Source organism: Streptomyces lanatus (assembly GCF_014655715.1).
GTDB lineage: Bacteria > Actinomycetota > Actinomycetes > Streptomycetales > Streptomycetaceae > Streptomyces > Streptomyces lanatus.
Window position 1 is genome coordinate 167,792 of sequence record NZ_BNBM01000019.1, and the last position, 55,649, is coordinate 223,440.

General features: G+C 71.0%; 37 protein-coding genes, 1 rRNA gene and 1 pseudogene (1 of these 39 cut by a window edge). 22 read left to right on the forward strand and 17 right to left on the reverse strand.

Features of this window, described 5'->3' with window-relative positions; genetic code table 11:
* Positions 1 to 827, reverse strand: the 5' portion of a protein-coding gene (locus tag IE325_RS37425; protein WP_190074621.1) for a serine/threonine-protein kinase. The gene continues 415 nt to the left of window position 1, outside the view; 827 of the gene's 1,242 nt are visible here — the first part of the coding sequence; it begins with the start codon at positions 825 to 827; its stop codon lies off the left edge, out of view.
* Between the two features lie 118 nt (positions 828 to 945).
* Positions 946 to 2,628, reverse strand: coding sequence for a serine/threonine-protein kinase (locus tag IE325_RS37430; protein ID WP_190074622.1), 1,683 nt, complete (start codon positions 2,626 to 2,628; stop codon positions 946 to 948).
* A gap of 369 nt (positions 2,629 to 2,997) precedes the next feature.
* Between IE325_RS37430 and IE325_RS37435 the strand changes: the two genes are divergently transcribed.
* The 8 genes from IE325_RS37435 (at position 2,998) to IE325_RS37470 (ending at position 18,705) form a co-directional block, all read left to right on the forward strand.
* Complete coding sequence (locus IE325_RS37435; protein WP_190074623.1) at positions 2,998 to 6,402, forward strand: FHA domain-containing protein; 3,405 nt, start codon at positions 2,998 to 3,000, stop codon at positions 6,400 to 6,402.
* 271 nt (positions 6,403 to 6,673) lie between these two features.
* On the forward strand, positions 6,674 to 8,056 hold the full coding sequence (locus tag IE325_RS37440) for an ABC transporter substrate-binding protein (RefSeq protein WP_190074624.1): 1,383 nt from the start codon (positions 6,674 to 6,676) through the stop codon (positions 8,054 to 8,056).
* A gap of 4 nt (positions 8,057 to 8,060) precedes the next feature.
* Complete coding sequence (locus IE325_RS37445; RefSeq protein ID WP_190074625.1) at positions 8,061 to 9,407, forward strand: carbohydrate ABC transporter permease; 1,347 nt, start codon at positions 8,061 to 8,063, stop codon at positions 9,405 to 9,407.
* The gene (locus IE325_RS37450) at positions 9,404 to 10,261 is read left to right on the forward strand and encodes a carbohydrate ABC transporter permease (RefSeq protein ID WP_190074626.1); all 858 of its coding nucleotides are present in this window, start codon (positions 9,404 to 9,406) and stop codon (positions 10,259 to 10,261) included. The genes IE325_RS37445 and IE325_RS37450 overlap by 4 nt, the downstream gene beginning before the upstream one ends.
* A gap of 154 nt (positions 10,262 to 10,415) precedes the next feature.
* The gene (locus tag IE325_RS37455; protein ID WP_190074627.1) at positions 10,416 to 12,596 is read left to right on the forward strand and encodes a bifunctional glycosyltransferase/CDP-glycerol:glycerophosphate glycerophosphotransferase; all 2,181 of its coding nucleotides are present in this window, start codon (positions 10,416 to 10,418) and stop codon (positions 12,594 to 12,596) included.
* Positions 12,597 to 12,644: 48 nt separating this feature from the next.
* Positions 12,645 to 14,846, forward strand: a complete 2,202-nt coding sequence (locus IE325_RS37460) for a CDP-glycerol glycerophosphotransferase family protein (RefSeq protein WP_190074628.1) — start codon at positions 12,645 to 12,647, stop codon at positions 14,844 to 14,846.
* Position 14,847: 1 nt separating this feature from the next.
* Positions 14,848 to 17,055 carry a bifunctional glycosyltransferase/CDP-glycerol:glycerophosphate glycerophosphotransferase gene (locus IE325_RS37465; protein ID WP_190074629.1) on the forward strand — a complete coding sequence of 736 codons (2,208 nt, stop codon included), beginning with the start codon at positions 14,848 to 14,850 and terminating at the stop codon, positions 17,053 to 17,055.
* A 45-nt stretch (positions 17,056 to 17,100) separates the two neighbouring features.
* On the forward strand, positions 17,101 to 18,705 hold the full coding sequence (locus IE325_RS37470) for a hypothetical protein (RefSeq protein ID WP_190074630.1): 1,605 nt from the start codon (positions 17,101 to 17,103) through the stop codon (positions 18,703 to 18,705).
* Here IE325_RS37470 and IE325_RS37475 read toward each other — a convergent pair.
* A complete protein-coding gene (locus IE325_RS37475) occupies positions 18,695 to 19,108 on the reverse strand; it encodes an organic hydroperoxide resistance protein (RefSeq protein ID WP_190074631.1) in 414 nt (137 codons plus the stop codon). The genes IE325_RS37470 and IE325_RS37475 overlap by 11 nt on opposite strands.
* Before the next feature lie 121 nt (positions 19,109 to 19,229).
* On the opposite strand from IE325_RS37475, the gene IE325_RS37480 reads away from it, so the two are divergent.
* The 3 genes and pseudogenes from IE325_RS37480 (at position 19,230) to IE325_RS37490 (ending at position 22,677) form a co-directional block, all read left to right on the forward strand.
* The gene (locus tag IE325_RS37480) at positions 19,230 to 19,691 is read left to right on the forward strand and encodes a MarR family winged helix-turn-helix transcriptional regulator (RefSeq protein WP_190074632.1); all 462 of its coding nucleotides are present in this window, start codon (positions 19,230 to 19,232) and stop codon (positions 19,689 to 19,691) included.
* A gap of 963 nt (positions 19,692 to 20,654) precedes the next feature.
* Positions 20,655 to 21,647 carry a UDP-glucose 4-epimerase GalE gene (galE, locus tag IE325_RS37485; RefSeq protein WP_190074633.1) on the forward strand — a complete coding sequence of 331 codons (993 nt, stop codon included), beginning with the start codon at positions 20,655 to 20,657 and terminating at the stop codon, positions 21,645 to 21,647.
* Positions 21,644 to 22,677, forward strand: a pseudogene (locus IE325_RS37490) (ADP-ribosylglycohydrolase family protein). Before galE ends, IE325_RS37490 begins: the two are co-directional and overlap by 4 nt.
* Here IE325_RS37490 and IE325_RS37495 read toward each other — a convergent pair.
* Together IE325_RS37495 and IE325_RS37500 are read right to left on the reverse strand one after the other, a co-directional pair.
* Positions 22,601 to 23,245, reverse strand: coding sequence for a response regulator transcription factor (locus tag IE325_RS37495; protein WP_190074634.1), 645 nt, complete (start codon positions 23,243 to 23,245; stop codon positions 22,601 to 22,603). The pseudogene IE325_RS37490 and the gene IE325_RS37495 sit on opposite strands and share 77 nt — an antisense overlap.
* Positions 23,246 to 23,262: 17 nt before the next feature.
* Positions 23,263 to 23,901 carry a TetR/AcrR family transcriptional regulator gene (locus IE325_RS37500; protein WP_190074635.1) on the reverse strand — a complete coding sequence of 213 codons (639 nt, stop codon included), beginning with the start codon at positions 23,899 to 23,901 and terminating at the stop codon, positions 23,263 to 23,265.
* Positions 23,902 to 24,073: 172 nt separating this feature from the next.
* Here IE325_RS37500 and IE325_RS37505 point away from each other — a divergent pair, with 172 nt between their 5' ends.
* On the forward strand, positions 24,074 to 24,997 hold the full coding sequence (locus IE325_RS37505) for an ABC transporter permease (protein ID WP_190074636.1): 924 nt from the start codon (positions 24,074 to 24,076) through the stop codon (positions 24,995 to 24,997).
* Positions 24,972 to 25,787, forward strand: a complete 816-nt coding sequence (locus IE325_RS37510; RefSeq protein ID WP_373315291.1) for an ABC transporter ATP-binding protein — start codon at positions 24,972 to 24,974, stop codon at positions 25,785 to 25,787. Before IE325_RS37505 ends, IE325_RS37510 begins: the two co-directional genes overlap by 26 nt.
* A gap of 61 nt (positions 25,788 to 25,848) precedes the next feature.
* Here the strand turns inward: IE325_RS37510 and IE325_RS37515 are convergent, their stop codons facing one another.
* Complete coding sequence (locus IE325_RS37515) at positions 25,849 to 30,783, reverse strand: NAD-glutamate dehydrogenase (RefSeq protein WP_190074638.1); 4,935 nt, start codon at positions 30,781 to 30,783, stop codon at positions 25,849 to 25,851.
* A gap of 1,668 nt (positions 30,784 to 32,451) precedes the next feature.
* Between IE325_RS37515 and IE325_RS37520 the strand changes: the two genes are divergently transcribed.
* On the forward strand, positions 32,452 to 33,018 hold the full coding sequence (locus IE325_RS37520) for a DJ-1/PfpI family protein (protein WP_190074639.1): 567 nt from the start codon (positions 32,452 to 32,454) through the stop codon (positions 33,016 to 33,018).
* 75 nt (positions 33,019 to 33,093) lie between these two features.
* Here the strand turns inward: IE325_RS37520 and IE325_RS37525 are convergent, their stop codons facing one another.
* Together IE325_RS37525 and IE325_RS37530 are read right to left on the reverse strand one after the other, a co-directional pair.
* Positions 33,094 to 33,759 carry an HAD family hydrolase gene (locus tag IE325_RS37525; protein WP_190074640.1) on the reverse strand — a complete coding sequence of 222 codons (666 nt, stop codon included), beginning with the start codon at positions 33,757 to 33,759 and terminating at the stop codon, positions 33,094 to 33,096.
* A gap of 79 nt (positions 33,760 to 33,838) precedes the next feature.
* Entirely contained in the window at positions 33,839 to 34,354 is a 516-nt protein-coding gene (locus IE325_RS37530; RefSeq protein WP_190074641.1) for a DUF6912 family protein, read from the reverse strand.
* A gap of 329 nt (positions 34,355 to 34,683) precedes the next feature.
* On the opposite strand from IE325_RS37530, the gene IE325_RS37535 reads away from it, so the two are divergent.
* Positions 34,684 to 35,286 (forward strand): Rv3235 family protein, encoded by a 603-nt coding sequence (locus tag IE325_RS37535; RefSeq protein WP_190074642.1) that lies wholly within the window; start codon positions 34,684 to 34,686, stop codon positions 35,284 to 35,286.
* A gap of 204 nt (positions 35,287 to 35,490) precedes the next feature.
* Here the strand turns inward: IE325_RS37535 and secA are convergent, their stop codons facing one another.
* On the reverse strand, positions 35,491 to 38,340 hold the full coding sequence (secA, locus tag IE325_RS37540) for a preprotein translocase subunit SecA (protein WP_190074643.1): 2,850 nt from the start codon (positions 38,338 to 38,340) through the stop codon (positions 35,491 to 35,493).
* A 271-nt stretch (positions 38,341 to 38,611) separates the two neighbouring features.
* Between secA and IE325_RS37545 the strand changes: the two genes are divergently transcribed.
* Both IE325_RS37545 and IE325_RS37550 read left to right on the forward strand, forming a co-directional pair.
* Positions 38,612 to 39,193 carry a GNAT family N-acetyltransferase gene (locus tag IE325_RS37545; protein ID WP_190074644.1) on the forward strand — a complete coding sequence of 194 codons (582 nt, stop codon included), beginning with the start codon at positions 38,612 to 38,614 and terminating at the stop codon, positions 39,191 to 39,193.
* Positions 39,194 to 39,257: 64 nt separating this feature from the next.
* Complete coding sequence (locus tag IE325_RS37550; RefSeq protein WP_190074645.1) at positions 39,258 to 40,430, forward strand: winged helix-turn-helix domain-containing protein; 1,173 nt, start codon at positions 39,258 to 39,260, stop codon at positions 40,428 to 40,430.
* Between the two features lie 22 nt (positions 40,431 to 40,452).
* On the opposite strand, the gene IE325_RS37555 is transcribed toward IE325_RS37550, so the two are convergent.
* From IE325_RS37555 to mtnA, 7 genes are all read right to left on the reverse strand, one after another.
* A complete protein-coding gene (locus IE325_RS37555; RefSeq protein ID WP_190074646.1) occupies positions 40,453 to 41,199 on the reverse strand; it encodes a response regulator in 747 nt (248 codons plus the stop codon).
* A gap of 201 nt (positions 41,200 to 41,400) precedes the next feature.
* Entirely contained in the window at positions 41,401 to 42,093 is a 693-nt protein-coding gene (gene hpf, locus IE325_RS37560) for a ribosome hibernation-promoting factor, HPF/YfiA family (protein WP_373315289.1), read from the reverse strand.
* A 315-nt stretch (positions 42,094 to 42,408) separates the two neighbouring features.
* Positions 42,409 to 43,512: a ComF family protein gene (locus IE325_RS46360; protein ID WP_229912284.1), complete on the reverse strand. Its 1,104-nt coding sequence runs from the start codon at positions 43,510 to 43,512 to the stop codon at positions 42,409 to 42,411.
* Positions 43,513 to 43,744: 232 nt separating this feature from the next.
* Complete coding sequence (locus IE325_RS37565; RefSeq protein ID WP_190074648.1) at positions 43,745 to 45,583, reverse strand: LpqB family beta-propeller domain-containing protein; 1,839 nt, start codon at positions 45,581 to 45,583, stop codon at positions 43,745 to 43,747.
* The gene (mtrB, locus tag IE325_RS37570) at positions 45,573 to 47,651 is read right to left on the reverse strand and encodes an MtrAB system histidine kinase MtrB (RefSeq protein ID WP_190074649.1); all 2,079 of its coding nucleotides are present in this window, start codon (positions 47,649 to 47,651) and stop codon (positions 45,573 to 45,575) included. The genes IE325_RS37565 and mtrB overlap by 11 nt, the downstream gene beginning before the upstream one ends.
* A gap of 1 nt (position 47,652) precedes the next feature.
* On the reverse strand, positions 47,653 to 48,342 hold the full coding sequence (mtrA, locus tag IE325_RS37575) for a two-component system response regulator MtrA (protein ID WP_015659998.1): 690 nt from the start codon (positions 48,340 to 48,342) through the stop codon (positions 47,653 to 47,655).
* A 161-nt stretch (positions 48,343 to 48,503) separates the two neighbouring features.
* A complete protein-coding gene (mtnA, locus tag IE325_RS37580; protein WP_190074650.1) occupies positions 48,504 to 49,655 on the reverse strand; it encodes an S-methyl-5-thioribose-1-phosphate isomerase in 1,152 nt (383 codons plus the stop codon).
* A 140-nt stretch (positions 49,656 to 49,795) separates the two neighbouring features.
* Here mtnA and IE325_RS37585 point away from each other — a divergent pair, with 140 nt between their 5' ends.
* From IE325_RS37585 to IE325_RS37605, 5 genes are read left to right on the forward strand one after another with little or no spacing between them, the layout of a single operon-like run.
* Entirely contained in the window at positions 49,796 to 51,130 is a 1,335-nt protein-coding gene (locus tag IE325_RS37585) for a DUF7847 domain-containing protein (RefSeq protein ID WP_190074651.1), read from the forward strand.
* Positions 51,131 to 51,134: 4 nt separating this feature from the next.
* The gene (locus IE325_RS37590; RefSeq protein ID WP_190074652.1) at positions 51,135 to 51,854 is read left to right on the forward strand and encodes a DUF4129 domain-containing protein; all 720 of its coding nucleotides are present in this window, start codon (positions 51,135 to 51,137) and stop codon (positions 51,852 to 51,854) included.
* Complete coding sequence (locus tag IE325_RS37595) at positions 51,851 to 53,050, forward strand: DUF4350 domain-containing protein (protein WP_190074653.1); 1,200 nt, start codon at positions 51,851 to 51,853, stop codon at positions 53,048 to 53,050. The genes IE325_RS37590 and IE325_RS37595 overlap by 4 nt, the downstream gene beginning before the upstream one ends.
* Complete coding sequence (locus tag IE325_RS37600; RefSeq protein ID WP_190074660.1) at positions 53,050 to 54,039, forward strand: AAA family ATPase; 990 nt, start codon at positions 53,050 to 53,052, stop codon at positions 54,037 to 54,039. The genes IE325_RS37595 and IE325_RS37600 overlap by 1 nt, the downstream gene beginning before the upstream one ends.
* Positions 54,039 to 55,349, forward strand: a complete 1,311-nt coding sequence (locus IE325_RS37605) for a DUF58 domain-containing protein (protein WP_190074654.1) — start codon at positions 54,039 to 54,041, stop codon at positions 55,347 to 55,349. Before IE325_RS37600 ends, IE325_RS37605 begins: the two co-directional genes overlap by 1 nt.
* Positions 55,350 to 55,456: 107 nt before the next feature.
* On the opposite strand, the gene rrf is transcribed toward IE325_RS37605, so the two are convergent.
* Positions 55,457 to 55,573, reverse strand: a 5S ribosomal RNA gene (gene rrf, locus IE325_RS37610).
* Between the last annotated feature and the right edge of the window lie 76 nt (positions 55,574 to 55,649).

A 55,649-nucleotide genomic window follows, 5' to 3' on the forward strand; every position in this document is an offset into this window, starting at 1 on the left:
ATCCCGGCGATCAGCGGCAGCAGCTCCCGCAGGCGCGCGCCGAGCTCCGAGGCGCGCAGCCGTGAGGCCGGTGCCTTGGCCAGGCACTGCACGATCAGCTGCCACAGTTCGTCGGGGATGCCGGGCAGCGGGGCCACCGTCTCGGTGACATGGCGGCGCAGGACCGCGCCGGGGTGGCCGCCGCCGAAGGGGGTGAAGCCTGCCAGCAGCTCGTACAGGACGGTGGCGAGGGCGTAGATGTCGACGGCGGCGCGGGGCGGCAGGCCCTCGACGATCTCCGGGGCCAGGTAGTCGGGGGTGCCGATGATCTTCGTCGCGCGGGTGCGGCGGGGCGAGTCGATGAGTTTCGCCACACCGAAGTCGGTCAGCAGGGCGGGGTGCGAGCCGCCGGGGCCCAGGGGGCCCTGCATGTCCAGCAGGACGTTCTCCGGTTTGACGTCCCGGTGCACGACGCCCGCCGCGTGCGCCGCCGCGAGCCCGTCCGCGATGTCCGCGACGATCGCGACCGCCGCCTCCGGGGCCAGCCGCCGGTCGCGGTCGAGGCGGGTGCGCAGGTCGGTGCCGCGGACCAGGTCCATGACGAGCGCGAGGTCGTTGCCGTCGACGACGAGGTCGCGTACGGAGACCACGTGCGGGTGCTCCAGGCCGAGCAGCGCCGTGCGCTCCTGGACGAAGCGTCCGACGAGCTCCTGGTCGGACGCGAGATCCTCGCGCAGCAGCTTGATGGCGACGGGCCCCTCGGGACCCTCGCCCAGCCACACCGTGCCGGCGCTGCCCCGCCCCAGGATCTGGTTGGCGGTGTACCGGCTGCCGATCTTCCGTGCCAAGACTGCTCCTACTGCCGCGTGTTGTCGCTAAAACTACGCGTCCGAAGAGCCAACCTTCACTGCCGAGGCGGAAATCACCCGCCAGGTGTCGACAAATAACCAAACTGGCCGACGCCGGTCAGTTGGTGCCCGAGCCTCCGCCGGAACCGCCGCCCAGGTCGCCGATCCACCCGGTCACGGTGCTGACCCAGTCGCTGAGCTGCTCCCAGTAGCCCTTGCCGGTGCCGATCCACTCCTGCAGCGGGCTCAGCTCCCAGACGAGCCAGCCCGCGACGAACAGGATGATGATCGTGAACAGACAGCCCTTGAGGCAGCCGAGGCCGGGGATCCGCATCGGGTTGGCGCTGCGCTGACGCGGCTCGCGCTGCGGACGCTGCGGCTCCGGCGCGGGCGGCGGGGCGTACCGCTGCGGCTGCTGCTGCGGCTGGCGCGGTGGGGCGTACGGCTGCGGCTGGTGCTGCTGCGGATGGCCGTAGCCCTGGGGCGGGCGGCCAGGCGGCGGGCCCTGCGGCGGGCGCTGCTGCTGGGGCTGCTGCTGCGGGCGGGCCACCTGGCGCTGGGGGCGGCGGCGCAGCGGGTCCTGGTTGGGGTCGAGGTACTGGACCTGCGTCTGTTCGTTGCGGTCCCGGGCCGCGCGCAGCTGGTTCTGCCAGGGGTGCGGGTCCTCGGGGCCGGGGCCGCCGCCGGGCTGGCCCTGGGGCATCGGCGGCATGACGGCCGTCGGATCGGCCGCGCCGGGGCCGCCGGTGTGCGGCAGTACGGCCGTGGGGTCGGCCGCGCCGGGGGCGCCGGTGTGCGGCATGACGTTGGTCGCGGCGTTCGGGTCGAACGAGCCCGCGCCGTGCGGCAGCACCTGGGTCGGGTCGGCCGAGCCGGGCACGGTGGCCGGGGCCGGGTCCGGGGCGAGCAGCGCGCCGACGCCCTCTGCGGCGGCGATCTGCGCGGAGTTCGAGTGGACGCCGATGCCCTCGGCGACGACGCGCAGTCCGCGGGCGAGGTTCTCGGCGCTGGGCCGGTCGTCGGGGTTCTTGCGCAGACAGCGTTCTATGACGGTCCACAGCGGGTCGGGGACCGTGGACGGGCGGCGCGGCTCGGCGCTGAGGTGCTGGTGGAGAACCTCCAGGGCGGAGCCGCCGCCGAACGGGGGACGCCCGGTGACCAGCTCGTACAGCAGGATCCCGGCGCCGTAGATGTCGACGGCGGACGTCTGCGGGCGGCCCTCGGCGGACTCGGGCGCGACGTACGCGGGCGTGCCGACGAACTCATGGGTGCGGGTCAGGCCCGGGGAGTCGGCGAGGCGGGCGATGCCGAAGTCGGTCAGCAGGGGGTGCATCTGGCCGCCGTTCTGCTGGAGCAGGACGTTGGCGGGCTTCAGGTCGCGATGGACGACGCCGTCGGCGTGGCTCGCGGCCAGCGCGTCGGCGATCTGCGCGGTGAGCAGGGCTGCGGCGACGGGGGTGAAGGGGCCGTTCTCGCGCAGGTAGCGGTGCAGGTCGGGGCCCTCGACGAGGTCCATGACCAGGGCCAGCAGCTCGCCCTCGACGACCAGGTCACGGACCCGGACGATATTCGGGTGGGTCAGCCGCAGCAGGACGGACCGCTCGCGCAGGAAGCGCATGACGATGTCCGCGTCGCTGGCGAGCTCCTCCTTGAGGACCTTGATCGCGACGGTCTCGCCGGGCTGCCCCGGCACGGCCGCCTCGGCACCGGCGGTCTCCCGCTGGCGGGCCCGCCACACGGTCCCCGTGGCGCCACGACCCAGCGGCTCCTCGAGGAAGTACTTGCTGCCTACCGGCCGCACGTCGCGCTCCCTGCTGCTTGTCTACGTTCCGACCCACTGTAGTGCCGTGTCACCGGGCACCGGCCTGTCGCCGTTCTGTGCGTCTTACGTACGGCTTCCCGTACATGTTCGAAGGAAAGACGCTCGGCTCTGTCTCGTGGTTGCCGCAAGCGGACGTGAGCGATCTCAAGTGATCGCCGACAGGGCACTTGTCCGGCACTTTTGCGGGCAGAGCCGACCAATCAAGATCACTTGCCTTCGGGCGGGGGGCGCGTTGTCAGTGGCAGGTGCGAGGATGCGGGGAGTACTGGCCGAAGTGCTCGTGCGGGGTGGGGAGATCCATCAGACGGGCCCTGGTCCGCGCCCGCGCAGAAGGGACCGCTGACGCCGATGCAGATCCGGCTGACCGTCGTAGACCCGCTGGCTCCGCCTGCCCCGGCGCGTGGCCGCGCCGCGAGCTGCGACGTGCTGGTCACGGCGCCCGCGGGCACAGCCCTGGCCGTGGTGGCGTCGGCGCTCGCCTCCGCGGTGTCCGGCACCGACGGCCCCGTCGCGCTGTACGCGGGCGTGGAGCGCCTCGACGACCGGCGCAGCACCCTCGGCGAGCCCCCGCTGATAGACGGCGCGGTGCTGTCCCTCGGCGCACCTGCGGCACCGGAGCCCCACCCCGAGCTGGACGACGCCCCGACCCAGCTCCATGTGGTGGCGGGCCCGGACGCGGGCGGGGTGCATCTCCTGCACGGCGGCGAGATCCGCATCGGCCGCTCCGCCGACGCCGATGTGCCGCTCGACGACCCGGACGTGTCCCGGCTGCACTGCGCGGTCACGGTCGCCGCGGACGGCCGTGTCTCGGTCGCCGACCTCGGCTCCACCAACGGCACCACGCTGGACGGCACCCGCCTCACCACCCGCGCGGTGCGCTTCACGCCGGGCGCGCTGCTGCGGATCGGCGAGTCGGCCCTGCGGCTGACTCCGGCCGGGGGTCCGGGGGCGCGGGTGCGGACGGAGCCGGACGGGGAGGGGTATGTACGCGTCCCCGCCGGAAGCGACGCCGACCTCCCCGCGGCGGTGCCGCACGCACGCGTGGCGGACGGCGGCGACGACACCGCTCCGCGCTCGGAACACGGTCCGGTCGAGCCGCCCATCGTGCCGGTCCAGGGCGGGGCGCCGCGGATCGAAGACCACGGCGGCTCTCGGACATCACCCGCCGTACCGCGCGGAGGCGACACCCACGGCGCGGGCCTGGGAGTGGGAGCGCTCGGCCACACGGACACCACGGACGCCGGGACCGGCGGCAACCGCAAGGGCACCCCGCTGCGCGGCACCGACGTGCCGCAGGGCTTGCGCAGGCGCGGCGGGCTCACGGCGTGGGCACGACGACTGACCGGCGGACGCGCGGAGCAGGGGACGGGCCGGCCCGATGCCTACGACGACGACCTGCCCCCCACTTCCGCCGAGCGCCTTCCGGTGGCGGGCGGCCCCCGCCTGCCGGAGATCTGGCCGGACCCGGCCTCCCTGCTGCTGACCGCCCTGGGCCCCGGCCCCCGGCTGTGGGAGCGCGCCCTCAGCCACGCCGAGGCACTCACGGTACGACTGGGCACCGCCGACCGCGCGGCGCCCGACGGCTCCGGGCTGCTGCCCGCCGTACCGGTGACCGCCGACCTGCGCGAGGTCGGCGCGCTGGGCCTCGCCGGCCCGCGTGAGCGGCTCGCCGGACTGGCCCGCGCGGTCCTCGCCCAACTCGCCGCGCTGCACTCCCCCGAGTCCCTGGAAGTGGTCCTCCTCAGCGCCGACCGCACCCGCCCCCTGGAGGAACGCACCGCCGAGTGGTCCTGGCTGGGCTGGCTCCCCCACGTCCGCCCCGGGCACGGCCAGGACTGCCGCCTCCTGCTCGCCTACGACCGCGAACAGGCGACGGCCCGCACGGAGGAACTGCTCCGCCGCCTGGACGACATGGCGGCGGAGCCGGGGGCGGAGGGTCGGGCTGCGGCTTTGGCTGGAGGGGGTGGTCGGGGGACGGCGGCCGCTGGGTCGGGCGGTGAGCCTCCGGCTCAACGTGCGGTACGGCGGCCCTCCTGGGCGCGGGACGACGTACCGGGTGACGGGGCGGACGGGTTCGCGGGGCCGTACACCGTGGTCGTCGTGGACGGCGATCCCGGGGGCGCCGATCTGCGGGACGCCGTGGCGCGGCTGGCACTGGAGGGGCCCCGGGCCGGGATACACGTCGTATGCCTCGCCGAGACGGCCGCGGCGTCGCCCGCGTCGCCGGTGACGGACACGTACGAGGCGGCGTGCACGGTGTCGCCGACGTTCCGGGAGTGCGGTGCGGTCGCGCTGCTGAGCGGCGATGTGGCCACGGCGCTGCGGCTGTTGCGAGTCGCGCGCGGCGGGGTCATCGCCGAGCAGGGCGGGATGAGCGAGGAGCCGGTGGATGACGGCACGGTCGGGGGCCAGGAGCGTTACACCGCCCCCACCACCCACGACCCCGCCGCACCCAGCACCGGAGCCCAAGCCCTCGAAGGCCACGGCCCCATAGGCCACGGCACCGTCGCCGCCGTGGACGCCGTGTCGTTGGCCTGGGCGGAGCGGTTCGCACGGGCGCTCGCTCCGTTGCGGACCGAGGGTGGGGTCGGGGGGCGGCAGGCCCGGGTGTCCGTGCCGTTGCCGCAGGTGGCGCGGCTGTTGGACGAGTTGGGGCTGGCGCGGGCCACACCGGCGTCGCTGATGGCGCGGTGGGCCGACGCGGGCGATGACGCGAAGGCGCTCGGCGGGCGGGCGTGCGCCGTGCTCGGGGCCGGGCCGCGTGGCCCGGTCTGCGCGGATCTCGGCGCTGACGGCCCGCATCTGCTGATCGAGGGACCGCCTGGCAGCGGCCGTACGGAGTTGCTGAGGGCCGTCGTGGCGTCGCTCGCAGCGGCCGAGCGGCCGGACCGGCTGGGCGTCGTCCTGGTCGACGGCCGGGACGGCGTCGGCGCGCACGGCGACGGGCTGCGGGCGTGCACCGACATACCGCATGTCACCACCCACCTCACCGCCAACGACCCGGTCCGCATGCGGGAGTTCGCCCAGTCGCTCAGCGCCGAGCTGAAGCGGCGGGCCGAGCTGCTCGGGCGGTCCGACTTCACCGAGTGGCACACCGGGCGCGCGCTGTCGGGCCGGATGGTCGCGCAGCGCGCCGCCACCGCGGGGGCGAGCGAGGCGAACGGGGATCTGGACACACCGTCCAGTTCCACGCTGCGGCTGCGGCCGGGCGCGGGCCGGCGACAGGCCGAGGCCGTGCCGCCGCTGCCCCGGCTGGTCGTGGTCGTGGACGACCTGGACGCCCTGGTCTCCCCCGCCCTGGGCTCGCTGGGCCGGCCCGCGGCGGGCTCGGTGATAAGGGCGCTGGAGGCCGTGGCGCGCGAGGGCGAGCGGCTCGGCGTACACCTGGTGGCCGCCGCGGCCGTCGGGGGCCGTACGGCGGAGTCGGAGCCGGCGCGGCGGGCGACGCTGCGGGTGACGCTGGACGCGGTGACGGCCGGGCCGGACGAACCGGCGCCGGGGCGCGGCCGGTTGACCTGGGCGGACGGCCGGGCGGTGCCGTTCCAGGGCGGCCGGGTCACCGGACGTATCCCGCGGACGGCGACCCTGCGGCCGACGGTCGTGCCGTTGGAGTGGCACCGGATGGGCGACCCCCCGGCCCGCCGCCAGGTACGGGAGTTGGGCAACGGGCCGACGGACCTGGCCCTGCTGGCCAGCGCGGTGGAGCGGGCGGCACGGGAGGTCTCGGCGACCGAGGTCCCGTCACTCCTGTAACTCGACCGACACGGCGTCACTTCCATCGCACCGGTCGGCGCAATCCAGCCCGCCCGGCGTTTGAGGACGAGGCCGTTCAGGCCGATAGCGGGGGTCTGGGGGCAGCCGCCCCCAGCAACGTTCACAACAGGGCTGGGCACCTGGTCACGACGCGGTCACGATCTCCCGGTTGACAGCGGACGCGCCCTTGCCGACCCCAAACGCAGGGCGTAGACCAGATCGCACGGGACAGCGCTCGAACGTTCGACGAGGCACGAAGAACGGGGCAGTGATGCGCAGCACGAGCAGCAAGAACCGGACGAGCAGGGCCGCGCGGACCGCGGCAGCCGTATTCGCGGGCGCCCTCGCCCTCTCCCTCACCGCCTGCGGTGGCGGCGACGACAACGGCGATGGAAATGAGCAGGGTGGTTCCGGCGACGAGACCGCCGCCACCGTCACTCTCCCCAAGCTGGACGGCGAATCCCTGGAGGTCGCCGCCGTATGGACCGGTGCCGAGCAGGCGAACTTCAAGAAGGTCCTCGCGGAGTTCGAGAAGCGCACCGGCGCAAAGGTCACCTTCGTGCCCGCGCAGGACCCGATCATCAACTTCCTCGGCTCGAAGGTCGCGGGCGGCCAGCCGCCGGACATCGCGATGCTTCCGCAGCCCGGCGCCATCAAGCAGGCCGTCGAGAAGAAGTGGGCCAAGCCGCTGGGCGCCGACGCGATCAAGGAGCTCCAGGAGAACTACTCGCAGGGCTGGCAGAACATCGGCAAGGTCGACAACAAGCAGTACGGCGTCTACTACAAGGCCGCCAACAAGTCGCTGATCTGGTACAACACCCAGGTCTTCGAGAACGCGGGCGCCAAGGAGCCCAAGACCTGGGACGAGCTCCTCACCACCGCCCAGACCGTCTACGACTCCGGCGTCACACCGTTCTCGGTGGGCGGTGCCGAGGGCTGGACCCTCACCGACTGGTTCGAGAACATCTATCTCTCCCAGGCGGGTCCCGAGAAATACGACCAACTCGCGCAGCATGAGATCAAGTGGACCGACCCCTCCGTCAAGGACGCGCTCACCACGCTCGCCCAGGTGTGGGGCAAGAAGGACTATGTGGCGGGCGGCGCGACCGGCGCGCTGCAGACCGACTTCCCGGCCTCCGTCACCCAGACCTTCACCGGCGGCGACCAGCCGAAGGCGGCCATGGTCTACGAGGGCGACTTCGCACAGGTCAACATCACGCAGGCGAAGGCCGAGGTGGGCACGGACGCGAAGGTGTTCCCGTTCCCGACCGTCGGTGACACCGCGCCCGTCGTCTCCGGCGGCGACGCGGCCGTCATCCTCCAGGACTCCAAGGCGGCGCAGGCCCTGGCCACCTGGCTCGCCTCCCCGGACGCGGCGACGATCCAGGCGAAGCTCGGCGGCTATCTCTCGCCGAACAAGAACGTCGACAACTCGGCCTATCCGAACGCGGTGCAGCAGAAGATCGCCAAGGCGCTCATCGACTCCGGCGACGACTTCCGCTTCGACATGTCCGACCAGGCCCCGCAGGCGTTCGGCGGCACCCCCGGCAAGGGCGAGTGGAAGGCACTGCAGGACTTCCTGAAGAACCCGTCCGACATCGCGGGCACCCAGCGGACGCTGGAGGCCGACGCGGCCGCGGCGTACGGAAACTGACGCCATGGCGTCCGCGGAAGCGGCAGGGGGCACCGCGCCCCCTGCCGCACCCAAGTCGCGCAAGAGCGTCACCGGCACCCGCAGGACCGTCGCGGCGTTGTTCCTCCTCCCCGCGCTCGTCCTGCTCGGCGCGCTCGTCGTCTACCCGATCGGGTATTCACTGATCCGCAGCTTCTACGACCAGTCCGGCGACGGCTTCGCCGGATTCGACAACTACGAGGCCCTCTTCACGGATGACGGGATCCGCACCGCCCTGAAGAACAACGTCATCTGGGTGGTGTTCGCCCCGACCGTCGCCACCGCGCTCGGTCTGATCTTCGCGGTGCTGACCGAACGGGTCCGCTGGGGCACGGCGTTCAAGCTGGTCGTCTTCATGCCGATGGCGATCTCGATGCTGGCGGCGGGCATCATCTTCCGGCTGGTGTACGACCAGGACCCGGACAAGGGCTTCGCGAACGCGGTGTGGGTGGGTGTGCACGACACCTTCGCGCAGGCGTCGGCGTTCCCGAAGGCCCACCCGGGCCGTGAGTCGCCACTGGAGGCGGCGCCGGGCGGCGGTTTCATCACCAAGGCCACGGTCAGCGCCGGCACCCCGGTCACCCTGCCCCTGGTGGGCGTCGCCCCCGACCAGATGCCGGACGACGCGGGCAAGGCCGTACAGGCGAAGGCCGAGCCGGGGAAGATCACCGGCACCACCTGGCAGGACTTCACGCGCGGCAAGGGCGTCGGCACGCTCGGCGGCGTCGACGCGGCCGAGCTGGGCTATGCCGGGATGAAGATCGAGGCGGTCAAGGACGGCAAGGTCGTGGCCTCGACGAACGCGGCCGACGACGGCACCTTCACACTGCCGGCGGCGGCCGAGGGGGCGCAACTGAAGCTCCCCGCCGACAACTTCAAGGAGCCGTACAACGGGCTCGACTGGCTCGGCCCGTCGCTCGTCACGCCGTCCATCATCGGGTCGTACATCTGGATGTGGGCCGGTTTCGCGATGGTGCTGATCGCTGCGGGACTCGCGGGCATCCCGCGTGATCTGCTGGAGGCGGCGCGGGTGGACGGCGCCAATGAGTGGCAGGTGTTCAGAAGGGTCACGGTGCCCCTGCTCGCGCCTGTCCTCGCGGTCGTCACCGTCACCCTGATGATCAATGTGCTGAAGATCTTCGACCTGGTCTTCATCATCGCCCCGGGCTCCTCCCAGGACGACGCCAACGTCCTCGCCCTTGAGCTGTACCGCAAGGGCTTCTCCGAGGACCAGCCGGGCATCGCGAGCGCGATCTCGGTGTTCCTGCTGCTGCTGGTGATCCCGGTGATGTGGTTCAACATCCGTAGGCTGCGACGGGAGGTGCGGCGATGACCAAGGAGTCCCTCGGCTCCCGGCTGGCCTCCTTCGTCAGCGGTGGTCTGGTGCGGGTGTTCCTGATCGTCGTCGGGCTGTTCTGGCTGGTCCCGACGATCGGGCTGCTGCTGTCCTCGCTGCGACCGCCGGAGGAGATGACGGCGAGCGGCTGGTGGGAGGTCTTCAGCAAGCCGTCCCAACTCACCTTCGAGAGCTACGACAAGCTGCTCGGCAACAGCGACATCACCGACTCGATCCTCAACACCGTGCTGATCACGGTCCCGGCGACGGTCCTCGTCGTCATCATCGGCTCGCTCGCAGGATACGCGTTCGCGTGGATGGAGTTCCCGGGCCGCGACTGGTGGTTCCTGGGCGTGGTCGGTCTGCTGGTGGTGCCGGTGCAGGTGGCGCTGATCCCGATCGCCGAACTCTTCGGCAACATCGGCATCTTCGGCTCCCTGACCGGCGTGATCCTCTTCCACGTCGGCTTTGGGCTGCCGTTCGCGGTGTTCCTGCTGCGGAACTTCTTCGCCGAGATCCCGAGGGAACTGCTGGAGGCGGCGCGGCTGGACGGCGCGGGTGAACTGCGGCTGTTCTTCCGTGTCGTGATGCCGCTGGGCGGTCCGGCGATCGCCGCGCTCGGCATCTTCCAGTTCCTGTGGGTGTGGAACGACATGCTGGTCGCGCTGATCTTCACGGACGCCGACAGCCAGCCGATCACGGTCGCGTTGCAGACCCAGGTACGGCAGTTCGGCAACAACGTCGACATCCTGGCGCCCGGCGCGTTCATCTCGATGGTGATCCCGCTGGTCGTGTTCTTCGCGTTCCAGCGGCAGTTCGTGTCCGGCGTGATGGCGGGCGCGGTCAAGTAGGGGCGGATACAGCACCTTTGACCAGGGGCGGGCCGGTCACCGGCCCGTCCTCCGGCGTTCACCGGACCGTCCCCCGTATGCCGTAGGACCCGTAACCAAGTCACTCCATCGGCCGTTCCCGGGCCGAACGCCCGCACCGATCGATGGATGTCCCTTGCCCAGGTTCAGTGTCATTGTCCCCGTGTTCAAGGTGCAGGCGTACCTGCACGAGTGCCTGGAATCGGTGCTCACACAGTCGTATCCCGATCTGGAACTGATCGCCGTCGACGACTGCTCGCCGGACGCGTGCGGGGCGATCATCGAGGAGTTCGCGGCCCGTGACCCGCGCGTGCGCCCGGTGCGCCTGACCGAGAACCAGGGCCTGGGGCCGGCCCGCAACGCGGGCATGGCACACGCCACCGGCGACTACCTGATCTTCCTCGACAGCGACGACACCCTCACCCCGGATACCCTGCACGCGATCGCCGACCGGCTGAAGGAGACCGGCGAGCCGGACGTCCTGGTCTACGACTACGCGCGCGCCCACTGGACCGGCGAGACGGTCCGCAACCAGGCGGCCGCCCGGCTCAGGGAGGACGGCCCGGCGCCGTTCCGCCTCACGGACCGGCCGGAGCTGATGCGGCTGCTGATGGTGGCCTGGAACAAGGCGTACCGGCGGGAGTTCGTCGAGGAGGAGGGCTTCGTCTTCCCGGCCGGGTACTACGAGGACACGCCCTGGACGTATCCGATCCTGATGACGGCGGAGTCGATCGCGACCCTGGACCGGGTGTGCGTGCACTACCGGCAGCGGCGCCGGGGCGGCATCCTCGGCACGGTCAGCCCGCGGCACTTCGACATCTTCGAGCAGTACGACCGTGTCTTCGCGTACGTCGACCATCGCCCCGAACTCGCCCGCTGGCGCCCGTTGTTGTTCAGTCGGATGGTCGACCATCTGATCGTGGTGTTCGCGCGCCGCGACCGCCTCCCGCGCCGCAGCCGCACCGCGTTCCTGCGCCGGGCCCGCGCGCAGTACCGCCGCCACCACGCCCCCGGCGTCCGTGTCCCGCTGCGCACCCGCCTCCACTACACGCTGGTCCGCCTCGGCCTGCACCGCACCTACCGCGCCCTGCGGCTCACGGCGGCCCTGCTCCGCCGTACCGCCAAGCTCACCGGCCGTCTGCGCAGGACCGTCCGTGCCGCCGCGCTGCGCCTGCACTACCGCGTCCAGCGCTGTCTGCCTGTACGTGCCGACCGGGCCGTCTTCGCCGCGCACGGCGTCCGCGGCAAGGGCTGTGCGCCGGGCGCCCTGGAGCAGGCGTTCCGCACGCATGCCGGTCACATCCGCACGGCCTGGATCACCGACGCCGAAGTCCCCGACGGCACCCGCCGTGTGCGCCCCGGCACCGCCGCCTACTGGACGGCCCTCGCCCGCTCCAAGTACCTCGTGCACAACGCCGGGCTCGACCGCCGTCTGGTCAAGCGGCGCGGCCAGGTCGTCGTCCAGACCCGGCAGGGCACCCCGCTCAAGCACATGGGCCTCGACCTGCGTGAACGCCCCGCGGCCGCGCAGGACATCGATGTGGACGACGTCGACCGGTGGGACTACGTCCTGTCCGCGAACCGGCACTCCACCCTGACCTGGGAGCGCGTGTACCCGGGCGCGTACACGACCCTGGAGTACGGCAGCCCGCGCAACGACGTCTTCCAGCAGGCCACTTCGGCTGACGTGACCCGGATCCGCGAGCAGCTCGGTATCCCCGAGGGCGCGGTCGTGATCCTTTACGCCCCCACCCACCGCGACTACCGCCGCACCCAGCGCGCCCCGCTCGACCCGCACCGCGTGGGGAGCCGCCTGGGCCCGGGCCACATCATCCTGACCCGCGCCCACCCCCGCCACGGCGGCCCGCTGGCCCAGAGCGGCGGCAGGGTGATCGACGTCTCCCACCACCCGAGCGTCGAGTCGCTGTGCCTGGCCTCGGACGTCCTGGTCACCGACTTCTCGTCGATCATGTTCGACTTCGCCAATCTGAACCGGCCGATCGTGATCCACGCCGATGACTGGGAGGCGTACGAGGCGGCCCGGGGTACGTACTTCGACCTGCGGTCCTTTCCGCCGGGTGCGGTGTCGCGCGGGGAGGACGAGCTGGTCGACATCTTCGCGACGGGGCATTGGCGGGGGTCGCGTTCGGCGCAGCGGCGGGCGGCCTTTCGGGAGCGGTTCTGCGCGTACGACGACGGGCGGGCGGCGGAGCGGGTGGTGCGGCGGGTGGTGTTCGGCGATGTGGGCGTGCCGTCGGTCGTGCCGCTCGACAAACGCCACCCCGTTCCGTCACCGGGCGGCGCGGAAGAGCGTTGACAGTACCCCGCATCCGTTGACGGCGTTCCGAGCACAGAAAGACGCAGTATGCCCCGCTTCAGCATCATCGTTCCCTCCCATGGGGTCGCCGGCCGGCTGTCCCGAGCGCTGGACTCGGTCCTCGCCCAGTCCTTCGGCGACTTCGAGCTGATCCCGGTCTGTGATGGGCCCCGGTCACCGGCGGCCGATGTCGCCGGCCGGTACGCCGAGCGGGACTTCCGGGTGGTGCCGGTGCACTCGCCGCCGGCGGACGGGGTGGCGGGGGCGCGCAACGCCGGGCTGCGGGCGGCGCTCGGGGAGCGGGTGCTGTTCCTGGACGGCGACGACATGCTGGTGCCGGGCGCCCTGGCGGCGCTGGACGCACGGCTGGGCGAGACCGGTGACGTGGACGTGCTGTACTTCGAGCACGAGCGGACGCCGTGGTGGGTGGGCGAGCCGACCAATCCGGCCGCGATCGTGCTCGCGGGCACGCCGGACGGGGTGTTCTTCCCCGAGCAGGCACCGGACCTCACCGGGGTCCGGCTCCCGGCCTGGAGCGCGGCCTACCGCCGCACCTTCCTCACCGAGCACCGGCTCACCTTCCCCGCCGGCCACTTCACCGACGTCGGCTTCGGCGCGGCGGTCGCGCTGAGCACGGAGCGGGTGGCGGTGCTGCGGCAGGTCGTCGTACGGCATCTGCTGCGGCGGCAGGGCGACCGGCTGGGGCTGCCCGGTGAGCATCACTTCGAGCTGCTCGACCAGGTCGAGCGGGTGCTGGAGCGGGCCACCGGGCAGGGGCTGTCCCAGGAGCGGTTCGCGGCGCTGTTCGAGCAGCTCTTCGCCGCCGTACTGAAGACGGCCGCCCATCCACGGCGGCTGCCGCGCCGGCGCCGGGCCTTCTTCCGCCGGGCGAGCGGGCTGTACCGGCGGTACCGGCCGGCCGGGTTCCGGGTGCCGGGCGGCAGCCCGGGGGTGCAGCACCGGCTGCTGGCGGGCGGGGCGTACGCGGCGTTCCGGGCGCTGCGCGGCGTCAACCAGGCGGCGGCAAGGGCGGCTTCGGGTGTGCCGCGTCCGCGCGGGCTGCGCACCCGGCTGCGGTACCGGCTTCAGCTGCGGCGCCGCCTGGATCCGAACCTCGCCGTGTACTGCGCGTACTGGGGCCGCGGCTATGTCTGCAACCCGGCCGCGATCCACGCCAAGGCCCGCGAACTCGCCCCGCACATCCGCTCGGTGTTCCTGGTCGAGGCGGACCAGGAACACACCGTGCCGAAGGACGTGGAGTACGCGGTGATCGGCAGCCGGGAGTACTGGGATGTGCTCGCCCGCGCCAAGTACCTGATCAACAACGCCAATTTCGCCGACGCCGTGGTCAAGCGCGAGGGAAGCGTCCATCTGTCGACCCAGCACGGCACTCCGCTGAAGAAGATGGGCGCCGATCAGGCGACGTACCCCGTGGTGGCCGCCGCGACCGGCAGCTTCGCCAGACTGCTGGCCCGCGTGGACCGCTGGGACTACAACCTCACCTCCAACCGGCACTCCACCGAGATGTGGGAGAGCGCCTTCCCCGCGGCGCACGAGACCCTCGAATACGGCTATCCGCGCAACGACGTCTACTGCACGGCGACCGCGGCCGACGTCACCCGTGTGCGTCATGAACTCGGCATCCCCGAGGGCAAGAAGGCCCTGCTGTACGCGCCCACGCACCGCGACCACGCCACCGGCTTCGAACCGGGCCTCGATCTGCGGGCGCTGTGCGAGGACATCGGCGACGAGTACGTCGTGCTGCTGCGGGCCCACTATTTCTACGACGAGGGCTCACGGCGCGGCTCCGGCCGGATCATCGACGTCACCGGGCACCGCTCCTCGGAGGATGTGTGCCTGGCCGCGGACGCGCTGATCACCGACTACTCGTCGATCATGTTCGACTACGCCAATCTGGACCGGCCGATCGTCGTGTACGCCGACGACTGGGACGTGTACCGGGAGCTGCGGGGCGTCTACTTCGACCTGATGGAGGCCCCGCCGGGGCGGGTGGCGCGGACGCCGGGCGAGCTGGCGGGCGTCTTCCGTGACGGCTCGTACGCGGACGAGGAGGCGCGGGCGCTGCGGGGTGCCTTCCGGGAGCGGTTCTGCCAGTTCGACGACGGGCGGGCCGCCGAGCGCGTCGTGCGCCGGGTGCTGCTGGGCGAGCCGCCCGAGCGGATTCCGCCGGTGATCCCGCTCGCCGAGCGCATCCCCGCCCCCGCCGCGACGACCCTCGTGAGGAACTGACGTGCCCCGCTTCAGCATCATCGTCCCCGTCTTCAAGGTGCAGGGCTTCCTGCGGGAGTGCCTGGACTCGGTGCTCGGGCAGTCGTACACCGACTTCGAGGTGATCGCCGTCGACGACCGCTCCCCCGACGGCTGCCCGGCCATCCTGGACGGCTATGCCGAGCGCGACGCACGCGTGCGGGTGCTGCACCTGCCGGAGAACGTCGGTCTGGGCCGGGCCCGCAACGCCGGTCTGGAGGAGGCGAGCGGCGACTACGTCCTGTTCCTCGACAGCGACGACCACTACACACCGGGCCTGCTGGAGGCGGTGGCCGCCCGGCTGGCGGCGACGGACGACCCCGACATCCTGGTCTTCGACCATGTGCGCACCCATTGGTGGGGGCGGGGCGGCCGCAGTACGGCGGCGGAGCTCCTGACGGCGGCCGGCACCTTCGACGTCCGTCGGAGCCCCGAGTATCTGCAGCTGTTCCTGGTCGCCTGGAACAAGGCGTACCGGCGGGACTTCTTCCTGAAGCACGAGCTGCGCTACGCGCCGGGCCTGTACGAGGACGCGCCCGTCACCTACCGGGCGATGGTGCTGGCCGACCGGATCGCATGCCTGGAGCGGATCGGGGTCGAGTACCGGCAGCGCAGACAGGGCGCGATCACGAAGACACCGGGGCGGCGGCACTTCGACATCTTTCCGCAGTACGAGGGGCTGTTCACGTTCCTCGAAGGGCGCCCCGACCTGGAGTGGGCGCGCCCGCTGCTGTTCGAACGGGCCCTGGACCACATGCTGTTCGTGCTGGCCCGCGAGGACCGGGTGACGCCCGCAGACCGACCGGACTTCTACCGCGAGATCCGTTCCTTCCACACCCGGTACCTCCCCGAGGGCTTCACCCCGCCGGACGGGTGGCGCGGCAAGGAGATGCGGCTGCTGGCGACGGCGCCCTACGCGTCGTACGCCCTGGCGCGCGGGCTGCGTGAGGTGCGCCGGGTGGCGGGGGGCGGAAAGAGGCGGGTCACGCGGGTGGTGTCGCAGCGGGCCCAACGGGCTTGGTACGGAGCCCAGTCCAGACTTCCGCTCGATCCGCAGCTGGCCGTGTACTCGGCGTTCTCGCATCGCGGGGTGCTGAGCGATCCGGCGGCGATCCACGCCAAGGCCCGTGAGATCGCCCCGCAGCTCAAGGGCGTGTGGGTGGTCGGCGAGGAGGAGGTGGACTCGCTGCCGCCCGGGATCGACTTCGTGACGCCCGGCTCGCGGCGCTATCACGAGGTCATGGCGCGGGCCACGTACTGGGTGAACAACGTCAACTGGCCCGGCACCCTGGCCAAGCGCCCCGGCAGCGTCCATATCCAGACCCATCAGGGCACCCCGCTGAAGTACATGGCGGCCGACCTGCTGACCAAGCCCGGTGCCCGGCACGGCGTCGATGTGCCGAAGATGCTGTGGCGGGCGGACCGCTGGGACCACAGCCTGGTGGCCAACCGGCATTCGGAGCTGGTGTGGGAGCGGGCGTACCCGTGCCATTTCGCGTCGGCGCGGACGGGCAGCCCGCGCAACGACGTGCTGGTCACCGCCGGTCCGGAGGCCACCGAGGCGGCCCGCGCCCGGCTCGGCGTGCCCGCCGGTCACACCGTCGTGCTGTACGCGCCGACCCGCCGCGAGTACCACCGGGGCGGCCATGTCGACCGGATCGACCTGGCGAGGTTCGCCCGGGACCTCGGCGACGGCCACACCCTCGTCGTACGGCTGCACCCGTCCCTGGCGAAGGGCACCGCACGCGGGCTGAACGGCCTGGCCGAGCTGCACCGGCGGGGCGTGCTGGTCGACGCGACGGACGAACCTCGGGTGGAGGATGTGCTGCTCGCCGCCGATGCCCTGGTCACCGATTACTCCGCCCTGATGTTCGACTACGCCAATCTGGACCGGCCGATCGTGATCCACGCCGATGACTGGGGGGCGTACACGGCGAGCCGGGGCGCCTATTTCGACATCACGGCCGACGCGCCGGGTCATGTGTCGCGCTCCTACCGGGAGTTGGCGTGGCTACTGACGTCCGGGACCTGGCAGGACGGGGAGTCGGCGCGGCTGCGGGCGGGTTTCCGGGAGCGGTTCTGCGAGTTCGACGACGGGCGGGCCGCCGAGCGGGTCGTGCGGACGCTGATGCTGGGTGAGCGGATGCCGGAGCCCAGCCGCCCGAGAAGCTCACTCGATGTGATGACGTAAGGCTGCGCCGTTGACCCGATGGGGAACATCGGGAACATACGGCAAATGCCCCGGACCAACGCGAACCCAGACGTAAGAACGGCGGTCGTAGGCACCCTCGCCCGGAGGGCGGTGCGCGGCGCGAGCGCCCTGCGCGGCGGTCGCGGCCCGCATCCGACGCCGTACCAGGTCTTCGGCTTCCTGTTCTTCCTGGTGATGCTGCTGGCGTACTGGGCGGTGCCGCTGTGCTGCGACGCGGGGCAGCACGCGGCGGTCGTGGAGCGGCTGCGGGCGGATCTGCTCCATCCGCGCCATCCGATGGCGGACCTGCCGGGCGCGGGCAGCCCGTACTACTCGCCGTACGCCGTCGCACAGGGCGCGTTCGCCCGGCTGACCGGGCTGGGCGGCTGGGAGGTGGTGCGGCTGGCCGGGGTGCTGAATCTGGCCGTGCTGCTGACGGGCATCGGCCGCTTCGTGCGGGCGCTGACCCCGAGGCCGTGGGCGCCGGTCCTGGCGCTGGCGGCGATGACGCTGCTGTGGGGGACCGAGCGGGCCTGGTGGAGCGGGTATCTCAGCCTGATGTCGATGACGGGGAACCTCGGCTACCCGTCGGCGTTCGCGATCGGGCTCACCTTCTGGGCCTGGGCGTGGACGGGGGCACGGGCCCGGGGGCAGCGGCTGGTGCGGTACGTCGGGCCCAGCGGGCTGCCGGGGTTCGCCGGGTATGCGGGGCTGGGCGCGCTGTACGGGCTGATCCTGCTGATCCATCCGATCACGGCGGCGGCCGCGGTGCTGGGGGCGGTGGCGTTCGTCGTGGGGTGGCAGCGGGGGTGGGGTGCGGCGGTGGTCGCGCGGTGGGGGGTGATGGCGGGCACGGCGGTGCTGCTCGCCTGGTCATGGCCGTACTTCGATGTGTTCGCGCTGGCCGGGGACCACAGCGTGGACTGGATGCACCGGCGGCTGTACGAGGATCTCCTCGGCCAGTTCTGGCTGGCGCTGCTCGGGCTGCCGGCGCTGTGGCGGCGCCGATCCCGGCGAGACCCTCTGGTGCTGCTCTTCACGCTCGACTGCCTGCTCATCGCCTACGGCTGGGTCAGCGGCCATTACACGTACGGCAGGATCCTCGGGCTCACGCTGGTGCCGCTCCAGTTCGCGCTGGCGGTGGAGCTGGCGGCGCCCCGGCCGTGGGACAGGGCCCGGCGGATGCTGGGCGGGGCCGCGGTGGCCGGGGCCTGTGCCGGGTTCCTGACCGTGCAGGGCGGGGCGGTGCTGCCGCGGGCGCTCGATCCCTTCGGGCTGGAACAGCCGTCGCGCTGGCCGTCGTACGCCTGGGTGGCGCGGCATGTCGGCAAGGGCGAGGTGGTGATCTCCGACGGGCACTACGCGCCCCGGTCCATCGCCGGGTACGGGCCGAACCTGGCCGCGCCGATCTGGCCCGACCCGTCCCTGGACGAACGGGAGCGGGAGCGCCGGCTCGCGGATGTCCGCGCCTACCTCTCCCCCGCCTCGACCCGGGCCGAGCGCACCACCGTCGCCCTGCGCTATCACGCGCGCTGGCTGCTGCTGACGCGGTGGAAGCGGGTGCCGGACGAGGCGGTGGTGGTGGCGTGGAGCCGGGAGACGGGGGAAGTGCTGGCGCGGATCGGCGGTACGGACGTGACTACTCGATGACGAGGTCGACGTCGATGTTGCCGCGGGTGGCGTTGGAGTAGGGGCAGACCTGGTGGGCCTGCTCGACCAGCTTGCGGCCGGTCTCCTGGTCCACGGTGTCGGGCAGCTCCACGCGCAGCGTGACCTTCAGGCCGAAGCCCTCGCCCTGCTTGCCTATGCCGACCTCGGCGGTGACGGCGGCGTCGGTGACGTCGACCTTGGCCTGGCGGCCGACGAGCCCGAGGGCGCTGCCGAAGCAGGCGGCGTACCCGGCGGCGAACAGCTGCTCCGGGTTCGTGCCCTCCCCGTTGCCGCCCAGCTCCACCGGCGGGGCCAGCTTGAGGTCGATCCTGCCGTCGTTGGAGACGGCGCGACCGTCACGGCCGTGGGTGGCGGTGGCGACAGCGGTGTAGAGCGCGTCCATGGGAACCATCCCTCTCGAATCATGGTCCGGCGGCTCTGTTGGCGGCCTCCGGACGACCACAAGTAGAGCACACAATTCAATTGCACACAACTAAATGATGGACACGAGTTACCCTGGAACCATGACGACCACGCCCACGGCCGACTGGCTCCGCCTCGACCAGCAGATCTGCTTCTCCCTGAACGCCGCCTCCCGTGCCTTCGGCGGCGTCTACCGCGTGGTCCTGAAGGACCTGGGGCTCACCTATCCGCAGTACCTGGTGATGCTGGTGCTGTGGGAACACGGCGACCTGCCCGTGAAGAAGCTCGGCGAACATCTGCGCCTCGACTCCGGCACGCTGTCCCCGCTGCTCAAGCGGCTGGAGGCGGCCGGTCTGGTGCGCCGGGAGCGCAGCACCCGCGACGAGCGCTCGGTGGAGGTACGGCTCACCGACGAGGGCACCGCGCTGCGCGAGCGCGCCCTCCAGGTGCCGCGCCGCATCGCCACGGCGACGGGCTTCGACGTCGACGAGATCCGCGAGCTGCGGGCACGCCTGGACCAGCTCACCCTGGCTCTGGACGCCGCGGCACTGGAGGAGTCGTAGAGGCAGGAGGCGGGACCGGGGCGGCCGCGCGGCGGACGTAGAGCCGTAGCGGGCCCTCGGGCTGCTGGGAGGGCAGCGGCCTGAACTCCTCGCCGACGACGTCGACCTTGAGACGCTCGGTGGGGTTGCGCGGATACCAGGGCGAGTCCAACGCGTACGGCTCGGCGACGACCCACAGCCGGTCGACCGAGTCAGCCTGCGCCGCAGTTCCGCGGCCCCGACCTCACGGCCGTACAACGTCCCCGAACCGGGCCCGAGCTGCCCCAGCGCGATGTCCCACGCCCGCCGGAACCCCTCCGGATACGCCCGCCCGATGGACGGCAGGTAGAGCACCGGGTCACCGGGGCGCAGATGCCGGGCGGCGAAGGCGGAGGTGGCGGCGAGGTTGTCGGGGCGGCGGGTCGGGGAGCGGTCCTGGCGGTGGAGGGGGAGGTGGTGGAGGAAGGCGAGGGCCAGGGCGAGCGGGATCAGAGGAGACAGGGAGGGCCGCAGGCCGGCCACCCTGTCCGCGCCCGCCGCCGCGAGCAGCGGTGCCCCCGCGAGGGCGTACATCACATACCGGTCGTCATACATGGGCCGCATCTGCGACACGGCGATGAGGAGCCCCGGCGGCACCGCCATCAGCGGCAGGGCGACCGACGCGAGCGGACGCGCCCCCAGCCCCAGCCAGATCTCCGGCACCGACCGCCTCGCGACCTGGAACGTCACCCCCTCGTCCCGCCATATGCCGTCCCGGTCGAGCCCCCACAGCCCGAGCCCGAGCATGACGGCGACTGGCACGCACACGGCGACGACGCCGCGCCTCGTCCACTCCCGGTCCCCGTTCACCACAGGTACGATTTTGTGCTATTAGCCGATGAATACTGCTTATTGACGGCGTACCGCCCCCGAATTGTCTGCGCCACCTGCTTCACTTGTCACCGATGCCGACCACGGGCTCACAGACGAGGGGGACGGCCGCACATGACCTGGCTGATCACCGGCGGCGCCGGCTACATCGGAGCGCATGTCGTACGGGCGATGACCGAGGCGGGTGAGCGGGCCGTGGTCTACGACGACCTGTCCACCGGCATCGCCGAGCGCGTGCCCGACGGCGTTCCGCTGGTCGTGGGCTCGACCCTGGACGGCGAGCGCGTCGCCCGCGCCCTCGCGGACCACGAGGTGACCGGCGTGGTCCACCTGGCGGCGAAGAAGCAGGTCGGCGAGTCGGTCGACCTGCCCCTGCACTACTACCGGGAGAACGTCGAGGGTCTGCGTGTGCTCCTGGAGGCCGTGACGGCGGCTCAGGCGCGGTCCTTCGTCTTCTCGTCCTCGGCGGCGGTGTACGGCATGCCGGACCTCGCGCGGGACGACGCCCTGGTGACGGAGGAGACGCCGTGCGTGCCGATGTCGCCGTACGGCGAGACCAAGCTGGCCGGCGAGTGGCTGGTCCGGGCGACGGGCCGGGCGACGGGCCTGTCCACGGCATGCCTGCGCTACTTCAACGTGGCGGGCGCGGCCACCCCCGAACTCGCCGACGTCGGCGTCTTCAATCTGATCCCGATGGTGTTCGAGAAGCTGACGGATAACGCGCCGCCGCGCATCTTCGGCGACGACTACCCCACCCCCGACGGCACCTGCATCCGCGACTACATCCACGTGGTCGACCTGGCCGAGGCCCATGTGGCCGCCGCCCGCGCGCTCCAGTCCTCGCCGGGCCACGACCTCACCCTCAACATCGGCCGCGGCGAGGGCGTCTCGGTCCGCGACATGATCGACCAGATCAACGCCGTCACCGGCTACGACCGCCCCCCGACCGTCACCCCGCGCCGCCCCGGCGACCCGGCCCGCGTCGTCGCCTCCGCCGACCGCATCGCGACCGAGCTGGGCTGGAAGGCCAAGCATGACGTCCGGGACATGATCGCTTCGGCCTGGGAGGGGTGGGTGCGGGTGCATCCGGGGGCGGCGCGGGGATGACGGGGCCGGGCGGGGCCGTGTGCCCCCTCCCCCTCGACCGCGCCCTCGGCACCGTCATCGGATCAGCCGTCGGTGACGCGCTGGGCGCGCCCTTCGAGTTCGGCCCCGCGGGCGCCTTCTCGGCCCGTTTCCCGGAGCCGGGGCAGGGCGGGGAGATGTGCGGGGGCGGGGGCTGGGAGCCGGGTGAGGCGACCGACGACACGCAGATGGCCGTACTCGTCGGGGAGTCGCTGCTGGAGTGCGGCGGGCTCGAACTCCCCGACGTCTTCCGGCGGTTCCGCCGCTGGGCCGCCGCCGACCCGAAGGACATCGGCCTCCAGACGGAAGCAGTACTGAGCAGCGGCGACCCGTGGGACCTGGCCGCGGCACTGCACTTCCAGGTGAGCCAACGGGCTGCGGGGAACGGGGCGTTGATGCGAGCCGCCACCTCCGCCGTGCGCTTCGCCCGCCAGGGCCGCGAGGCCACCATGGACGCCGCCCGCCGACTGGCCGCCCTCACCCACGGGGACCGGGCGGCCTGGGAGGGCACCGCCGTCTTCCACGAGCTGGTCCGCGTGTCCCTGACCGGCGAAGACCCGCTGGCCGCCCTCCCCGACACCCTCGACGCCGTCCACCCGACCATCGGGAGCGGTACGCCGCCGTCCTCGCCCCCGACTGGCATCCCGGCCTGGCCACTGAGTTCAACGGCGCCGTCTGGCCCTGCCTCGGCTCCGCCGTCTGGGCCCTGCGCAGCACCTCCTCCTACGAGGACGCCGTACGCGCCGCGATCGACCTCGGCGGCGACACCGACACGGTCGCGGCCGTGACCGGCGGGCTGGCCGGGGCGGTGTACGGCATCGACGCCGTGCCACGGCGATGGCGGGCGGCGCTGGATGTGCCGCTGCCGGGTTTCGGTGAACGGGTGCTGCGGGAGCGGGACTTGGCGGAGCTCGTCCGGCGCCTTGGCGGGTCGCCTACGCGTTGTTCAGATACGTCAGCACCGCCAGCACCCTCCGATGCCCGCTGTCGCTCTGCGGCAGGCCCAGCTTGAGGAAGACGTTGCCGATGTGTTTGTGGACGGCGCGTTCGGTGACGACGAGGGTCTTGGCGATGGTCGCGTTGTCGTGGCCCTCGGCCATCAGGGACAGGACCTCGCGCTCGCGGGGGGTGAGCGAGTCGAGAGGGGAGTCGGGGCGGCGGGTGAGGAGTTCGGTGACGACCTCGGGGTCGAGCGCGGTACCGCCGGCCGCCACCCGCTCCAGGGCGTCGAGGAACTCGTCCACCCGGCCGACCCGGTCCTTCAGCAGATAGCCGAGGCCGCTCGCGCCGCCGGCGAGAAGTTCGGCGGCGTAGGACTCCTCGACGTACTGGGAGAGGACGAGCACCGGCAGGCCGGGCAGCTCCTTGCGGGCGGCGAGTGCGGCGCGCAGCCCTTCGTCGCGGAAGTCCGGCGGCATCCGCACATCGAGCACGGCCGCGTCGGGGCGGTGCTCGAGGAGCGCGGGCAGGATCTCGGGGCCGGTACCGGCGACGGCCACGACCTCGTGCCCGGCCGACGTCAGCAGGAGGACGAGGCCCTCGCGCAGCAGGGCGTTGTCCTCGGCGATCACGACTCTCACAGCGGTTCCGCCCTTGCTCACAGCGCCTTGAGCGCCTGGGTGGTGGTCCGGGCCAGGGCGTCCAGATAGCCCTTGGGGAGCTTTCTGGTGCGGGCCACCACCATCCGCCAGTACAGGGGCCCGGAAATCAGGTCGACCGCCAGTTCGCCGTCGACGCCCGCGCGCAGCTCACCGCGCTGCTCCGCCCCGGCCAGGATCTTGCCGGCGACGCCCGCCTGCCCCTGCTCCAGCGCCTTCTGCAGGGCCTCGGCGATCTCGGGATTGCGCGCCGCCTCGGCCTGCAGGTCGGGGATGATCTGCGAGACGACGGGGTGCCGCAGGGCGCGCGAGGTGACCTCGTACAGCATCCGCAGGTCGCCCTCCAGCGAGCCGGTGTCCGGCGTGGGCAGTCCCATGACCGCGACCGCCGAGACGACGTCGAGCACGAGGTGCAGCTTGGAGCGCCAGCGCCGGTACACCGCGGTCTTGCCGACGCCCGCCCGGCGCGCGATGCCCTCGATCGACATGCGCGCGTAGCCGACCGCCGCCAGTTCCTCGAAGACGGCCGCCCGGATGGCCTCCGTCACGTCCTCGCGGAGCACGGCCGCCCCCGCCGGGGTCCGGCGGCGCGGACGCGTCTGGGACTGGTCGGCGTTCGTCGTCATGCGGACCAGCATAGGGGCGTGACGACGAAACGGTTGCGTTCCGACGTCGATTCGACCTACGCTCACGTTGCGACGATACGGTCCCGTCCCGACGTAAGAAACCGTGAAGAGAAGCGTGAGAAACCGCCGAACCGCGCCCCACCTTCACCGCAGCCCCCCTCACCCCCGAGCGAAAGCAGCGGATGTGACCCAGGCCCTCCACACACCGCCCCCGACGGCCCCCGCCCCGGCCGAGGCCCACGACCTCGCGGCGCTCGCCGCCCGGCACGGGCTCTCGGTCAGCGGTGCCCGCCCCTCCCTGCCCGAGTACGTCCGCCAGCTCGTGGCGCGCCGTCACTTCATCGGCGCGTTCGCCACCGCCAAGCTCACCGCCCAGTACAGCCAGGCGAAGCTCGGCCAGGTGTGGCAGGTGCTGACGCCGTTGCTGAACGCGGCGGTCTACTACTTCATCTTCGGCAAGCTGCTGGGCACCAGCCGCGGCATCCCGGACTACATCCCGTTCCTGGTGACGGGCGTGTTCGTGTGGACGTTCACACAGAGCTCGATCATGGCGGGCACCCGCGCGATCTCAGGCAACCTCGGCCTGGTCCGCGCCCTGCACTTCCCGCGGGCCGCGCTGCCGATCTCCTTCGCCCTGCAGCAGCTCCAGCAGCTGCTGTTCTCGATGGCCGCCCTGTTCGTCATCCTGCTCTGCTTCGGCATCCCGATCACCGCGTCGTGGGTGCTGGTGCTCCCGGCGCTGTTCCTGCAGTTCACCTTTAACGCGGGCGTCGCGATGGTCATGGCGCGGATGGGCGCGAAGACGCCGGACATCGCCCAGCTGATGCCGTTCGTGCTGCGTACGTGGATGTACGCGTCGGGCGTGATGTTCAGCATCACGGCGATGATGGCCAAGCACAAGGACATGCCGTCCTGGGTGAGCACGGCCCTCCAGTGCAACCCCGGCGCCATCTACATCGACCTGATGCGCTTCGCGCTCATGGACAGCTTCCACGCGAACCAGCTCCCGCCGCATGTGTGGGCCATCGCCACGGGCTGGGCGCTGCTCGCCGGCGTCGGCGGCTTCATCTACTTCTGGAAAGCTGAGGAGACGTACGGCCGTGGCTGAACCTGTGAACACCGACATCCCCACCGTCATCGCCGACGCCGTCGACATCGTCTACCGGGTCAACGGCACCGGCGCCGGCCGGGGCTCCGCCACCGCCGCCCTCAACCGCATCGTGCGCCGCAGGAAGAGCGAGCAGGCGGCCGGCGTGCGCAAGGTGCACGCCGTCAAGAAGGTCTCCTTCATGGCGTACCGGGGCGAGGCCATCGGCCTCATCGGCACCAACGGCTCCGGGAAGTCGACCCTGCTCAAGGCGGTCGCGGGCCTGCTCCCGGTGGAGAACGGCCATATCTACACCGACGGCCAGCCCTCCCTCCTCGGCGTCAACGCGGCCCTGATGAACGACCTCACCGGCGAGCGCAACGTCTACCTCGGCGGCCTCGCCATGGGCATGTCCCGTGAGCAGGTCAAGGAGCGCTACCAGGAGATCGTCGAGTTCTCCGGGATCAACGAGAAGGGCGACTTCATCACCCTGCCCATGCGCACCTACTCCTCCGGCATGGCGGCCCGCCTGCGCTTCTCCATCGCCGCCGCCAAGGACCACGACGTGCTGCTCATCGACGAGGCGCTGGCGACGGGCGACCGCTCCTTCCAGAAGCGCTCGGAGGCCCGCATCCGCGAGCTGCGCAAGCACGCCGGCACGGTGTTCCTGGTCAGCCACAACAACAAGTCGATCCGCGACACCTGCGAACGCGTCCTGTGGCTGGAGCGCGGCGAGCTGCGCATGGACGGCCCGACGGACGACGTACTGAAGGAGTACGAGGCGTTCACGGGCGAGAAGCCGAAGTCGTAGCCACACATGAGGGCGCCCCGGGCTGTCACAGCCCGGGGCGCCCTCACGCATGTACGACCGCTTACGTGTGCGTCCGCAGCAGCGTCCGCATCGTGCGCATCGCCACCGACAGGTTGGCCAGGTCGAAGGCGTCCGACCCGCGGATCTCCTCCAGGGTCGTGCGCGCCCGGCCGAGGATCGCACCGTTCTTCTTCTCCCACACGGTGAAGCGCTGCTCGGGCGTCGCGGTGCCGTTGCCGGCGGCCAGGACGTCCGAGGTCAGGGCCGCGTGGGCGGCGTAGAGGTCCTCGCGGATGGAGGCGCGGGCCATGGACTGCCAGCGGTCGGAGCGCGGCAGCTCGATGATGCGGTCCATCAGCTGGGTGATGTGCAGCCGGTCGGCGAGGTCGTAGTAGACCTCGGCGACGTCCATCGGGTCCTTGCCCATGCGGTCGGCCACCGAGACGATGTCGAGCGTCGGGAAGGCGGAGGAGAACCCGGCGACCCGCGTGGCGAGTTCGACGGGGACACCGGCCGCGGTCAGCTCGTCGTGGATCTGCTGGTACCAGTCCAGGTCCGCGCCGCGCAGCAGCTTCGGCAGCTCCGACCACACCTGCTCGACCCGGTCGGCGAAGAAGTCGACCGTCTCGGCGAGCTGGAGCGGCTGCTGCCGGTTGTTGAGCAGCCAGCGCGTGCCGCGCTCGACGAGGCGGCGCGAGTGCAGCCGGATCCGGGTCTGTACGGCGGCCTCGACCCGGTTGTCGAGCGCCTCGACCGCGTCCCACACCTCCGCCGAGCGGAAGATCGCGCGGGCCACGGTCTGCGCCCTGACGATCTCCTCGAGGGAGGCACCGGTCTCCTCGCGCAGCCGGTGCAGATACGTCGTACCGCCCGTGTTGACCGTGTCGTTGACCAGCACGGTCGTGGTGATCTCACGGCGCAGCGGGTGGCTGACGAGGAACTCCGGGAACTGCTCGCGCAGCTTGGTCGGGAAGTACGCGTGCAGCAGGGTGCTCAGATACGGGTCGTCCGGCAGCGTGGTGTGCAGCAGCTCCTCGGCGACCGTGATCTTCGTGTACGCCATGAGGACGGCCGTCTCCGGGCCGGTGAGGCCGTGGTCGGCGCCGAGGCGTTCGCGGATCTGGCGGTCGGTGGGCAGGAACTCCAGGGCACGGTCCAGGTGCCCCTCCCTGACCATGTGCTTCATGAAGCGCTGCTGGGCGTGGAGCATGGCGCTGGACTGGGCGAGGGCGTTGGCGATCGCCGTGTTCTGCGCGTAGTTGTTGCGCAGGACGAGCCGGCCGACCTCGTCGGTCATCTCGGCGAGCAGCTTGTTGCGCTGCTTGACGGTCATGTCGCCCTCGGCGACCAGCCCGTTGAGCAGGATCTTGATGTTCACCTCGTGGTCGGAGGTGTCCACGCCCGCGCTGTTGTCGATGGCATCGGTGTTGATCTTGCCGCCGTGCCGCGCGAACTCGATCCGGCCCAGCTGGGTCAGCCCGAGGTTGCCGCCCTCGCCGACGACCTTGACCCGCAGGTCGGCGCCGTCGACGCGGATGGCGTCGTTGGCCTTGTCGCCGACGTCGGCGTTGGACTCGGTGGAGGCCTTCACATACGTACCGATGCCGCCGTTCCACAGCAGGTCCACCGGCGACTGGAGGATGGCCTTCATCAGGTCGGCCGGGGTCATCTTGGTGACCTTGCCCTCGATGCCGAGAGCCTCGCGGATGTGCGCGTTGACCGGGATGGCCTTGGCGCTGCGCGGGAAGACACCGCCACCGGCCGAGATCAGCTCGGTGTCGTAGTCCGCCCAGCTGGAGCGGGGCAGCTCGAAGACGCGGCGGCGCTCGGCGTAGGAGGTGGCCGCGTCGGGGTTCGGGTCGATGAAGATGTGCCGGTGGTCGAAGGCGGCGACCAGGCGGATGTGCTCGCTGAGCAGCATGCCGTTGCCGAACACGTCACCGGACATGTCGCCGATGCCGACGACCGTGAAGTCCTCGCTCTGCGTGTCCACGCCCAGCTCACGGAAGTGCCGCTTGACGGACTCCCAGGCGCCGCGGGCGGTGATGCCCATGCCCTTGTGGTCGTAACCGGCCGAGCCGCCGGAGGCGAAGGCGTCACCGAGCCAGAAGTTGTACTGCTCGGCGACCCCGTTGGCGATGTCGGAGAAGGTCGCGGTGCCCTTGTCGGCGGCGACGACGAGGTAGGTGTCGTCCTCGTCGTGCCGTACGACGTCGGCGGGCGGCACGACATCGCCGGCCACCATGTTGTCGGTGATGTCGAGCAGCGCCGAGATGAAGGTCTTGTAGCTCCTGATGCCCTCCGCGAGCCATGCGTCCCGGTCCACGCTCGGGTCGGGCAGCTGCTTGGCGACGAAGCCGCCCTTGGCGCCGACCGGCACGATGACGGTGTTCTTCACCATCTGCGCCTTGACCAGGCCGAGGATCTCGGTACGGAAGTCCTCACGCCGGTCGGACCAGCGCAGACCACCGCGCGCGACCTTGCCGAAGCGCAGGTGGACGCCCTCGACGCGGGGCGAGTAGACCCAGATCTCGAACGCGGGGCGGGGCGCGGGCAGGTCGGGGATGGCCTGCGGGTCGAACTTCATGGAGACGTAGTCGTGCGGGTGACCGCCCGCGGCCTCCTGGAAGAAATTGGTCCGCAGCGTCGCCTTGATCACGGTGAGGAAGGACCGCAGGATCCGGTCCTCATCCAGGCTCGCGACCTGGTCGAGCGCCGCGTCGACCTCTTCGAACAACGCGTCCACGATCTCGTGTCCGGCACGCTGCCGGTCGGGCGACATCCGCGCCTCGAAGAGCGAGACGAGCAGCCGGGTGGTGTGGACGTTGTTACGGAGGGTGTCCTCCATGTAGTCCTGGCTGAAGGTGGAGCCGGCCTGGCGCAGGTACTTCGCGTACGCCCGCAGCACCATCGCCTGCCGCCAGGTGAGCCCGGCGCCCAGCACGAGGGCGTTGAAGCCGTCGTTCTCCGCCTTGCCGGTCCAGGTGGCGGCGAACGCCTCCGAGAACCGCTCACGCGCGTCGTCGCCGAGATAGTCGGCGCCCGCCGCCTTGGGCATGCGCAGACCGAAGTCGTAGATCCAGGCGACACTGCGGTCGGAGCAGCGCAGTTCGTACGGCCGCTCGTCCACGACCTCGACGCCGAGGCGGCTGAGGACGGGCAGGACGGCGGACAGGGATACGGCCGCACCCTTGCGGTAGATCTTGAAACGGCGCTCCTCGGGCGCGGCGCCGACCGGCTCGTACAGGCTCAGCGAGAAGTTGTCGTCCTCGGTGAGCTGCTCGATGTGGACGAGGTCGGCGACCGCGGAGCGCGGGGTGTGGTCGGCCTTGTAGCCCTCGGGGAAGGCGTTGCCGTAGCGGCGCAGCAGTTCGGCGGCGTGCTCCTCGCCGAGCTCGGCGTTGAGGGCGTCGGCGAAACCGTCGGCCCAGGACCGGGCGGCCTCGACCAGCCGCGCCTCGATCCGGTCCTTGTCGCTGTCGCTGAGCTGCGGCAGCTCGGTGCCCTGCGGGACCCGGACGACGAAGTGCAGCCGGGACAGGATCGACTCGGTGTTCCAGGCGGTGAAGTCGACGCTGATGCCGTCGAGCTCCTCCTTCAGGATGTCGATGATCCGCAGCCGTACGCCGGTGGTGTAGCGGTCGCGCGGGAGGTAGACGAGGGCGGAGTAGTAGCGCCCGTACTCGTCCTGGCGCAGATAGAGCCGCAGCCTGCGACGTTCCTGCAGATACAGAACCGATGTGGCGATCTGCTGCAGCTCGGCGACCGGCGTCTGGAAGAGCTCGTCGCGCGGGTACGTCTCCAGGATCTGCAGCAGATCGCGCCCGTCGTGGCTGTTGGGCGAGAAGCCGGAGACCTCCAGCACCTCGTCCACCTTGCGCCGGATGACGGGCACCCGGCGGACGGACTCGGTGTAGGCGGCGGAGGAGAACAGCCCGAGGAACCGCCGCTCCCCGACGACCTCGCCGTTCTCGTCGAACTTCTTCACCCCGACGTAGTCGAGATACGACGGCCGGTGCACGGTCGCCCGGCTGTTGGCCTTGGTGAGGATGAGGAGCTTGTGCTCACGCGCCTTGGCACGGGCGTCGGCGGGCAGCCGCTCGAAGGAGGGGCTGACGGGGTGGCTGTCGGTCTCGGAGTGATGCGGATCGGACCGCAGGATGCCGAGCCCGGTCCCGGGCACGGCGGCCAGCGAGTCGTCCTCCCGCAGCTCGTACTCACGGAAGCCGAGGAAGGTGAAGTGATCGTCGGCCAGCCAGCGCAGCAGCTCGCGGGCCTCCTCGAACTCCATGTCGCGCAGATCGGAATGCGGCTCCCGCGGCAGCTCGTCGGCCATCCGCATGGCCAGGTCCCGCATCTTGCTCCAGTCCTCGACGGCCTCACGGACGTCGGACAGGACACGCAGCAGGTCGGCGGTGATCTGCTTCAGGTCGCCGCGGTCGGTCTCACGGTCGAACTCGACATGGATCCAGGACTCGATGTGGGTGTCGTGCGGCTGGTCCCCGGCGGCGGGCGGCTCGGGGAGCACCTCGATGAGCTTGCCGGTGACGTCGCGGCGGACGACGACCTGGGGGTGGATGACGACGTGGATGCCGCGCCCCTGCCGGGTCAGCTCATTGGTCACCGAGTCGACGAGGAAGGGCATGTCGTCGGTGACGACCTCGACGACGGAGTGGCTGCACGTCCAGCCGTTCTCCTCCACGGTGGGCGTGTGCACCCGCACGTTGGCCGTGCCCTGAGGGCGGTTCTCGGCCAGCCGGTAGTGGGAGAAAGCGGCTCCGAAGATGTCGACCGGATCGCGGTCGCCGAGGTCCTCCGGGGCGGTGTGCAGGTAGTAGCGCTGGAGGAACGAGAGCACGGTGTCGTGGTCCGGGGTGCCGGGGCTGCTCTCGTCCGTGGTCCCGGTCGGTAGGTGCCCCCCGACCGGGCTGTTCTCAGCTACCCGGGCGGCCCTGTCGAGCAACTCGGCCTTGGCTTCGTCCAGCTTGGTCTGCATTGTCCTCTGGCTCCTGTCGCGCGCCGTTGCGTGACGTTGAAGGAAGTACGGTGTCTTCCCCTCCGGCGTAACGCCGCGACGCGGGGTGTCCGGTCTGCTTCGACGCTATGCCGCGAGGTGGGATGAGCGGGGTTATATGAGCCAATCTTGAGCTGCCCACGGGATGTGACGCTGCTCTCTGCGACGCTCGGGCCCAGGGTGCGCACACCCTCCCGGGAGCACGTCCGGCCCCTCCCCGCCCACGAAGACCAGCGACCGCCGCCCGGCCACGGATGTAGTCCGTGGTCCCCGGGCGCAGGGCAGGGGCAACGATGCCCCCGCGAGCTATCGCGCTGATCACGCCACTAAGGCTATCGCTCCTTACAGGGCCCCCGTCATGAGCCGTATGTGTACAAAACCAGGGGTGGAACTTTGACGTTCTGCACAGGGGCAAAGGGTGCGGCAAGGGCGTAACTGGCGGGGCCGGACACCGAGGGGGAGGGTGGGGTGTGGAGCTGAGCCACGTGCCCACACCAAGAAACCCTGCACGAGCAGCCCTCGACACACGCCCCGTGTCCGAAAACAGGCCTTGGGCGGGGTGCCGCGGGCTGGGAGGAGCTGTGCCCGTCGGCGCCCGCTGCACGCCGGGCCTGCGGACGGCTGTGCCGGTCGGCGCCCGCTACGCGCCGGACCTGCGGACGGCTGTGCCCGTCGGCGCCCGCTGCACGCCGGGCCTGCGGACGGCTGTGCCGGTCGGCGCCCGCTACCTACCGGACTGCGGACGGCTGTGCCGGTCGGCGCCCGCTGTACGCCGGGCCTACGGACGGCTGTACCGGTCGGTGCCCGCTACCTGCCGGACCTGCGGACGGCTGTGCCCGTCGGCGCCCGCTGTACGCCGGGCCTGCGGACGGCTATACCGGTCGGTGCCCGCTACCTGCCGGGCCCGCGGACGGCCGTACCGGTCGGCACCCGCTACGCGCCGGACCTGCGGACGGCCGTGCCCGGTCGGCACCCGCTACAGGCCGCACCTGCGGACGGCTGTGCCCGTCGGCGCCCGCTACCTGCCGGGCCTGCGGGCACCTTCCGACCAGCCCTCGCCACCCACCAGCCATCGAGCACCCGTCCGACCAGCTCCCGCCACACGCCGAGCCTGCGGGCACCCGTCCGATCAGCTCGCACCACGCACTCAGCCATCGGACAGCCATCCGATCACCTCCCTCCACCCACCAGCCATCGAGCGCCCCTGCCACCCAGCTCTCGCAACACGCTCAGCCCCAGCCGGCAGCCACCCACTGGCCCTCGCAACGCACGCCGCCGGCTGGCAGCCGCTCCCTCCAGCCCCTGCAACACCCCCAGCCGACGGACAGCCCCGCCACCTCGCCCCTCCTCGCCACGCGCGCAGCCTGCGGGCAGTCGTGCCGCTGGGGCGGCACGGGTGGGCGCAGGCGGCACCCCGCAGCGCCGGGCCGCGCGACCCACCCCCGCGCGGCCCCAACGCCGGTCGCGCGACCCACTCCCGCCTCAGCCGCAACACCGGGCCCGCAACGACCACCACCCGTCGAACCCCGCCTTCCCCCTGGCCACCCCGATCCGCCCGCCCCCTTGGCAAGCCCCCCACCCCGAGGCACGTTGCCCTATGAGCCAGCCACGCGGAGACACCCACCACGGCCAACAGAGGAGCGCACCGACATGACAGCGAAGATCCTCATCGTCACCGGCGACGCCGCGGAGTCCCTGGAGGTCCTCTACCCCTACCAGCGCCTCCGCGAAGAGGGCTACGACGTGCACATCGCGGCCCCCACCCGCAAGAAGCTCCAGTTCGTCGTCCACGACTTCGAACCCGGCTTCGACACGTACACCGAGAAACCCGGCTACACCTGGCCCGCCGACCTGGCCTTCTCCGAGGTGGACCCCGGCGCCTACGCCGCCATCGTCATCCCCGGCGGCCGAGCGCCCGAATACCTCCGCAACGACCCCGAGCTCCGCAAGATCCTCAAGTCGTTCTTCGACTCCGACAAGCCCGTCGCCCAGATCTGCCACGGCCCCCTGCTCACCGCCGCGACCGATAGCCTCCGCGGCCGCCGCGTCACGGCGTACCCCGCCCTGGAACTGGACATGCAGGCAGCCGGCGCCACCTTCCAGGACGCCGAGGCGGTCGTCGACGGCACGCTGGTCTCGTCCCGCGCCTGGCCGGATCACTCGGCATGGATGAGGGAGTTCCTGACGATCCTGCGCGCGAAGGCACCGGTGACCTGACCACGGCGAACGACAGGACACGGCGCGGCGTACAGGGCGCCGCGCCCCACACACCCCCAGGCGCCCGGCCGCGCCCTACGCAGCCAACCGCTCCGCCTCCGCAACCGCCTCCCCCAAGGTGTCCACCACCGGCACCCCCGCTTCCTCAAGGCTCGCCCGACTGTGCGACCCCCCGGTGTAGAGCACGGCCCGCGCCCCCACATGCAACGCCGCCACCGCGTCATCGGCGGCGTCCCCGATCACCACGGTACGAGCGGGATCCACACTCACCAGCGCCTCGAGGTGCCGCACCATGTGCTCGGCCTTGCTGCCCCCGGACGGCCCGGTCCGCCCGTCGACCCGTATGAAGTGCTCCTCGATCCCGAACCCCCGCACCAACGGCACGAGTTCGTCATGCACATACATGCTGAGGATCGACTGGCTGCGCCCCGCCGACCGCCACCGCGAGAGCAGCTCGCCCGCGCCCTCGGTGAGCCCGCATCTCACCCGGTGCTCGGCGTAGTACCGATGGAAGGTCTCGTCCATGACGACCCACTCGGCATCCGTCGGCAGCCGCCCCAGCAACCGCTCGTAGAACTTCGGCACCGGCACGCAGTACAGCGCCCGATACCGCTCCATCGTGATCGGTTCGAGCCCCAGCTCGCCGAACGCCGCGTTCGTCGCGCCGATGATCGCGTCATTGTCCTGGAACAGCGTGCCGTTCCAGTCCCAGACGATGTGCGCCCCTACCTGCTTCCCCATGCCAAAAACCGTACCCGCCCCCACTGACAATCAAGAGAGCAGCAGGCCACAGCAGGTACGAAACCCAGAAACGTCGGGTTCAGTCCCCCAGCCCCACCAGGTTCGGGATCTCCTGCGTGGCGTACCACAGCAGCTCATGGTCCTCGGCCCCGTCCACGACGAACTGCGCGTCGTCGTCCCCACCGTCCGCCGCCCCCAGCGCCTCGGCCGCAGCCGCCACGTCCGCCTCCGCGTCACCCGCGTCGACATGCACGGCCGCCGCCTTGGCCAGCGCCACGCCCCCGGCGATCCGCACCTCACCCAACGCCGCCGGATCCAGCCCGCGGTCGGGGTCGGCGACGGCCGCCCCGTCGGGCACATCCACGGCGACCACGACCCGGCGCCGCACCGCACCCGCATCGGCCGCGACCAGCCGCAGCGAGGCCAGCGCGGCCCGGTTCAGCGCCGCGTACTCCAACTCCTCGATGTCGTCGGAGAGATACCACTCGCGCAACGCGGGCGTGACGGCGTACGCGACAAGCGGCCCCGCCCCCAGCTCACCCGTCTTGTACGCCTCGGCGAGACCGGGGAGCGTCAGGGGGACGTAGACGCGCATGACTGACCGCTTTCGTGTTCGTAAGGCTCCGCGACAACCCGGAGAGGGCGGGGTCCCGCACCTCCCGGAGGGCCTTCAGGATACGTGCGCGTGTCCCCTTTCGAGTCCCCACCACCACCCCCCAGGGCGTCCACTCCGGTCCACGAACTCACCCGGTGCTCCCTTGCGGTTACGGCCCCTCCCGCCCGCCGATCACCCGGATAAGTGAAGATTCCAGCCGCCCGACTTGCGCTCCCGCTTTCTTGGTGCATGTCCCCAAAGCCCCGTACAAGATCACCCACCAGGAAGTTACTGCCCGGTATCTCCCGGGCCCGCCGAACGGGGACCCCATGCACAAGGTCATGACGAGGACACAGCACCGCCCCGGCACCCGCCCACCGACCCGCCGCGACTCCCGCCGCCCAGCCGGAACCCCGCCCCGCACACCGAGCGGCGGCCCCTCCCGTACGACATCCCCCGGCGCCCGCCCACCGCGCCCACCGCACCCGACGGGAACCCACCCCCGCACAACCCCCACCGACACCCGCCCACCGACGCACACCCCGCACACCCCTCCAGGCGAAGCCGCCGTCCGCCGGACCGCCGTCCCGCACCCCCGCCCCACCGACGTCTTCGCCGACCGCCTCCTCCAGGTCCTCAGCGGCCAACGCCCCGTCCACTCGATGCTCCGCCACACCGCCGGCCGCGCCTACGACGAACTCGCCTGGCTCGCCGAACGCGGCCCCCTGCGCACCCGCGGCACCCGCCCCGTGGTCCGCGACATCGGCTACTTCGAGCCCCGCCCGGGCGCCATCGAGGCCTTCGCCCGCATCGGCGCCGGCGACCAGCTGCGCGCCATGGCATTCCGCCTGGAACAGGCCGCCGACCTCCGCTGGCGCTGCACGGCGGTGGAACTGGGCGGCCCCCGCAGGCCTCGCACCAGCGACGACTGACAGCCCGGCACAGGGCGCGCCCGACCAAGGGGCTCACAGCCCGCTACAGGGCCCGCCACGCCCCACCCAAGCCCCTACAAACGCCACTCAACGGCGAAGGGCCGGACCCCCGCTAGGGAGACCGGCCCTTCCAACCGCTATACCGACGGCTGCGATCACCGTCACCGCCTACTCAACGGCGCTGCGGCATCCAACCACCCGGCGTTACTTCTTGCGCCGCCGACCACCACGCGACTGCTTGCGCCGCTCCGCGCGCGTGAGGCCGTCCGCCTCGGAGCGCACCGGCTCGTCGCCGTTGTCGAAGTCGCCCTCGACGATGTCGCCCTCGCCGTCGACCTTGGGCGCGGTGTAGTGCAGCCGGTCCGGACGGCGCGGAGCCTCCAGCCCCTTGGCGCGGATCTCGGGACGCGCGCCCGCCTGCGCCGGCACCGCGTCCTGCTTCTCCAGGTCGGCCACCGGCTTGGCGTCCTCGACCGGGACCTCCTCGACCTGCTGCTCGACCTGGACCTCCAGGTTGAACAGATAGCCGACGGACTCCTCCTTGATGCCCTCCATCATCGCGGTGAACATGTCGAAGCCCTCGCGCTGGTACTCGACCAGCGGGTCCTTCTGCGCCATCGCGCGCAGGCCGATGCCCTCCTGGAGGTAGTCCATCTCGTAGAGGTGCTCGCGCCACTTGCGGTCCAGGACCGACAGCACGACGCGCCGCTCCAGCTCACGCATGATCTCGGAGCCGAGCTGCCCCTCACGCGCCGCGTACTGCTCGTGGATGTCGTCCTTGATGGAGTCGGAGATGAACTCGGCGGTCAGCCCGGCCCGGTCACCGGCCGCCTCCTCCAGCTCGTCCACGGTCACCTTCACCGGGTACAGCTGCTTGAACGCGCCCCACAGGCGGTCGAGGTCCCAGTCCTCCGCGAAGCCCTCGGCGGTCTCCGCGCCGACATACGCGTCGATGGTGTCGTCCATGAAGTGCTGCACCTGCTCGTGCAGGTCCTCGCCCTTCAGGACGCGGCGCCGCTCGCCGTAGATGACCTCACGCTGGCGGTTGAGGACCTCGTCGTACTTCAGGACGTTCTTACGGGTCTCGAAGTTCTGCTGCTCGACCTGGGACTGGGCGGACGCGATCGCGCGGGTGACCATCTTGTTCTCGATCGGCACATCGTCCGGGACGTTGGCCATCGACATCACGCGCTCGACCATCTGGGCCTTGAACAGGCGCATCAGGTCGTCACCGAGGGACAGGTAGAAGCGGGACTCGCCCGGGTCGCCCTGACGGCCGGAACGACCGCGCAGCTGGTTGTCGATACGCCGCGACTCGTGCCGCTCGGTGCCGAGGACATAGAGGCCGCCGAGGTCCTTGACCTCTTCGAACTCCGCCTTGACCGCCTGCTCGGCCTTCTCCAGGGCGGCGGGCAGGGCCGCGGCCCACTCCTCGATGTGCTCCTCGGGGTCGAGGCCGCGCTGGCGCAGCTCCGCCTCGGCGAGGTCCTCGGGGTTGCCGCCGAGCTTGATGTCGGTACCACGGCCGGCCATGTTGGTGGCGACGGTGACGGCGCCCTTGCGGCCGGCCTGGGCGACGATGATCGCCTCACGGTCGTGCTGCTTGGCGTTCAGCACCTCGTGCTGGATGCCGCGCTTGGACAGCTGCTGCGAGAGGTATTCGGACTTCTCGACCGACGTCGTACCGACGAGGATCGGCTGGCCCTTCCCGTGCTTCTCGACGATGTCGTCGACGACCGCCTCGAACTTCGCGACCTCGGTGCGGTAGATCAGGTCCGACTGGTCCTTGCGGACCATCGGCTTGTTCGTCGGGATCGGGACCACACCGAGCTTGTAGATCTGGTGGAACTCGGCGGCCTCGGTCATCGCCGTACCGGTCATGCCGCAGAGGCCGGGCTGTTCCTTGTCGGCGTGGTCGTGGCGCTTGTAGAGGCGGAAGAAGTTCTGAAGGGTGATCGTGGCGAGGGTCTGGTTCTCGTCCTTGATGTCCACCCCTTCCTTCGCCTCGATCGCCTGGTGCATGCCCTCGTTGTAGCGGCGGCCGGCGAGGATACGGCCGGTGTGCTCGTCGACGATCATGACCTCGCCGTCGATGACGACGTAGTCCTTGTCCTTCTTGAAGAGCTCCTTGGCCTTGATGGCGTTGTTCAGGTAGCCCACCAGAGGCGTGTTCACCGACTCGTAGAGGTTGTCGATGCCCAGCCAGTCCTCGACCTTGGAGACACCGGCCTCATGGATGGCGACCGTGCGCTTCTTCTCGTCGACGTCGTAGTCGCCGGTCTCCTCGAGGCCCTTGAGGGGGTTGCCCGCCTCGCCCTTCTTCAGGCGCGTGACCAGCTTGGCGAAGTCGCCGTACCACTTGGTGGCCTGGTCGGCGGGACCGGAGATGATCAGCGGCGTACGGGCCTCGTCGACGAGGATGGAGTCGACCTCGTCGACGATGGCGAAGTTGTGGCCGCGCTGGACGAGTTCGTCCTGGGACCACGCCATGTTGTCGCGCAGGTAGTCGAAGCCGAACTCGTTGTTCGTGCCGTACGTGATGTCGCACGCGTACTGCTCGCGGCGCTGGGCCGGCGTCATGTTGGCGAGGATGCAGCCGACGTTGAGGCCGAGGAACTTGTGGACGCGGCCCATCATCTCGGAGTCGCGCTCGGCCAGATAGTCGTTGACCGTGATCAGGTGGACGCCCTGGCCGGACAGCGCGTTCAGATACGCGGGCAGCGTGCCGACGAGCGTCTTGCCCTCACCGGTCTTCATCTCGGCCACATAGCCGAGGTGGAGCGCCGCGCCGCCCATGATCTGGACGTCGTAGTGCCGCTGGCCGAGGACGCGCTTGGCGGCCTCGCGGACGGTGGCGAAGGCCTCGGGCAACAGGTCGTCCAGGCTCTCACCATCGGCGTACCGCTGCTTGTACTCATCGGTGAGGGCCCGCAGCTCGGCGTCGGAGAGGTCGACGAAGTCCTCTTCGATGGAGTTGACCTGGTCCGCGATGCGGTGCAGCTTGCGCAGGATCTTGCCTTCGCCTGCACGCATGATCTTCGAGAGGACGGACACGGGGGTTGGTCTCCTTGCCGGTCGGGCCTGGGACGGTCGGTTTCCATTTGACTTGACTGAGCAACGGCCATCGTATGCGAGGACCCCGCCGTGCCGGGAGCCTGCCGGGGGCGCAGAGCGTCCGCTGCTTCAAATCTCCGTCAAAGGGGACAACGGACGGGGGTCGCGGATGGTGCCGCGTTCCACCCATGAATTGTGCGAAACGCGATCGCCCGCTCACCCACCGCATAAACGTTGGCGCTTGCACCGAACCCACGAGGAGAATCGGTCGATGGAACCCGTGACGCTCACCACCGGCCGCCTTCTGTTGCGCACGGTCGGCCCGAAGGACACCGATGCCGTGTACGAGGCCGCCCAGGATCCCGACATCCAGCGCTGGACCACCATCCCGTCGCCCTATCTGCGCGAGCACGCGCACAGCTTCACGGAGCAATTGGTCCCCGACGGCTGGAAGAACGGTTCGATGTTCACCTGGGGGCTCTTCCTCCCCGAAGGGGAGGACCTGGTGGGCATGCTCGGCCTCACGATGCGTTCCATGAGCGAGGCCGAGGTCGGTTTCTGGGGTACGAAGGAGCACCGCGGCAACGGCTACGTCACCGAGGCAGTCCTCGCCGCGTCCCGCTGGGCCTTCGTCGACCGGTCGATCGACCGCGTGGAATGGCGTGCCGAGGTCGGCAACGGTCCTTCCCGCACGGTGGCCGAGCGAGCCGGCTTCACCCTTGAGGGCACCCTCCGCTCCGCCATCGTCAACCAGGGCGTACGCCGGGACTGCTGGGTGGGCTCCCTGCTCCCGTCGGATCTGGCGCTGCCGTCGACGGCTCCGTATCTGCCGGCGCGGACGCAGCCGGTGTAGCGCCTTTCCGGGTAAATCCCCAGGTCACCACGCATTGTCAGTGCCAAGCTCTAGGGTGCGGACCATGACCTCCCTGCGCCCCACCACCGACCTCTCGGCCGATGAGGCCCGCCGCATCGCGCTGCGCGCACAGGGCTTCCTCGGTGCTCTCGACCGCAGGTCGGGCGTCCGCGGCATCCTCCGTCACCTCGGCGCGGTGCAGCTCGACACCATCTCGGTCCTGGCCCGCTCCCATGAGCTGATCCCGTACGCCCGCCTGGGCGCGGTGGGCCGCAGGACGATCGAGAAGGCCTACTGGACCGACACGCACGCCTTCGAGTACTGGTCCCACGCGGCCTGCATCCTCCCCGCCGAGGAGTGGCCGCACTTCGCCTTCCGCCGCCGCGCCTACCGCAACCGCCCGCACTGGAACCACGAGCTCCCGGACGGCACCTACGACCAGGTGATCAAACAGCTCCGCACCGAGGGCCCCCTCACCGCGACCGAGCTGGGCGGCGCGAAGCGGACGAGCGAGTGGTGGGACTGGTCGGGCACGAAGGTCGCTGTGGAGCGCGCCCTGATGTACGGCGAGGTGGTCTGCGTCGAGCGGCGCGGCTGGAAGCGGGTCTACGACCTCGCCGAGCGCGCCATCCCGCAGGCGCTGCTGCATGACGAGCTGGATGACACCGAGTGCCTGCGCCGCCTGGTCCGCCTGGCCGGCCAGTCCCTCGGTGTCGGCACACGCGCGGACATCGCGGACTACCACCGCCTCAAGGGCGAGCAGGTCGACGCCGTGATCGCCGATTCGGGTCTGGTCCCGGTCACCGTCGAGGGCTGGGGCAAGCCGGCCTGGGCCGACCCTGCGGCCCTTCAGACCCCGCCGCGCGGCAGACACCGTACGACGCTGCTGTCCCCGTTCGATTCCCTGATCTGGGAACGAGCGCGCACGGAGCGGATCTTCGGCTTCACGCACCGCCTGGAGGCATACGTCCCGAAGCAGAAGCGGGTCTACGGCTACTTCGCGATGCCGATCCTCGCCGGCGGCCGGCTCGTCGGCCGCGTGGACCCGGCCCGCGAGGGCCGCACCCTGGTCGCCAGACAGGTCACGCTGGACGGCCCGAAGGCGGTCCCGGCCGTGGCCCAGGCGCTGGTCGAGGCGGCGAGCTGGGTGGACTGCACGGACGTACGGGTGGAGCGGGTCGACGCACCCGACCTGCGCGAACCGCTCGCCAAGGAGCTCGCCCGCCTGGTGGGCTGATCTCCGCCGGTCTCAGCCGACCTCAGCGGATCTCGAGGATCTTCTCCCGCATCGCGTACACCACGGCCTCCATCCTGGAGTGCAGTTGCAGCTTCTCCAGGATGTTGCGCACATGGTTCTTCACGGTGTTCTCGGAGATGAACAACTCCTTCGCGATATCGCGGTTGTTCATCCCCGTGGCGACGAGCTTGAGGACCTCCAGCTCGCGGTCCGTCAGCCGCGGCGCGGGCACGAGCCGGCGCTCGTCCGTGCGCTGGATCATCGACTTGAACTCGGTGAGCAGCTTCGACGCCATCGACGGGCTGATCTGCGACTGTCCGTCGGCCACCGCGCGGATGGCCGTGGCCACCTCGTCCGTGGAGATCTCCTTGAGGAGATAGCCGGTCGCACCCGCCTTGATCGCGTCGTAGAGGTCGGCCTCCTCGTCGCTGATCGTCAGCATGATGATCTTCGCGCTGGGGGCCACCTCCTTGATGGAGGTGCAGGCCTCGATCCCGCCCCGCTTGGGCATCCGCACATCCATCAGGACGATGTCCGGCAGCAGGTCGGCGGCCTTGTCGACGGCCTCCGCGCCGTCTCCCGCCTCTCCCACGACCTGGATGTCCTCCTCGGCCGCGAGCACGATCTCCAGTCCCCGGCGGAACAGGGCGTGGTCGTCCACGACCAGGACTCTGATCGGCTCCTTGCGTGGAGAGCCCAGGTCAGGGCCCATGCCGACAACATCGCCGTCGGCATCCTCGTCCCGCATCGGTCCGAAGCTGTCGGCCATCGTTCCTCCCCCTGAAGGCTGCGGCTGGTCATATGCCACCGCCAACCCAAGGCAGCGGCCCACCGGTTGGGCCGGTGCGGCCATGATTTCATGCCCGACCGACACTCCGGTGACGAGCCGGGCGCGAAGTGGTCGCACACCGGTGCCCCTGGGGGCGCACAAGCGCTCCAGGGGCACCGGCTGAGCTGTCGGCCGGGTGGGTCAGCCGCCCAGCGTGCCACCAGCCGCGGGAGACTGCGCCTGGGTGACCATCGGATCCGTGTTGAGGTGGATGACCCCGTAGTCATACGCGTGCCGCCGGTAGACGACACTCGGTTCCTTCGTCTCGGAGTCGACGAAGAGGTAGAAGTCGTGTCCGACCAGCTCCATCTCGTAGAGGGCCTGGTCGAGGGTCATCGGGGAGGCGACGTGTGTCTTCTCGCGTACGACGAGGGGCCCTTCGCCCTTCACTTCCAGCGAGCCGATCTTCTTGGTGGGAACTCCGTCCGGCTCTTCTTCCCGGAACGTGTGGCCGTTGCCGTTGAGCGTCGCCGCGCCCGGAACGTGGTCGGGGACCTCGGCCGCCGTGAGTCGGCGTGCGCCTCGGCGCGAGAAACGCTTGTCGTGCTGCTTGCGCAGCCGGGCATCCAGCTTCTCCGCGGCCAGATCGAGTGCCGCGTACGGGTCGCTGGCCGCTGCCTCCGCCCGGATCACCGGACCGCGGGAGCGGAGCGTGATCTCCACTCGATCACTGCGGTCGGCCTGTCGCGGGTTGGGCTCCTTGGACACCTCGACGTCGAGGCTGATCACCTTGGCATCGAGCCTCTGGATCTTCTCCAGCTTCAGCTTCTCGGCCACGTGCTTGCGGAACCGCTCGGGCACCTCGGTCTTGCGGCCTTTGACGACGATGTCCACGCAGAACTCCGTTCCCGGATCGCCCCGCTCCATCGGCGGAGCATCTCCCTTTTGCACCAGGCTCCGGTGAGCCCCGGAACCTCGGACTCGGTGACGTCCACCTCCTCCTCCCCCACGGGCAAGATCTCCACCCCATGGCCGCCGGGTGATTGCGTAAAACCCGCGGCACGGCATTCGGATAGGACGGGATGGCCTGCGCCTTTCCCTCACAACCGAACATATCTCGCCCGGACGGATGTCGTCACCCTCTACTGCGGCGTACCTCCGTTCAGGTGAATTGACCCTCTCGTTACCTGCAACGATGCAAGTTCGCAGTCAGTTCCGGTTTATTTCGAAAGAATCCGGAGACGCTGCGACCACGGCCGCGCAGATCAGGTCATGAGCCGATCCAAGACCCATGATTCCCGGCCTCTGACGCGTTCGCCGCACAGCGCCCTCCAACGATCCAGCCGTTCGTTCCCCTGTGCTTTCCCGACTTCCCGCCGCGTACACGGCGGTTGTCCCCGCACCACACTCATCCCGCCCATCGGTCCCCCATCCATACGCGTCCGTCTCCCCTTCCGTTCCGCCGTATACGCCCGGGCCGCGCCCGACCCACGGCACCGCGCCACCCTGGGCTGCCGAACCCGCCGTACGGCCACGCGGGTCCACCCTCACCGCCCTCTCGGCCAGTGCGGACCGCAAGGCCCGCGCCGCCTCCGCCAGGGACGCACCCGTCGTCATCAGGTCGTCGACCAACACCACCGGACCGCCACCCGCGAGCAGCCTGCCTCCCCCGGGAGCCACCGTCAGCGCGCCCGCGAGATTGTCCTGCCGCTGCCGGGAGTTGAGCCCCGACTGATCGGCCACCGCACGCCCCTGCCGCAGCACGGCGAGCACCCTCGCCGGCGTCCCGGCCCGCCGCAGCTCACCCGCCGCCGCGAGCGCGATCCGCCGGGCGGGATCATGCCCTCTCGCCCGCACCGCCCCACGCGCCGACGGAACAGGCACGAGCAGCACAGGCGCACCCGCCTCCCCGAACCCCTCCACCCCGTCAGCCCGCACCTGAGAGCCCCGGGACGGCCCAGCCCGCCCGGACGCCCCGCCGTCGCCCGCACCGGGCACTCCGCCGCCCTGCGCCCATGCCTGCCGCAGTCCCGCCCGCACGGCCCCCGCAAGGGCCGCTCCGAGCGGCGCCGCGAGCGCCAGAGCGCCACGTTCCTTATGGGCCAGCAGCATGGCCCGCGCCTCGTCCGCGTACCGGGCCGCCGCGTGCACGACCGGCAGCCCAGGCGGCTCCGGCACCGGTCGCACCCGGCTCGGTGCGGTCCCGCTCAGGACGGCACGGCACTCCGGGCAGAGCACCGTGCGAGGCCTTCCACAGCCTCCGCACTCGGCCGGCAGCACCAGGTCGGTGAGGTCCTGCCACCACCCCCGCATGCCCACCACTCTGCCAACGCCCGCGCCGACCGGCCACCCCTGTGGATAACTCCCTGTGGATAACTCCGGCCGCCACGCCCAGGCCTACTTCCGGGGCCCCGCCCCGTCCCGCCGGATTCCCGTCCCGAATACCGCCGCACAAAACAAGCGGCCGTTTCCGGCCGGAGTCCCACTCCAACCGGAAACGGCCGCCACACTCACCGTCCTCAAGCCATGAAGGCCGAACGAATCCTCACCCCGGATAAACCGGCGCCATCCCGTCCGCCACCACCTTCTGCCACTGGGCCCCGGACGGCAGCCGCACGACCCCGTCCTCCGAATACCCGACCAGCGGCAGCCGCGCGTCCTCGGACGCGGTGATCTCTTTCACTCCGCTGAGTGCCGCGGGCGCCGGCCCCTCCGGCGTGGAACCGTCGACCTGCACATACCGCAGCGTCTGCACGCCACCCTTCTCGCGCCCGACCACGACGAGCCTGCTGTCACCGGCCCACGACATGGCCGTGACCTCCTCCAACTCGGGTGTCGCGGAGCGTAGTTCATGCACGGAGACGGCCGAACGCTCGCCCGACTTCCCGTCCTCGCCCCGTTCGATCCGTCCGATCAGCAGCGAGGACTTGTCGCCCTGCTTCACCACGAGCGCGATGCGCACGCCGTCCGCGGCCACCCGTACGGACTCGATCCGCCCCTCCAGCCCGGGTGGCGTCTTCACGACCACCGGATCGCCCACGCCCTCCTTCAGCAGGAGCAGCCGAGGGTTGTCGGGATCACGGTCGGCCACCCAGAGATCGCCCTGGGCGTCCCAGCTGGGCGCCGAGAGCCGCTCGTCCTCAGTCTTGCCCGCACTCGTCAGCTCGGGATCCCCCAGCGGACCGCCGGCGACCAGCGCACCTACGTAGAGGTTCTTGCCGTCGAGGCCGACGCCCGCCGCCATGTCCTCGTCACGCGACACCGCCGCCGACTTCAGCTGCGTGCCACCGTCGCCCAGGGCACCGGGCACGGGGTCGGGGCTGGTGCCGTTGGTGGCGGCGGCCAGCCGTACCAGCCGGTGCTTGTCGTCGAGGAGGTACAGATAGTCGGCGCGCTCCACCGACCCGCGAGTGGCGACGGCCTCCGCCTGTTCCCCGTTCGACGTGCACAGCTGCCTGCCACCCGCCTTCAGCACGACCTCGTCCACGGTCGGGGTGAGGTTCTGCAGGGTGAACAGCAGCTGAGCGGCCATCTCGTTGCACTTGGTGGGCCCGACCCGCGCCGCCTTGTCGTTCAGCGGCACGGTCAGCCGGTTCTGGTCGTCGGGCGTCAGCGTGGTGACGCCCTTCAGTGCCGTGCCCGTGGGGAAGCTCGACCTGACCACCGGATTGAGCCAGCTGGTGGGCCCCTTGAGCAGGGAACGAACCGTCTGCGTCATGGGATCCACGTTCCGGCGCACATATACGGGGTCGGCGACGGCGGCCGTGTGCGGGGAGGTCCCGAGCGTGGTGTTCGTGGCGAAGTAGTACTTGTCGACGGACATGTAGTTGCGCTGGAAGTCCGACCTGCCCACGACGACACCGCGCGGCGGCACGTCGATGCGCCACTGCTTGGTCTTCTTGTCCCGGGTCAGGTGCATCGACTCGCTGTACTCCCCGCTCGCCGGCGAGTACGACTGCTGCCCGTCGACCGTGGCGACCTTGGTCCCGGACAGCGTGTACGAGAGGTTGTCGGTCTCCTCCCGGCCCCCCAGGCGGTCATTGTCGGCGCTCGGCCCGTCGGCGAGCACCATCGTGGACACCAGGGGCCGCCAGTTCTCCGACGCCTCCTTCGTCAGGTACATGCGCGCGATCTCGTAGTCCGGATCGTCGCTGGTCAGTGCCTCCAGGAAGCCCGACACGATCTCCGAGGACGAGGCGTCCTCATGCGGCGGCATGGCGAAGACCCGTACCTGGGTGTCCTGGCGGGGCGTGGACTCCACGCCCCGCAGATCGCCGCTGTCGGGCATCGAGGCGCACCCGGCCAGCAGTACGACGCCACAGGCGGCGTACGCCGCCGCGCGCCCCGGCCTGCGCCGGGCGCCCCCCTCGCGGTCAGCGGCCACGAGATGCCTCCCCATGCCTGCTCGAATCCTCGTTCTGCCCGGCCTCCTCGCTCGGCGGCTCTGCCTCACCGGGCGGGTCGTCGTGGTGCCGTGCGCCCGAAGCGGGCCGGGGGACCACTCGCGCGCCGTTGCCGGGCAGCGCCGTCGGATCGGCCTTGGGGACCGCCGCCGACCCCAGGCGGGGCGCGATCGGGTCCCTGGACGGCATCGCGGGCGCCTGGTCACCGCCTGGCTGAGCAGGCACCGTCGCGGCCTTCTCACTGCCACCGCGCGGCAGACCGGCGTCATTAAGTCCACGATTGCGTCGTGAGTCCTTGGGCTCCAGGGGTATCGGCGACCCCCGGAGCGGCTCGTCCGCCGTCCGGGGCAGCGTCAGCCGGAACTGTGAGCCGCCACCAGGCTCGCCCCACGCCTGGAGCCAGCCGCCGTGCAGCCGCGCGTCCTCCAGCGCGATGGACAGCCCCAGACCCGTACCGCCCGTGGTACGCGCGCGTGCCGGGTCGGCCCGCCAGAAGCGGCTGAAGACCCGGGTCGCCTCACCGGGCTTGAGCCCTACGCCGTAGTCCCGCACCGCGACCGCGACCGCCCCGCCCGCCGAAGCGAGCTTGACGACGACGTCCCTGCCCTCGCCGTGCTCGACGGCGTTGACTACGAGGTTGCGCAGCACGCGCTCGACCCGCCGGGCGTCGGCCTCGGCGACGATGGGCTGCTGGTCGCCGACGATGCGTATCTCGGTGCCCTTGCGGTCGGCGAGCGGCTCGGCCCCGCTGACGACGCGCCGCACGACCTCCCTGAGGTCGATCGGCTCGGCCTCCAGCGCCGCCGCGCCCGCGTCGAACCGGCTGATCTCCAGCAGATCGGCGAGCAGCGACTCGAACCGGTCCAGTTGGTCGGCGAGCAGTTCCGCCGACCGCGCGGTCACGGGATCGAAGTCCTCCCGCGCCTCATGGATGACGTCGGCGGCCATGCGCACGGTCGTCAACGGCGTCCGCAACTCGTGCGAAACGTCGGACACGAACCGTCGCTGCATCCGCGACAGGTCCTCCAGCTGCTGAATCTTCAACTGCAGGTTCTGCGCCATCTTGTTGAAGGCCTCGCCGAGCCGCGCGATGTCGTCCTCGCCGGTGACCTTCATCCGTTCCTGCAGCCGCCCGGCCGACAGCCGCTCGGCGATCCCGGCCGCCATCCGCACCGGCGTGACGACCTGGCGCACCACGAGCCAGGCGATGGCCCCGAGGAGTACGACGACGAAGAGCCCTGCGGTGGCCAGCGTCCCCTTGACCAGGCTCAGCGACTTCTCCTCCTGAGTGAGCGGGAAGAGGTAGTAGAGCTGATACGGGTCATCGTTGGGGTCGTTGACCTGCTTGCCGATGACCAGAGCCGGCTGTGAATCTTTGTGCGCAGCGCTCAGGTAGACGATGCGGGTGTAGCTCTGGAACGCGCCCGTAGCGCTGTCGATCCGCTCACGCAGTGCCTCGGGCACGCTCGCCGTCGGGTCGACAAGGCCGGAGCCACGCCGCCCTCGTCCGCCGCTGTCACTTCCCGCGGAGGCGGGGAGCGTCACCACCTCGAAGGCGCCCTGCCCGCCACTGGAGAGCGAGGAGACGAGCTCGGTCATCCACGAGCTGACGTTTTGGTGGAAACGCTCGTCCGTCGTCGAACCGTCGTCAGCTGTCCCGGCCGCCACCTCTTCCGCCCGCTGCTTGGCCGCCGCGAAACCGCCCGTCGCCTGGCTCTGCGAGGCCTTCACCTTGGCGTCCAGCAGGCCGTTGCGCACCTGCCCGATGACGACGAAGCCCAGCAGCAGGACGACGCCCAGCGACATCAGCAGGGTCGTGACGACGACCTTGAGCTGGATGTTGCGTCGCCACAGCCGCATGACGGGCAGCAACGGCCGACGCACCCAGCGCAGCAGGAGCCGAAGGACCGGGCTGCCCTGGACTCCGCCCTGAAGCAACCCGCCCTCTAGAAATCGTCCCCAGCGGGAGCCCGCCGATTTCCGGCCGACAGGCCGCTCCGGACGGGCCCCGGTCCGACCGGGGGCCGCAGCGGCGCTGTCCCCGGTCATGTCAGCTCGGTCCTGCCTTGTAGCCGACGCCACGGACGGTCACGACGATCTCCGGCCGCTCCGGGTCCTTCTCGACCTTGGAGCGCAGCCGCTGCACATGCACATTGACCAGTCGGGTGTCGGCCGCGTGCCGGTAGCCCCACACCTGCTCCAGGAGCACCTCACGCGTGAACACCTGCCACGGCTTGCGCGCCAGCGCGACCAGCAGGTCGAACTCCAGCGGCGTCAGCGCGATCGACTGCCCGTCCCGCTTCACGGAGTGCCCCGCCACGTCGATCACCAGGTCACCGATGGCGAGCTGCTCCGGCGCCGGCTCCTCCGACCTCCGCAGCCGCGCCCGGATCCGGGCGACGAGCTCCTTCGGCTTGAACGGCTTGACGATGTAGTCATCGGCACCGGACTCCAGGCCCACGACGACATCGACGGTGTCGCTCTTGGCCGTCAGCATCACGATCGGCACCCCGGACTCCGCCCTGATCAGACGGCACACCTCGATACCGTCCCGCCCGGGCAGCATCAGGTCCAGCAGCACCAGATCGGGCTTGGTCTCCCTGAACGCGGCCAGCGCCTTGTCGCCGTCGGCCACGAAAGACGGCTCAAAACCTTCACCACGCAGCACAATGCCGAGCATCTCGGCCAGTGCGGTGTCGTCGTCGACGACAAGGACTCGTCCCTTCATAAACGACATCATCCCATTCTCATAACAGTGGCGAAGGCTCAGGTGAGGTAGGTCACCGGCCAGTGACCTTAGTCGTAGGCAGTCGCCACTGTCTGCCCTCGCCCCCATCACAGGCAGTGACCTTTGGGCAGGTTTGCCCCACTCTGCCTGCCCAACCGGTTCCGGCCTCTAGGTCACAACGCCTGTGTCACCTGCCGTGACCTGGCCCACAGCTCGGCCAGCGCCTCACCCGTCACCGGCGACACCGCCCCCTCTTCCGTCACGATCGCCGTCACCAGCTCGGGCGGCGTGACATCGAACGCCGGGTTGTACGCCTGCGTCCCCAGCGGCGCCACCGGAATCCCGCCCCCCGGCTCCCCGCCCGCCACCGGCGCCTGAGGCGCGGCAACCTCGGTCACCTCGAACCCGGGCCGCTGCTCGACCTCGATCGACGCCCCGTCCGCCGTGTCCATGTCCACCGTCGTCAGCGGCGCCACCACGATGAACGGCACATGGTGATAGCGCGCCAGCACCGCCAGCGGATAACTCCCGACCTTGTTCGCCACCGATCCGTCGGCCGCGATCCGATCCGCCCCGATCAGCACCGCGTCCACCTCACCGGCGGCGAACAGCGAACCCGCGGCGTTGTCCGTGAGCAGGGTGTACGCCATCCCGTTGCGCGCCGCCTCGTACGCCGTCAGCCGAGCCCCCTGCAGCAGGGGCCGCGTCTCGTCCACCCACAACCGCCTGAGCTGCCCGGCCCGGTGAGCGGCGAGCGCCACCGCGAACGCCGTGCCCTCTCCGCCCGACACCAGCGCCCCGGTGTTGCAGTGCGTCAGGATGCGATGCCCACCACCCGGCAACAGCTCGTCCAGCAGCGCCAGTCCCCGCTCGGCCATGCGTGCGCTGGCCTCGGCATCCTCCTTGTGCAGCGCCCGCGCAGCACCCAGCGCCTCAGCCGCGGCCTGCTCCACGTTCCCGCTCCTGGCGAGTTCGCCCTGGTACGCCGACTGGGCCCGGCGCACACCAACGGCGAGGTTCACCGCGGTGGGCCGAGCGCCGGCCAGCGACTCCGCGGCGTCGTCCACGTCGAACCCGCGCGCGGCGGCGAGCGCGACGCCGTACGCCCCGGCGATCCCGAGCAGCGGCGCCCCGCGCACGGCCAGCGAACGGATCGCCTCCACCAGCGCGGGCGCATCCGTACAGACCAGCTCGACCTCCTCGGCCGGCAGTCTCGTCTGGTCGAGAAGGACCAGTACGGGACCTTCAGGTGGTTCGTCCCATCGGATCGCCGGAATCTCGATCGGCCTGCCGTCCTCGCCGGATTGCGCGTGCTGATCAGCCATGTGGCCAGTCTGCCCCTTGTACGGCGGACAATTGAAGGCGCACAGCCCATACCGCGGTCGGGACCCATCCGACCACCCCATGGCACGATGGCTGCCAACCTGCCGCCGCGACCGCGGACGGGCACCGTGAAGGAGCGACGATGAAAGACACTCCGGGCTGGGCCTCGCCCGGATCCGCCCCGTCCGACGGACAGGAACCCGGCGCGACCGGCCCTGCCGAGCCCGCAGATCGCCCCGACCCCGCGCAGCAGCCGGGAACGGACCCACAGGGCGCCGGCCCGAAGTGGTCCAAGGAGCAGCCGCCACCCGCCCAGTGGTCCGCCCCGACAGGCCCCGATGCCCCCGGCCAGACCCCACCGCCCCCGCCACCACCCGGCCCCGGCGGCTGGGGCGCCCCGCCCGCAGGCCCCGGCGGATACGGCGGCGGCCACCCCGGCTACGGCCCTCCCGGCGGATACGGCGGCTGGGGAGCAGGCTGGGGCGGACCTCCGCCCGCGGCCAAGCCCGGCGTGATCCCGCTGCGCCCCCTCGGCGTCGGCGAGATCCTCGACGGCGCGGTCTCCACCATGCGCACCTACTGGCGTACGGTCCTCGGCATCTCCCTGACCGTCGCCGTCGTGACGGAGATCCTCGTCATCCTCGTCCAGGGCTTCGTCCTGAACGACCGCGTCAACACCGCGGCGCTCAACGACCCGAGCGCCAGCCTCGACGAGCTGACCCGCGCCATGGGCGACGCCATGCTCAGCTCCAGCGTGATCTTCCTGATCTCGATCATCGGCGCGATCGTGGCGACCGCCCTGCTGACGACGGTCACCAGCCGCGCGGTGCTCGGCAAGTCGGTGACCACCGGCGAGGCCTGGCGCGACGCGCGCCCCCAGGTACCGCGGCTCTTCGGCCTGCTCTTCCTGCTTCTGCTCATGACCTTCGGCGTGGTGTTCCTGAGCGCCCTGCCCGGCATCCTCGTGGCCGGCGCGGGCTCCGGCGACGCGGGCGTGGCCCTCACCGTCCTGGGCGTCATCGGCGGCTTCGTCGTCGCACTGTGGCTGTGGTTCCGCTTCTCCCTCGCCTCTCCCGCGCTGATGCTGGAGAAGCAGGGCATCGTGAAGGCCCTCAGCCGTTCCGCGAAGCTGGTCCGCGGCTCCTGGTGGCGCGTCTTCGGCATCCAGCTGCTGGCCACGATCATCGCGAACATCATCGCGGCGATCGTCGTCATCCCCTTCACCTTCCTCGCCGCCGCCCTCAGCGGCGACGCCTCCGCCAACATCCTCGAAGGCGCCACCGACCTCGGCTGGACATTCCTCATCGTCAGCGGTGTCGGCTCGGTGATCGGCTCCATGATCACCTTCCCGATCACGGCCGGCGTCACCGTCCTGCTCTACATCGACCAGCGCATCCGCCGCGAGGCCCTCGACCTCGAACTGGCCCGCGCGGCCGGCGTCCAGGGCTACGGCGCCACCGACACTCCGGGGAGCTGAACCGTTGATCCTTGCGGGGGGAGTTCTCACCACGGCGTCAGCGGTGCTCGCACGCTCCGACGACGAGCCGCCCCTGACGATCCCGCGCGACCCCGCCCGGGAAGCGGCCCGGCGCGAGCTGTCCAAGGGCATGTACCACGAGAACGAACCCAGCTGGTTCCAGCGTGCCCTGGACGCCTTCTGGGACTGGGTGGAGGACCTGTTCAGCAGCGCCTCGACCGTCACGCCCGGAGGGCCGCTCGGCCTGGTCGTCGTCATCCTGGTCATCGTGGCGGTGCTCGGCGCCCTGTGGTGGCGCCTGGGCACCCCACGCCGCCAACCCACGTCCTCCGCCGCCCTGTTCGACGACCGCCCCCGCAGCGCCGCCGAACACCGAGCCGCCGCCGAGGCACACGCCGCCCAGGGCCACTGGAACCAGGCCGTCCAGGAACGGATGCGCGCCATCGTCCGCTCACTGGAGGAACGCGCGCTCCTCGACGTCCGCCCCGGCCGCACCGCGGACGAGGCCGCCGCCGAAGCCGGCCGCTCCCTACCCGCCCACGCGGACCGACTGCGCGCCGCCGCCCGGGACTTCGACGACGTGACATACGGCGGACGGGCCGCGCCGCAGCAGACGTACCAGCGCATCGCGGAACTCGACCGCGACCTGGAGAACACCAAGCCCCAGCTCGCGAGCAGCGCCCCCAGCACGGCCCACAACGCCCGCCAGGGAGCCGCCGAATGACCACCGAGGCCACGCTCCCGTCCACCTCGGCCTCGCGCACCCCACGCCAGGTGTGGACCCGCGCGCGAGGGGTCATCCTCGCCGTCGTCCTCCTGCTGGTGGCGGCGGTCGTGATCGCCACCATCCGCTCCGACGCCCGCCACGGCACCCTCGACCCACGCTCCGCCGACCCCAAGGGCAGCCGAGCCGTCGCCGAACTCCTCGCCGACCGCGGCGTGGACACCCGCATCGTAACCACCCTGGACGAGGCACGCGCCGCGTCCGCCGCGGACACCACCCTCCTGGTCGCCGCCCCCGACCTGCTGACGGAGCGTCAACAGTCCGCGCTGCACTCGGCGACCGACGGCTCCGGCGGGCGCACCCTCCTCGTCGCCCCCGGAAGCTGGTCCGTCGAACGACTCGTCCCCGGAGTCACCGCGGACCCCGCCACCAGCCTCGACTCCGAGCTCGCCCCCGACTGCGCCCTGCCCGCCGCCCAGCGCGCCGGCACCGCCGACCTCGGCGGCATCCGTTACACCACGACCCACCTCGACGCCGACGAGTGCTACCCCAGCGAGCGCCTGGCCACCCTCCTGCGTGTCCCGACTACCGAGGACGGCGACACCGTCGTCCTCGGCGCGCCCGACATCCTCCACAACGAACGCCTCGACGAGCAGGGCAACGCCTCCCTCGCCCTTCAACTCCTCGGCTCCCGCCCCCATTTGGTCTGGTACCTCCCCTCGCTCTCCGACACGTCGGCCGCCGACGAGGACGACGAACGCAGCTTCTTCGACCTGCTCCCCTCGGGCTGGCTCTGGGGCACACTCCAGCTCTTCATCGCCGCATGCCTGGCCGCCTTCTGGAGGGCACGCCGACTTGGCCCCCTGGTGCCCGAAAAACTCCCCGTGGCGATCCGCGCCTCCGAAACCGTCGAAGGCCGCGCCCGCCTCTACCGCAAGGCCAATGCCCGCGACCGCGCGGCCGCCGCTCTTCGCTCCACCACCCGCACGCGCCTCGCCCCCCTCGTAGGTGTCCCCGTCTCCCAGGCGCACGCGCCCGAGGCCCTGCTCCCCGCCCTGTCCGCCCACCTCCGCAACCACGGAGACGGACAGACCCTGCACACCCTCCTCTTCGGCCCGCCGCCCGGCGACGACGCCGCACTCATCTCCCTCGCCGACCAACTCGACGCCCTCGAAAGAGAGGTACGCCGTCCATGATGGACCCGACCACTGACAACGCCGGGACCACCGGGGACCCGGGCACCGCCCGCGCGTCCCTGGAAGCCCTGCGCGCCGAGATCGCCAAAGCCGTGGTCGGCCAGGACCCCGCAGTGACCGGCCTCGTCGTCGCCCTCCTCTGCCGCGGCCACGTCCTACTAGAAGGAGTCCCCGGGGTCGCCAAAACGTTGCTCGTCCGCGCCCTCGCATCCGCACTCGAACTCGACACCAAGCGCGTCCAGTTCACCCCCGACCTCATGCCGAGCGACGTCACGGGCTCCCTCGTCTACGACGCCCGAACCGCAGAGTTCTCCTTCCAGCCCGGCCCGGTCTTCACCAACCTCCTCCTCGCGGACGAGATCAACCGCACCCCGCCGAAGACCCAGTCCTCCCTCCTGGAAGCCATGGAGGAACGCCAGGTCACGGTCGACGGCACACCCCGCCCGCTCCCGGACCCCTTCCTGGTCGCGGCCACCCAGAACCCGGTCGAGTACGAGGGCACGTACCCCCTCCCCGAGGCCCAGCTGGACCGTTTCCTCCTCAAGCTCACGATCCCGCTCCCCTCCCGCCAGGACGAGATCGATGTCCTCACCCGCCACGCCGAGGGCTTCAACCCACGCGACCTCCGCTCCGCCGGCGTACGCCCCGTAGCAGGCCCGGCCGACCTGGAAGCGGCACGCGCGGCAGTCGCCAAGACCACGATCTCCCCCGAGATCACGGCCTACGTCGTCGACATCTGCCGAGCCACCCGGGAATCACCGTCCCTGACCCTGGGCGTCTCCCCCCGCGGCGCCACGGCCCTCCTCGCCACCGCCCGCGCCTGGGCCTGGCTGACCGGCCGCGACTACGTCATCCCCGACGACGTGAAGGCCCTGGCCCTGCCCACCCTCCGCCACCGCGTACAGCTCCGCCCCGAGGCAGAGATGGAAGGCGTCACAGCCGACTCCGTGATCAACGCGATCCTCGCCCACGTCCCCGTCCCCCGCTGATGGCCCTCACCGGACGCGCCGCACTCCTGGCAGCCCTGGGCTCCCTCCCCGTAGGCATCTGGGACCCCAGCTGGACGGGCATCCTCGCGGTCAACGCCCCATTGCTGGCAGCCTGCGCCTGCGACTTCGCTCTGGCAGCCCCCGTACGCCGACTGGGCCTGACGCGCTCCGGCGACACTTCCGCGCGCCTGGGCGAAGCAGCCGACGTCACCCTGACGATCACGAACCCGTCCAGCCGCCCCCTGCGCGCCCACCTCCGCGACGCCTGGCCCCCCAGCAGCTGGGAACCCGGCACAGAAATGGCGGCCTCCCGCCACCGCGTCACCATCCCTGCCGGCGAACGCCGCCGCATCACCACACGCCTACGCCCCACCCGCCGAGGCGACCGCCAGGCCGACCGCGTGACAATCCGTTCCTACGGCCCCCTGCGCCTCTTCTCCCGCCAGGGCACCCACAAAGCCCCGTGGACGGTACGGGTCCTCCCCCCGTTCACAAGCCGCAAGCACCTGCCGTCCAAACTGGCCCGCCTACGCGAACTCGACGGCCGCACCAGCGTCCTCACCCGCGGCGAGGGCACAGAATTCGACAGCCTGCGCGAATACGTCCCCGGCGACGACACCCGCTCCATCGACTGGCGCGCTACGGCCCGACAGTCCACGGTCGCCGTACGCACCTGGCGTCCCGAACGCGACCGCCACATCCTCCTCGTCCTGGACACCGGCCGCACCTCAGCAGGCCGAGTAGGCGACGCCCCCCGCCTCGACGCCTCCATGGACGCGGCCCTGCTCCTGGCCGCCCTCGCGTCCCGGGCCGGCGACCGCGTGGACCTCCTCGCCTACGACCGCCGAGTACGCGCCCTGGTACAGGGCCGCACAGCGGGCGACGTCCTCCCCTCCCTGGTCAACGCGATGGCCACCCTCGAACCCGAGCTGATCGAAACGGACGCCCGAAGCCTCACCGCTACGGCCGTCCGAGCAGCTCCCCGCCACTCCCTGATCGTGCTCCTCACAACCCTCGACGCGGCCCCGATCGAGGAGGGCCTGCTCCCCGTCCTCACTCAGCTCACCCAGCGCCACACAGTCCTGCTGGCCTCAGTGGCCGACCCCCACATCGCCCAAATGGCAACCTCGCGGGGAAACACGGACTCGGTGTACGAGGCCGCAGCCGCCGCTCAGTCCCAGAGCGAACGCCACCGCACGGCAGACCAGCTCCGCCGACGCGGCGTTACGGTCGTCGACGCAACGCCGGAGGAACTCGCGCCGGCACTGGCAGACGCGTATCTGGCCCTCAAGACAACAGGCCGTCTGTAATCAACAAAAAAGGGCCCTTCAAAGGAGGGCCCTTCCCAACGTACACGCATCACAAATACAGAAAGCCCCCGAACCGGTATCCCCGGCCGGGGGCTCTCTCAAATTTTGTTCGGCGGCGTCCTACTCTCCCACAGGGTCCCCCCTGCAGTACCATCGGCGCTGTAAGGCTTAGCTTCCGGGTTCGGAATGTAACCGGGCGTTTCCCTCACGCTATAACCACCGAAACACTATGAAACTGTGACCGGACATGACACGGTCGTTGTCTCAGAACCAACACAGTGGACGCGAGCCTCTATGGAC

Excerpts from the sequence above, each read along its gene's own strand:
- IE325_RS37440 (WP_190074624.1), top strand. The coding sequence starts at position 6,674 with ATGCGCAGCACGAGCAGCAAGAACCGGACGAGCAGGGCCGCGCGGACC.
- mtnA (WP_190074650.1), bottom strand. The coding sequence starts at position 49,655 with ATGGCTGATCAGCACGCGCAATCCGGCGAGGACGGCAGGCCGATCGAG.
- galE (WP_190074633.1), top strand. The coding sequence starts at position 20,655 with ATGACCTGGCTGATCACCGGCGGCGCCGGCTACATCGGAGCGCATGTC.
- IE325_RS37525 (WP_190074640.1), bottom strand. The coding sequence starts at position 33,759 with ATGGGGAAGCAGGTAGGGGCGCACATCGTCTGGGACTGGAACGGCACG.
- IE325_RS37435 (WP_190074623.1), top strand. The coding sequence starts at position 2,998 with ATGCAGATCCGGCTGACCGTCGTAGACCCGCTGGCTCCGCCTGCCCCG.
- IE325_RS37605 (WP_190074654.1), top strand. The coding sequence starts at position 54,039 with ATGGCCCTCACCGGACGCGCCGCACTCCTGGCAGCCCTGGGCTCCCTC.
- IE325_RS37545 (WP_190074644.1), top strand. The coding sequence starts at position 38,612 with ATGGAACCCGTGACGCTCACCACCGGCCGCCTTCTGTTGCGCACGGTC.
- IE325_RS37595 (WP_190074653.1), top strand. The coding sequence starts at position 51,851 with ATGACCACCGAGGCCACGCTCCCGTCCACCTCGGCCTCGCGCACCCCA.
- mtrB (WP_190074649.1), bottom strand. The coding sequence starts at position 47,651 with ATGACCGGGGACAGCGCCGCTGCGGCCCCCGGTCGGACCGGGGCCCGT.
- IE325_RS37520 (WP_190074639.1), top strand. The coding sequence starts at position 32,452 with ATGACAGCGAAGATCCTCATCGTCACCGGCGACGCCGCGGAGTCCCTG.
- IE325_RS37470 (WP_190074630.1), top strand. The coding sequence starts at position 17,101 with ATGCCCCGGACCAACGCGAACCCAGACGTAAGAACGGCGGTCGTAGGC.
- IE325_RS37515 (WP_190074638.1), bottom strand. The coding sequence starts at position 30,783 with ATGCAGACCAAGCTGGACGAAGCCAAGGCCGAGTTGCTCGACAGGGCC.
- IE325_RS37585 (WP_190074651.1), top strand. The coding sequence starts at position 49,796 with ATGAAAGACACTCCGGGCTGGGCCTCGCCCGGATCCGCCCCGTCCGAC.
- IE325_RS37555 (WP_190074646.1), bottom strand. The coding sequence starts at position 41,199 with ATGGCCGACAGCTTCGGACCGATGCGGGACGAGGATGCCGACGGCGAT.
- IE325_RS46360 (WP_229912284.1), bottom strand. The coding sequence starts at position 43,512 with ATGCGGGGGTGGTGGCAGGACCTCACCGACCTGGTGCTGCCGGCCGAG.
- IE325_RS37530 (WP_190074641.1), bottom strand. The coding sequence starts at position 34,354 with ATGCGCGTCTACGTCCCCCTGACGCTCCCCGGTCTCGCCGAGGCGTAC.
- IE325_RS37460 (WP_190074628.1), top strand. The coding sequence starts at position 12,645 with ATGCCCCGCTTCAGCATCATCGTTCCCTCCCATGGGGTCGCCGGCCGG.
- IE325_RS37600 (WP_190074660.1), top strand. The coding sequence starts at position 53,050 with ATGGACCCGACCACTGACAACGCCGGGACCACCGGGGACCCGGGCACC.
- IE325_RS37450 (WP_190074626.1), top strand. The coding sequence starts at position 9,404 with ATGACCAAGGAGTCCCTCGGCTCCCGGCTGGCCTCCTTCGTCAGCGGT.
- IE325_RS37480 (WP_190074632.1), top strand. The coding sequence starts at position 19,230 with ATGACGACCACGCCCACGGCCGACTGGCTCCGCCTCGACCAGCAGATC.
- mtrA (WP_015659998.1), bottom strand. The coding sequence starts at position 48,342 with ATGATGTCGTTTATGAAGGGACGAGTCCTTGTCGTCGACGACGACACC.
- IE325_RS37475 (WP_190074631.1), bottom strand. The coding sequence starts at position 19,108 with ATGGACGCGCTCTACACCGCTGTCGCCACCGCCACCCACGGCCGTGAC.
- IE325_RS37550 (WP_190074645.1), top strand. The coding sequence starts at position 39,258 with ATGACCTCCCTGCGCCCCACCACCGACCTCTCGGCCGATGAGGCCCGC.
- IE325_RS37445 (WP_190074625.1), top strand. The coding sequence starts at position 8,061 with ATGGCGTCCGCGGAAGCGGCAGGGGGCACCGCGCCCCCTGCCGCACCC.
- IE325_RS37535 (WP_190074642.1), top strand. The coding sequence starts at position 34,684 with ATGCACAAGGTCATGACGAGGACACAGCACCGCCCCGGCACCCGCCCA.
- IE325_RS37500 (WP_190074635.1), bottom strand. The coding sequence starts at position 23,901 with ATGCTGGTCCGCATGACGACGAACGCCGACCAGTCCCAGACGCGTCCG.